This is a genomic window from Mycobacterium sp. ACS1612 (genome assembly GCF_001667505.1).
In the GTDB taxonomy this organism is placed as follows: Bacteria; Actinomycetota; Actinomycetes; order Mycobacteriales; family Mycobacteriaceae; genus Mycobacterium.
The window spans coordinates 1-54495 of sequence record NZ_LZHZ01000007.1; the positions used below are offsets into that span (position 1 = coordinate 1).

The 54495-nt window shown below is 65.6% G+C and carries 67 protein-coding genes and 1 tRNA gene (1 of these 68 only partly in view); 38 read left to right on the top strand and 30 right to left on the bottom strand.

What is annotated here, in order from left to right; all coding sequences use genetic code 11:
- Positions 1-82: 82 nt before the first annotated feature.
- Positions 83-460, bottom strand: coding sequence for a cupin domain-containing protein (locus A5724_RS04015; protein WP_232004691.1), 378 nt, complete (start codon positions 458-460; stop codon positions 83-85).
- Positions 461-659: 199 nt separating this feature from the next.
- On the opposite strand from A5724_RS04015, the gene A5724_RS04020 reads away from it, so the two are divergent.
- On the top strand, positions 660-2537 hold the full coding sequence (locus A5724_RS04020; protein ID WP_067796613.1) for an alkyl/aryl-sulfatase: 1878 nt from the start codon (positions 660-662) through the stop codon (positions 2535-2537).
- Here the strand turns inward: A5724_RS04020 and A5724_RS04025 are convergent, their stop codons facing one another.
- A complete protein-coding gene (locus A5724_RS04025) occupies positions 2538-3299 on the bottom strand; it encodes an SDR family NAD(P)-dependent oxidoreductase (RefSeq protein ID WP_067796616.1) in 762 nt (253 codons plus the stop codon).
- A 17-nt stretch (positions 3300-3316) separates the two neighbouring features.
- On the opposite strand from A5724_RS04025, the gene A5724_RS04030 reads away from it, so the two are divergent.
- From A5724_RS04030 to A5724_RS04040, 3 genes are read left to right on the top strand one after another with little or no spacing between them, the layout of a single operon-like run.
- Positions 3317-3925, top strand: coding sequence for a histidine phosphatase family protein (locus A5724_RS04030; RefSeq protein ID WP_067796620.1), 609 nt, complete (start codon positions 3317-3319; stop codon positions 3923-3925).
- Positions 3926-3934: 9 nt separating this feature from the next.
- Entirely contained in the window at positions 3935-4960 is a 1026-nt protein-coding gene (locus A5724_RS04035; RefSeq protein ID WP_067796622.1) for a phosphotransferase family protein, read from the top strand.
- Position 4961: 1 nt separating this feature from the next.
- The gene (locus A5724_RS04040; protein WP_067796625.1) at positions 4962-5885 is read left to right on the top strand and encodes an alpha/beta fold hydrolase; all 924 of its coding nucleotides are present in this window, start codon (positions 4962-4964) and stop codon (positions 5883-5885) included.
- On the opposite strand, the gene A5724_RS04045 is transcribed toward A5724_RS04040, so the two are convergent.
- The gene (locus tag A5724_RS04045) at positions 5882-6259 is read right to left on the bottom strand and encodes a lipopolysaccharide assembly LapA domain-containing protein (protein WP_067796629.1); all 378 of its coding nucleotides are present in this window, start codon (positions 6257-6259) and stop codon (positions 5882-5884) included. The two genes, A5724_RS04040 and A5724_RS04045, sit on opposite strands and share 4 nt — an antisense overlap.
- A 128-nt stretch (positions 6260-6387) precedes the next feature.
- Here A5724_RS04045 and A5724_RS04050 point away from each other — a divergent pair, with 128 nt between their 5' ends.
- From A5724_RS04050 to A5724_RS04070, 5 genes are read left to right on the top strand one after another with little or no spacing between them, the layout of a single operon-like run.
- Positions 6388-7329, top strand: coding sequence for an ABC transporter substrate-binding protein (locus A5724_RS04050; RefSeq protein WP_067796633.1), 942 nt, complete (start codon positions 6388-6390; stop codon positions 7327-7329).
- Positions 7326-8435 carry an ABC transporter ATP-binding protein gene (locus A5724_RS04055; RefSeq protein ID WP_067796636.1) on the top strand — a complete coding sequence of 370 codons (1110 nt, stop codon included), beginning with the start codon at positions 7326-7328 and terminating at the stop codon, positions 8433-8435. Before A5724_RS04050 ends, A5724_RS04055 begins: the two co-directional genes overlap by 4 nt.
- Before the next feature lie 3 nt (positions 8436-8438).
- Positions 8439-9122 (top strand): ABC transporter permease, encoded by a 684-nt coding sequence (locus A5724_RS04060; RefSeq protein WP_067796639.1) that lies wholly within the window; start codon positions 8439-8441, stop codon positions 9120-9122.
- Positions 9119-9907: an ABC transporter permease gene (locus A5724_RS04065; protein WP_067796642.1), complete on the top strand. Its 789-nt coding sequence runs from the start codon at positions 9119-9121 to the stop codon at positions 9905-9907. Before A5724_RS04060 ends, A5724_RS04065 begins: the two co-directional genes overlap by 4 nt.
- 20 nt (positions 9908-9927) lie before the next feature.
- Complete coding sequence (locus tag A5724_RS04070) at positions 9928-10527, top strand: putative glycolipid-binding domain-containing protein (protein WP_067796870.1); 600 nt, start codon at positions 9928-9930, stop codon at positions 10525-10527.
- Here A5724_RS04070 and A5724_RS04075 read toward each other — a convergent pair.
- The gene (locus A5724_RS04075; RefSeq protein ID WP_082964845.1) at positions 10490-11449 is read right to left on the bottom strand and encodes a prephenate dehydrogenase; all 960 of its coding nucleotides are present in this window, start codon (positions 11447-11449) and stop codon (positions 10490-10492) included. The genes A5724_RS04070 and A5724_RS04075 overlap by 38 nt on opposite strands.
- A 94-nt stretch (positions 11450-11543) precedes the next feature.
- On the opposite strand from A5724_RS04075, the gene A5724_RS04080 reads away from it, so the two are divergent.
- Together A5724_RS04080 and A5724_RS04085 are read left to right on the top strand one after the other, a co-directional pair.
- On the top strand, positions 11544-12053 hold the full coding sequence (locus A5724_RS04080; protein WP_067796645.1) for a tRNA adenosine deaminase-associated protein: 510 nt from the start codon (positions 11544-11546) through the stop codon (positions 12051-12053).
- 22 nt (positions 12054-12075) lie between these two features.
- A complete protein-coding gene (locus A5724_RS04085; RefSeq protein ID WP_067796648.1) occupies positions 12076-12534 on the top strand; it encodes a nucleoside deaminase in 459 nt (152 codons plus the stop codon).
- Here A5724_RS04085 and A5724_RS04090 read toward each other — a convergent pair.
- Entirely contained in the window at positions 12531-13448 is a 918-nt protein-coding gene (locus A5724_RS04090) for a nitronate monooxygenase family protein (protein WP_067796875.1), read from the bottom strand. The two genes, A5724_RS04085 and A5724_RS04090, sit on opposite strands and share 4 nt — an antisense overlap.
- Before the next feature lie 69 nt (positions 13449-13517).
- On the opposite strand from A5724_RS04090, the gene A5724_RS04095 reads away from it, so the two are divergent.
- Together A5724_RS04095 and A5724_RS04100 are read left to right on the top strand one after the other, a co-directional pair.
- Positions 13518-13608 (top strand) — tRNA-Ser (locus A5724_RS04095).
- Between the two features lie 423 nt (positions 13609-14031).
- On the top strand, positions 14032-14886 hold the full coding sequence (locus A5724_RS04100; protein WP_067796651.1) for a bile acid:sodium symporter family protein: 855 nt from the start codon (positions 14032-14034) through the stop codon (positions 14884-14886).
- Between the two features lie 173 nt (positions 14887-15059).
- On the opposite strand, the gene A5724_RS04105 is transcribed toward A5724_RS04100, so the two are convergent.
- Together A5724_RS04105 and A5724_RS04110 are read right to left on the bottom strand one after the other, a co-directional pair.
- Entirely contained in the window at positions 15060-16235 is a 1176-nt protein-coding gene (locus A5724_RS04105; protein WP_082964846.1) for a HAMP domain-containing sensor histidine kinase, read from the bottom strand.
- Positions 16232-16954: a response regulator transcription factor gene (locus tag A5724_RS04110; protein WP_067796654.1), complete on the bottom strand. Its 723-nt coding sequence runs from the start codon at positions 16952-16954 to the stop codon at positions 16232-16234. Before A5724_RS04110 ends, A5724_RS04105 begins: the two co-directional genes overlap by 4 nt.
- A gap of 121 nt (positions 16955-17075) precedes the next feature.
- Between A5724_RS04110 and A5724_RS04115 the strand changes: the two genes are divergently transcribed.
- Positions 17076-17555 (top strand): DUF417 family protein, encoded by a 480-nt coding sequence (locus tag A5724_RS04115; RefSeq protein ID WP_067796657.1) that lies wholly within the window; start codon positions 17076-17078, stop codon positions 17553-17555.
- A gap of 78 nt (positions 17556-17633) precedes the next feature.
- On the opposite strand, the gene A5724_RS04120 is transcribed toward A5724_RS04115, so the two are convergent.
- Complete coding sequence (locus A5724_RS04120; protein WP_156752123.1) at positions 17634-17888, bottom strand: hypothetical protein; 255 nt, start codon at positions 17886-17888, stop codon at positions 17634-17636.
- 53 nt (positions 17889-17941) lie between these two features.
- Entirely contained in the window at positions 17942-18271 is a 330-nt protein-coding gene (locus tag A5724_RS04125; protein WP_232004692.1) for a hypothetical protein, read from the bottom strand.
- A 714-nt stretch (positions 18272-18985) separates the two neighbouring features.
- On the opposite strand from A5724_RS04125, the gene A5724_RS33570 reads away from it, so the two are divergent.
- Positions 18986-19141 carry a hypothetical protein gene (locus A5724_RS33570; RefSeq protein WP_101951460.1) on the top strand — a complete coding sequence of 52 codons (156 nt, stop codon included), beginning with the start codon at positions 18986-18988 and terminating at the stop codon, positions 19139-19141.
- Between the two features lie 51 nt (positions 19142-19192).
- Here the strand turns inward: A5724_RS33570 and A5724_RS04130 are convergent, their stop codons facing one another.
- Positions 19193-19414 (bottom strand): deoxyribodipyrimidine photolyase, encoded by a 222-nt coding sequence (locus A5724_RS04130; RefSeq protein WP_232004693.1) that lies wholly within the window; start codon positions 19412-19414, stop codon positions 19193-19195.
- Between the two features lie 145 nt (positions 19415-19559).
- Here A5724_RS04130 and A5724_RS04135 point away from each other — a divergent pair, with 145 nt between their 5' ends.
- Together A5724_RS04135 and A5724_RS04140 are read left to right on the top strand one after the other, a co-directional pair.
- Positions 19560-21308, top strand: coding sequence for an MFS transporter (locus tag A5724_RS04135; protein WP_156752124.1), 1749 nt, complete (start codon positions 19560-19562; stop codon positions 21306-21308).
- 23 nt (positions 21309-21331) lie between these two features.
- Entirely contained in the window at positions 21332-21679 is a 348-nt protein-coding gene (locus tag A5724_RS04140; RefSeq protein WP_067796666.1) for a hypothetical protein, read from the top strand.
- On the opposite strand, the gene A5724_RS04145 is transcribed toward A5724_RS04140, so the two are convergent.
- Complete coding sequence (locus A5724_RS04145) at positions 21658-22032, bottom strand: hypothetical protein (RefSeq protein WP_067796669.1); 375 nt, start codon at positions 22030-22032, stop codon at positions 21658-21660. The two genes, A5724_RS04140 and A5724_RS04145, sit on opposite strands and share 22 nt — an antisense overlap.
- Positions 22033-22087: 55 nt before the next feature.
- Between A5724_RS04145 and A5724_RS04150 the strand changes: the two genes are divergently transcribed.
- A complete protein-coding gene (locus A5724_RS04150; protein ID WP_067796672.1) occupies positions 22088-22429 on the top strand; it encodes a DUF732 domain-containing protein in 342 nt (113 codons plus the stop codon).
- Between the two features lie 55 nt (positions 22430-22484).
- On the opposite strand, the gene A5724_RS04155 is transcribed toward A5724_RS04150, so the two are convergent.
- Positions 22485-22946 (bottom strand): lipoprotein LpqH, encoded by a 462-nt coding sequence (locus tag A5724_RS04155; protein ID WP_067796675.1) that lies wholly within the window; start codon positions 22944-22946, stop codon positions 22485-22487.
- A gap of 183 nt (positions 22947-23129) precedes the next feature.
- Between A5724_RS04155 and A5724_RS04160 the strand changes: the two genes are divergently transcribed.
- The gene (locus A5724_RS04160; protein WP_067796677.1) at positions 23130-24038 is read left to right on the top strand and encodes a haloalkane dehalogenase; all 909 of its coding nucleotides are present in this window, start codon (positions 23130-23132) and stop codon (positions 24036-24038) included.
- On the opposite strand, the gene A5724_RS04165 is transcribed toward A5724_RS04160, so the two are convergent.
- On the bottom strand, positions 24035-24430 hold the full coding sequence (locus tag A5724_RS04165) for a lipoprotein LpqH (protein ID WP_197518547.1): 396 nt from the start codon (positions 24428-24430) through the stop codon (positions 24035-24037). The genes A5724_RS04160 and A5724_RS04165 overlap by 4 nt on opposite strands.
- A gap of 56 nt (positions 24431-24486) precedes the next feature.
- Between A5724_RS04165 and tgt the strand changes: the two genes are divergently transcribed.
- Positions 24487-25719 carry a tRNA guanosine(34) transglycosylase Tgt gene (gene tgt / locus A5724_RS04170; protein ID WP_067796683.1) on the top strand — a complete coding sequence of 411 codons (1233 nt, stop codon included), beginning with the start codon at positions 24487-24489 and terminating at the stop codon, positions 25717-25719.
- Between the two features lie 72 nt (positions 25720-25791).
- Positions 25792-26997 (top strand): saccharopine dehydrogenase family protein, encoded by a 1206-nt coding sequence (locus A5724_RS04175; protein WP_067796686.1) that lies wholly within the window; start codon positions 25792-25794, stop codon positions 26995-26997.
- 80 nt (positions 26998-27077) lie between these two features.
- Here the strand turns inward: A5724_RS04175 and A5724_RS04180 are convergent, their stop codons facing one another.
- The 13 genes from A5724_RS04180 to A5724_RS04240 all read right to left on the bottom strand — a co-directional run bounded on the left by A5724_RS04180 (position 27078) and on the right by A5724_RS04240 (position 37941).
- A complete protein-coding gene (locus A5724_RS04180; protein ID WP_067796689.1) occupies positions 27078-27833 on the bottom strand; it encodes an amino acid ABC transporter ATP-binding protein in 756 nt (251 codons plus the stop codon).
- Positions 27830-29269, bottom strand: a complete 1440-nt coding sequence (locus tag A5724_RS32840; protein WP_369830602.1) for an ABC transporter permease subunit — start codon at positions 29267-29269, stop codon at positions 27830-27832. The genes A5724_RS04180 and A5724_RS32840 overlap by 4 nt, the downstream gene beginning before the upstream one ends.
- 77 nt (positions 29270-29346) lie before the next feature.
- Complete coding sequence (gluQRS, locus tag A5724_RS04190; protein ID WP_067796692.1) at positions 29347-30225, bottom strand: tRNA glutamyl-Q(34) synthetase GluQRS; 879 nt, start codon at positions 30223-30225, stop codon at positions 29347-29349.
- A 4-nt stretch (positions 30226-30229) separates the two neighbouring features.
- The gene (locus A5724_RS04195) at positions 30230-31012 is read right to left on the bottom strand and encodes a GntR family transcriptional regulator (RefSeq protein WP_067796695.1); all 783 of its coding nucleotides are present in this window, start codon (positions 31010-31012) and stop codon (positions 30230-30232) included.
- A gap of 46 nt (positions 31013-31058) precedes the next feature.
- Positions 31059-31838 (bottom strand): 3-oxoacyl-ACP reductase FabG, encoded by a 780-nt coding sequence (gene fabG, locus A5724_RS04200; protein ID WP_067796698.1) that lies wholly within the window; start codon positions 31836-31838, stop codon positions 31059-31061.
- Between the two features lie 13 nt (positions 31839-31851).
- Positions 31852-32853 (bottom strand): phosphotransferase enzyme family protein, encoded by a 1002-nt coding sequence (locus tag A5724_RS04205; RefSeq protein ID WP_067796700.1) that lies wholly within the window; start codon positions 32851-32853, stop codon positions 31852-31854.
- Complete coding sequence (locus A5724_RS04210; protein WP_067796702.1) at positions 32853-33506, bottom strand: microcompartment protein; 654 nt, start codon at positions 33504-33506, stop codon at positions 32853-32855. The genes A5724_RS04205 and A5724_RS04210 overlap by 1 nt, the downstream gene beginning before the upstream one ends.
- Positions 33507-33512: 6 nt before the next feature.
- A complete protein-coding gene (locus A5724_RS04215; RefSeq protein WP_067796706.1) occupies positions 33513-33794 on the bottom strand; it encodes a BMC domain-containing protein in 282 nt (93 codons plus the stop codon).
- A 22-nt stretch (positions 33795-33816) separates the two neighbouring features.
- The gene (locus tag A5724_RS04220; protein WP_067796709.1) at positions 33817-34068 is read right to left on the bottom strand and encodes a EutN/CcmL family microcompartment protein; all 252 of its coding nucleotides are present in this window, start codon (positions 34066-34068) and stop codon (positions 33817-33819) included.
- On the bottom strand, positions 34065-34520 hold the full coding sequence (locus A5724_RS04225; protein WP_067796712.1) for a hypothetical protein: 456 nt from the start codon (positions 34518-34520) through the stop codon (positions 34065-34067). The genes A5724_RS04220 and A5724_RS04225 overlap by 4 nt, the downstream gene beginning before the upstream one ends.
- Positions 34517-35122 (bottom strand): BMC domain-containing protein, encoded by a 606-nt coding sequence (locus A5724_RS04230; protein WP_067796715.1) that lies wholly within the window; start codon positions 35120-35122, stop codon positions 34517-34519. The genes A5724_RS04225 and A5724_RS04230 overlap by 4 nt, the downstream gene beginning before the upstream one ends.
- A gap of 3 nt (positions 35123-35125) precedes the next feature.
- Complete coding sequence (locus A5724_RS04235) at positions 35126-36664, bottom strand: aldehyde dehydrogenase family protein (RefSeq protein WP_232004694.1); 1539 nt, start codon at positions 36662-36664, stop codon at positions 35126-35128.
- Positions 36661-37941, bottom strand: a complete 1281-nt coding sequence (locus tag A5724_RS04240) for an aspartate aminotransferase family protein (RefSeq protein WP_067796722.1) — start codon at positions 37939-37941, stop codon at positions 36661-36663. Before A5724_RS04240 ends, A5724_RS04235 begins: the two co-directional genes overlap by 4 nt.
- 172 nt (positions 37942-38113) lie before the next feature.
- Between A5724_RS04240 and A5724_RS04245 the strand changes: the two genes are divergently transcribed.
- The 4 genes from A5724_RS04245 to A5724_RS04260 are packed head-to-tail and all read left to right on the top strand — an operon-like array spanning position 38114 to position 43944.
- Positions 38114-39652, top strand: coding sequence for an APC family permease (locus A5724_RS04245; protein WP_067796725.1), 1539 nt, complete (start codon positions 38114-38116; stop codon positions 39650-39652).
- A 46-nt stretch (positions 39653-39698) separates the two neighbouring features.
- On the top strand, positions 39699-41918 hold the full coding sequence (locus A5724_RS04250) for a propanediol/glycerol family dehydratase large subunit (protein WP_067796887.1): 2220 nt from the start codon (positions 39699-39701) through the stop codon (positions 41916-41918).
- Positions 41915-42250 (top strand): diol dehydratase small subunit, encoded by a 336-nt coding sequence (locus tag A5724_RS04255; protein WP_067796727.1) that lies wholly within the window; start codon positions 41915-41917, stop codon positions 42248-42250. Before A5724_RS04250 ends, A5724_RS04255 begins: the two co-directional genes overlap by 4 nt.
- Positions 42251-42294: 44 nt before the next feature.
- Entirely contained in the window at positions 42295-43944 is a 1650-nt protein-coding gene (locus A5724_RS04260) for a diol dehydratase reactivase ATPase-like domain-containing protein (protein ID WP_082964853.1), read from the top strand.
- Here A5724_RS04260 and A5724_RS04265 read toward each other — a convergent pair.
- Together A5724_RS04265 and A5724_RS04270 are read right to left on the bottom strand one after the other, a co-directional pair.
- Positions 43941-44306 carry a hypothetical protein gene (locus A5724_RS04265; protein WP_067796732.1) on the bottom strand — a complete coding sequence of 122 codons (366 nt, stop codon included), beginning with the start codon at positions 44304-44306 and terminating at the stop codon, positions 43941-43943. The genes A5724_RS04260 and A5724_RS04265 overlap by 4 nt on opposite strands.
- Before the next feature lie 29 nt (positions 44307-44335).
- On the bottom strand, positions 44336-45640 hold the full coding sequence (locus tag A5724_RS04270; RefSeq protein ID WP_067796735.1) for an aspartate aminotransferase family protein: 1305 nt from the start codon (positions 45638-45640) through the stop codon (positions 44336-44338).
- A 175-nt stretch (positions 45641-45815) separates the two neighbouring features.
- On the opposite strand from A5724_RS04270, the gene A5724_RS04275 reads away from it, so the two are divergent.
- The 12 genes from A5724_RS04275 to A5724_RS04330 all read left to right on the top strand — a co-directional run bounded on the left by A5724_RS04275 (position 45816) and on the right by A5724_RS04330 (position 51912).
- Complete coding sequence (locus A5724_RS04275) at positions 45816-46025, top strand: hypothetical protein (protein WP_067796738.1); 210 nt, start codon at positions 45816-45818, stop codon at positions 46023-46025.
- A gap of 1 nt (position 46026) precedes the next feature.
- Entirely contained in the window at positions 46027-46329 is a 303-nt protein-coding gene (locus tag A5724_RS04280) for a hypothetical protein (RefSeq protein ID WP_067796742.1), read from the top strand.
- 383 nt (positions 46330-46712) lie between these two features.
- Entirely contained in the window at positions 46713-47507 is a 795-nt protein-coding gene (locus tag A5724_RS33575) for a hypothetical protein (protein ID WP_067796893.1), read from the top strand.
- A gap of 5 nt (positions 47508-47512) precedes the next feature.
- A complete protein-coding gene (locus A5724_RS04290) occupies positions 47513-48544 on the top strand; it encodes an SRPBCC family protein (RefSeq protein ID WP_082964849.1) in 1032 nt (343 codons plus the stop codon).
- Positions 48541-48951, top strand: a complete 411-nt coding sequence (gvpJ, locus tag A5724_RS04295; RefSeq protein ID WP_067796745.1) for a gas vesicle protein GvpJ — start codon at positions 48541-48543, stop codon at positions 48949-48951. The genes A5724_RS04290 and gvpJ overlap by 4 nt, the downstream gene beginning before the upstream one ends.
- Before the next feature lie 2 nt (positions 48952-48953).
- Complete coding sequence (locus A5724_RS04300) at positions 48954-49715, top strand: GvpL/GvpF family gas vesicle protein (RefSeq protein ID WP_067796749.1); 762 nt, start codon at positions 48954-48956, stop codon at positions 49713-49715.
- 1 nt (position 49716) lies between these two features.
- Complete coding sequence (locus A5724_RS04305) at positions 49717-49974, top strand: gas vesicle protein GvpG (protein WP_067796752.1); 258 nt, start codon at positions 49717-49719, stop codon at positions 49972-49974.
- A gap of 5 nt (positions 49975-49979) precedes the next feature.
- Entirely contained in the window at positions 49980-50282 is a 303-nt protein-coding gene (locus tag A5724_RS04310) for a gas vesicle protein (RefSeq protein ID WP_067796897.1), read from the top strand.
- Complete coding sequence (locus tag A5724_RS04315; RefSeq protein WP_082964850.1) at positions 50279-50653, top strand: gas vesicle protein; 375 nt, start codon at positions 50279-50281, stop codon at positions 50651-50653. The genes A5724_RS04310 and A5724_RS04315 overlap by 4 nt, the downstream gene beginning before the upstream one ends.
- The gene (locus tag A5724_RS04320) at positions 50643-51419 is read left to right on the top strand and encodes a GvpL/GvpF family gas vesicle protein (protein WP_067796755.1); all 777 of its coding nucleotides are present in this window, start codon (positions 50643-50645) and stop codon (positions 51417-51419) included. The genes A5724_RS04315 and A5724_RS04320 overlap by 11 nt, the downstream gene beginning before the upstream one ends.
- Entirely contained in the window at positions 51416-51622 is a 207-nt protein-coding gene (locus A5724_RS04325; protein WP_067796758.1) for a gas vesicle protein, read from the top strand. Before A5724_RS04320 ends, A5724_RS04325 begins: the two co-directional genes overlap by 4 nt.
- Positions 51619-51912 carry a gas vesicle protein K gene (locus tag A5724_RS04330; RefSeq protein ID WP_067796761.1) on the top strand — a complete coding sequence of 98 codons (294 nt, stop codon included), beginning with the start codon at positions 51619-51621 and terminating at the stop codon, positions 51910-51912. The genes A5724_RS04325 and A5724_RS04330 overlap by 4 nt, the downstream gene beginning before the upstream one ends.
- Here A5724_RS04330 and A5724_RS04335 read toward each other — a convergent pair whose 3' ends face one another.
- Positions 51913-52338, bottom strand: a complete 426-nt coding sequence (locus A5724_RS04335) for a hypothetical protein (protein WP_067796764.1) — start codon at positions 52336-52338, stop codon at positions 51913-51915.
- 17 nt (positions 52339-52355) lie between these two features.
- The gene (locus tag A5724_RS04340) at positions 52356-53420 is read right to left on the bottom strand and encodes an ATP-dependent DNA ligase (RefSeq protein ID WP_067796767.1); all 1065 of its coding nucleotides are present in this window, start codon (positions 53418-53420) and stop codon (positions 52356-52358) included.
- A gap of 55 nt (positions 53421-53475) precedes the next feature.
- Here A5724_RS04340 and A5724_RS04345 point away from each other — a divergent pair, with 55 nt between their 5' ends.
- Positions 53476-54495: the 5' portion of an ATP-dependent DNA ligase gene (locus A5724_RS04345; RefSeq protein WP_067796769.1), read on the top strand. The gene runs 93 nt beyond the window's last position; 1020 of the gene's 1113 nt are visible here — the first part of the coding sequence; its start codon is at positions 53476-53478; its stop codon lies beyond the right edge, outside the window.

Here is a 54495-nt window from a genome sequence, read left to right on the forward strand (position 1 = left end):
ACCTACCACACCCCCGAACGACTCCTCCGCCCACCAGACGACCACCACCCCGGCGGACCCGAACCCAACGCCGCCTAACGGTTCAGCGCGCCGGCAATGCGGAGTGTGCGGCGCCGCACATGAACACGGCCAGACGTGCTGCGGTGTCGCCGCCGTTGCGCCATCGATGCCGAGTGCCGTTCTGTATCACGGTGTCTCCGGGTTTCAGCACTACCTCGGCGCCGTCGTCGAGTTCGAGGATCACCGTGCCTTCCAGCACGACTTCGAAGTCGATGGTGTCGGTGGTGTGCATGCCAGGATCGGAAGGGTCCATGTAGCGGAGCAATCCGGGTGCCTCGGTCTCGATATTCGCGAGGGCTGCCGGGTCGATGTCGGAGCCCGCGGCAGCGTGCGGCGGAATCGTGAACATGCCGAACCGGAATCCGCCGATCGGCGGGAAGTATGTCCGATGCTCGGGCATGGCGCCGTCGTCGGGAATTGCGGGGTTGTGTCCCCGCCCCACAGTCGGTGGAAGCCCGTCGTCGGCGATGCCGCCACCAGTTCGTCGTTGACGAACACGGACTTACCGGATGCATCGTGCCCGGTGACTACTCGGCGGACGTCCATGGCATCAGTCAAACACCGCCCGCTTGGCGATCGGGTGAATATCGTCTGGATCCATGGAGCAGAAGCCACCGACCGCCGTCATCGAATCCGCACACCGCGAACATCTGACCACTCTGCCATTCACCGACACACACGATCAGGAAGACGCGGACAGGGGCTTCCTCGGCGCACTGGAACCGTGCGTCATCAAAGCCGCCGATGGAAGAGTGGTGTGGGACAACGACATTTACTCGTTTCTCGACGGTGACGCGCCCACGTCGGTGCATCCCAGCCTGTGGCGACAGAGCCAACTGTGCGCGAAGCAAGGACTCTACGAAGTCGTCGAAGGCATCTACCAGGTCCGCGGACTTGACCTGTCCAACATCAGCTTCATCGAAGGCGACACCGGCGTCATCGTGATCGATCCGCTGGTATGCACCGAGACGGCCGCCGCCGCGCTGGCGCTTTACCGTGCGCACCGCGGGAATCGCCCTGTCACGGCAGTCATCTACACCCACAGCCATGTCGACCACTTCGGCGGTGTGCTCGGAGTGACCACGCAGGCCGATGTCGACGCAGGCAAGGTGGCCGTGATCGCACCGGAACACTTCACCCAGCATGCGGTGCAGGAAAACGTCTATGCGGGAACGGCGATGGCGCGTCGCGCCGCGTACATGTACGGGGCCGTGCTGTCGCGGGGCACCCAAGGACAGGTCGGCTGCGGCCTCGGCCAGACACCGTCGCTGGGTGAAGTCGCGTTGATCGTGCCGACGGTCGACATCCGGGAAACGGGCGAGAAGCACACCTTCGACGGCGTAGAGATCGAATTCCAGATGGCGCCGGGCACCGAGGCGCCCGCCGAGATGCACTTCTACTTCCCGAAGTTCCGCGCGCTGTGCATGGCCGAGAACGCCACCCACAATCTGCACAACCTCCTCACGCTGCGCGGCGCTCTCGTACGTGATCCGCACGGGTGGGCCGGCTATCTCACCGAGGCCATCGACACCTTTGCCGATCGCGCCGACGTGGTGTTCGCGTCGCATCATTGGCCCACCTGGGGCAAGGACCGCATCGTCGAATTCCTTTCCCTGCAACGGGACATGTACGCCTATCTGCACGACCAGACGCTGCGGCAGTTGAACCAGGGCTTCACCGGCATCGAGATCGCCGAGACCTTCCAGATGCCTCCTGCGCTGGACAAGGCATGGCACACCCGCGGCTACTACGGCTCCGTCAGCCACAACGTCAAGGCGGTCTATCAGCGCTACATGGGGTGGTTCGACGGCAATCCCGCCCGACTGTGGACGCATCCGCCCGAAGCGATCGGACCACGCTACGTCGAGGCGATGGGCGGCATCGACCACGTCGTCGACATCGCGCGAAAAGCGTTCGACGACGGCGACTTTCGCTGGGCCGCAACTCTACTGGACCACGCGATCTTCACCGACAAGAACCACGCCGCGGCCCGCGATCTGTATGCCGACACCCTCGAGCAACTCGCATACGGCGCCGAGAACGCGGTTTGGCGCAACTTCTTCCTGTCGGGCGCGACCGAACTACGAGACGGCAACTTCGGTACGCCCACTCAGACCGCGTCGCCGTCGCTGATGGCGCAGTTGACTCCCGAGCAACTGTTCGACACGTTCGCCATCAACCTGAACGGGCCGCGGGCATGGGATCTCGACGTCGGCGTCGACATCACCTTCCTCGACACCGCCACCAATTACCGCATCACGGTGCGCAACGGCGTGCTCGTCTACCGACAGCGCCCCGCCGACGAGTCGACCGCGCAGGCAACCATCACATTCGCGAACAAGTTGCGGCTGTTGGCATTTGCCGCCGGCGATGTGACGTCACCGGGGATGGACGTGGTTGGCGACGCCAATGCAATGCCGTCGGTCCTCGCCGCCGTGGACCGGCCCGACCCGGACTTCAACATCGTCGAGCCGTGATTACGGCATGCCGCCGTCGCACCGAATGATCGACCCGCTGGTATAGCTCGACGCGTCGGACGCCAAAAACAAAGCGGCACCGATGATCTCGGGCGGGTTGCCCAGCCGCTTGAGCGCGAAGTGCTGCGCACCCTTCGTCGTCGCCGGGATGTCCCACGCCTTGCTGATATCGGTCAGGAACGGTCCCGGCATCAGCGTGTTGACCCGTACCGTCGGCCCGAACGCCAGGGCGAACCCTTCGGTCAGCGCGTTCAGCCCCGCCTTGGCCGCCGAATACGGCAACTGTTCGGGCCGCGGCCGCCGCGACCCGCTCGAGCTCACGTTGATGATCGATCCGCCGCCGTCGGCCACCATCCGATCGCCGACCAGGGACGTCAATCGGAACGGCCCCTTGAGATTGAGGTTGACCACCGCATCGAACAACTTCTCGGTGACCGACTCCAGCGACTCGTACAGCGGTGACATGCCCGCGTTGTTGATCAGCACGTCGACCTTGCCGAACCGCTCATAGGAAGCATCCACCAGCCCGTCGAGTTCGTCCCAGCGTCCGACGTGCACCTGATACGGGAACGCTGCACGGCCCGTCGCCGCCTCGATCTCCTTGGCAGTCTCGACGCAGGTGTCGTATTTGCGGCTGGCGATGATCACGTCGGCGCCGCAGTGTGCGGCGGCAAAGGCCATCTCACGGCCAAGTCCGCGGCTACCGCCGGTGATCAGCACGACCCGGTCGGTGAGATCGAAGAGTTCGTCGGCGTAACCCATCACCCTATGGTGGCACGGTGCAGTTACTACTCATCCGGCACGCGCTCCCGCTGCGCACTGAACCCGGCCAGGGCTCGGACCCCGACCTGTCCGAGGAAGGCATCGAGCAGGCCAAGAGGCTGCCCGACGCGTTGGCGCGGTTTCCCGTCAAGCGGCTGATCAGCAGCCCGCAGCGGCGGTCGGTGCAGACCGCGGAGCCCGTCGCCGACGCGCTCGGCCTGCCCATCGAGGTCGACGCCCGGCTCGCCGAATACGACCGCGACATGGCCCACTACATCCCCGTCGAGCAGATCGCCGCCGAGTACCCCGAGCAACTGGCGCGGCTCGCAGCGGGCCACCTGCCAAGCGGCGTCGACGAAGACGCCTTTCTGGCCCGCATCAACGAGGGCATCCGCGCCATCGCCGACGCCGGCGAGCACGAGGACACGGTCGCGGTGTTCACCCACGGTGGGGTGATCAACGGGCTGGTGCACACCATCATGCGCACCGAGAAGATCCTGTGTGTCAACGTCGACTACGCCGGGATCACCCGGCTGCTGTCGTCGCGCAAGGGCGACCTGTACGTCGCCGCCGTCAACGGCACCGAGCACGTATGGGACCTGCTGCCGCGAAACCGGCGGTGGTAGACAAGTTCGGTGACTACCTCGCTCGAAGGCCTCGATCTCGACGCCCTGGATCGCCACCTGCAGTCCACCGGCATTCCCCGCAGCGGTGAACTGCGCGCCGAGCTGATCTCCGGCGGCAGGTCGAACCTCACCTTCCTGGTGTTCGACGACGGCTCCAAGTGGGTGTTGCGCAGGCCGCCACTGCACGGCCTGACACCGTCCGCGCACGACATGGCGCGCGAGTACAAGGTGGTGGCAGCACTGGCCGACACCCCGGTGCCGGTCGCGAGGGCCGTCACGATGAGCAACGACGACTCCGTGCTCGGTGCGCCGTTCCAGATGGTCGAGCACGTCGAAGGACGCGTCGTTCGCTACGACGAGGAACTGGAGAAGCTCGGTGACAAAAGCGTCATCAGCGACTGCGTCGACGCGCTGATCCGGGTGCTCGCCGATCTGCACGCCGTCGACCCCGACGCTGTCGGGCTCGGCGATTTCGGCAAACCCACCGGCTATCTGGAACGGCAGGTGCGGCGTTGGGGCGGGCAGTGGGAGCTGGTCCGGCGCGAGAACGATCCCTGCGATGCTGACGTCAGAAGATTGCATTCTGCTCTGGCAGAGGCGATTCCGCCGCAGAGCCGCAGTTCGATCGTGCACGGCGACTACCGGATCGACAACACGATCCTCGATTCCCACGACGCCACCAAGGTGGTTGCCGTACTGGACTGGGAGATGTCCACGCTGGGTGATCCGCTCAGCGACGCCGCGCTGATGTGCGTGTACCGGCATCCGATGTTCAACATGATCCACGCCGCCTCCGCATGGGCATCACCGTTGATGCCCGACGTCGACGAACTGGCCAACCGGTATTTCGTTGCGGCGCAACAGCCGCTGGACAACTGGGACTTCTACATGGCGCTCGGTTACTTCAAGGTCGCGATCATCGCCGCGGGCATCGCGTTCCGGGCGAGGATGGGTGGCGGCGTCGCCGACGATGCCGACGCCGTAGACCAGGCGGTGGCGCCACTGGTGGCCGAGGGCTTACGCGTGCTGGGCTGACATGCGCCGGTTCGTCCGCTTCGGCCTCTGGTCAGTGGTGGTGCTGATCGTGGCGGTGACGGTCGTCAACCTCACCGTCGCCAAGCTGCCGGCCATGCCTCAGTCCGACGGGACGCATATCAGCCTGCGAGGCAAGGACATTCACTATCGCGAGCAGCCCGGTGCCGGGCCGCCGGTCGTGATGATCCACGGACTGCCCGGTACGCATGACGATTTCGACCCCGTCTTGCCTCATCTGCAAGGCAGGCGTGTGATCGCGCTCGACCGGCCGGGGTTCGGCTGGTCGAAGGGCGGCTGGTTACCGTACCAGCAGCAGATCGAGCTGATGCACGAAATGTTCACGCAGTTGCGGCTTTCCCCGGCGATCGTGGTCGGGCACTCGTTCGGTGGTGCGGTGGCGCTGGGCCTCGCCCGTCGCTATCCGCAGGACATCGCCAAAATGATCCTCGTCGCACCCGGCGCCGGCGGCACCAGGTCGCAGCCCATGGACCGGTTCAACGCCCATTACATCCGCTTTACGCAACTGCCCGTCGTCCGGACGCTTGTCGAGGTGACCGTGGGCGACGTCATCAAGCGCCTCATCGTGGCCGGCGGCTCTGAGCGAGCGTTCGAGCCTGCCCCGGTGGATCCCGCGTACGCGCGCAGGCTGCTGTCGGTGACCATGTCGCCCGGCAACCTGGCCGCATACGCCTCGGAACAACTCGAGTTCGACGACACGTCCCGTTGGATCGACGACAACGTCGCGCAGATTCGTGTGCCGTCGGTGATCATCGCCGCCTTCGACGACAAGCTGATCAGCATCGACCACGCCCGCAGGCTGGCCGACACCCCGCCGGGTACACAACTGCTGACCGTCGACGGGAACCACATGATCCCGTACACCCACCCCGAGGTGATCGCGGCCCAAGTGCGCGCTGGCGGCTAGGGGCCCGCCTTCAGATTCCGTTTGGCCGCGCGACGCAGCTGAATGATGCGGGCCGTTCCTGCTGCGACGGTCAACAGCCCGCCGCACACCGCGGCGAGCAGAATCGCAACGCCCAACGGCAGATTCCACTCCCACGCGAAGAAGTGGATGGTCACCGAATCGGTGTTCTGCATGATGAACACCAGCAGGAAGATCAGGATCAGAAAACCGACGATGAGCGCAGACCACAGCGCCGCAGCGCGGGTGAACTTGACCGCAGACTTCGGTGACATCAGGTATTCACCGGGCGTGGCCGTCGGATCCGGCTCTCCAGGGGGCAGCGGAGGAACCTCGCCCAACGGGCGATCGGGCGAGGCGGAGGGATCGCTGGTCATGGCTTTATCTTTGCCCCTCGAGGCATCGAAAGAAACCATATCGGCGCGCACCGTGACCTAAAGGGCGGCGTTCTCACCCGCATCTCGCTAGTGTCCGGGGGAGCCTATGCGCCGAGAGGATTTTGGGTATGTCGAGCAACCGTAGATCGATCCTGGCGATCCTGGCCGCCGTCCTCGCGCTGATAACCGCAGCGTGTGGCAGTTCCAATCCGCTCGGCGGTGGTGAGATATCCGGCGATCTGAAGTCGATCAAGGTCGGTTCCGCCGACTTCACGGAATCCAAGATCATCGCCGAGATCTACGCCCAGGCGTTGGAGGCCAACGGCTTCACGGTGGGCCGCCAGTTCGGCATCGGCAGCCGCGAGACCTACATCCCCGCGGTGCAAGACCACTCCATCGACCTGATTCCGGAGTACACCGGCAATCTGCTCCAGTACTTCGACAAGGAGACGCAGGCGACCACGCCCGACGCGGTGCTGCTGGGTCTGCTCAAGGCGCTGCCCGGCGATCTGTCGATCCTGTATCCGTCGCCCGCGGAGGACAAGGACACCCTCGCGGTCACGGAGGCGACGGCGCAGAAGTGGAACCTGAAGTCCATCGCTGACCTGGCGACGCACTCGCCCGAGGTGAAAGTCGGCGGCCCGTCGGAGTTTCAGACCCGCGTCACCGGTCTGGTGGGTCTGAAGGACAAGTACGGATTGGACATCGCGCCCGCGAATTTCATCGCGATCAGCGACGGCGGCGGCCCCGCCACCGTGCAGGCGCTGACGAGCGGCACCATCACCGCCGCCGACATCTTCAGCACCTCACCGGCGATCGAGCAGCATCGACTGGTGGTGCTCGAAGATCCGAAAAACGTGTTCCTCGCTGCCAACGTCGTTCCGCTTGTGGCCTCGCAGAAGATGTCCAACGAACTCAAGACAGTGCTGGACGCCGTGAGCGCCAAACTGACAACGGAGGCGCTGATCCAACTCAACACGGCCGTCGAGGGAAACAAGGGAGTGGATCCCGACGAGGCGGCGGCACAGTGGATCAAGGACAACGGTTTCGACAAGCCGGTGAAAAAGTGATCACATTCGAGAAAGTCACCAAGAAATATCCCGATGGCACCGTCGCGGTCGACGATTTGACACTGGAAGTTCCGCAGGGAACTCTCACAGTGTTCGTCGGTCCCTCCGGCTGCGGCAAGACCACGTCCATGCGGATGATCAACCGGATGATCGATCCGACCTCGGGCACGTTGACCGTGGACGGCAAGGACGTCACCAAGGTCGACCCGGTGAAGCTGCGCCTTGGCATCGGCTACGTCATCCAGAGCGCAGGGTTGATGCCGCATCTGAGGGTCGTCGACAACGTCGCCACGGTGCCTGTCCTGCGCGGCGAATCACGGCGCAGCGCACGCAAGTCCGCGCTCGAAGTGATGGAACGCGTCGGACTCGATCCCAAGCTCGGCAGCCGGTATCCGGCGCAGCTGTCCGGCGGTCAGCAGCAACGTGTCGGCGTGGCCCGCGCCTTGGCCGCAGATCCGCCGATCCTGTTGATGGACGAACCGTTCAGCGCGGTCGACCCGGTGGTGCGCGAGGAACTGCAGACCGAGATCCTGCGGCTGCAAAGCGAATTGCGCAAGACGATCGTGTTCGTCACGCACGACATCGACGAGGCGGTCAAGCTCGGCGACAAGGTCGCGGTGTTCGGCCGCGGTGGCACACTGCTGCAATACGCCGACCCCGCGTTCGTGCTGTCGAACCCCGCCAACGAACTGGTTTCAGGATTCGTCGGCGCCGACCGCGGTTACCGCGGTTTGCAGTTCTTCCATGCGGCAGGCCTGCCGCTGCACGAGATCAAGACCGTCGTGGACGACGACGTCGACGGCCTGATGCTGGAACCGGGAGAGTGGTCGCTGGTCACCAGGGCCGACGGCACACCGTACGCCTGGATCAACGCCGAGGGCGTCGAGGTCCACCGCAAAGGAAACTCCCTGTACGACAGCACCATCGGCGGCGGCTCGTTCTTCCGGCCGGACGGCACGCTACGGCAGGCTCTCGACGCCGCACTGTCGTCGCCGTCCGGGTTGGGCGTGGCGGTCGGCGAGGACGGCCAGTTGATCGGTGGCGTGCGCGCCGACGATGTGCTCAAGCTGCTGCGCGAACAGCGCCGCGTGCCGGAACTGGGGTAGCGGATGCGGTATCTGCTCACGCATCTGGACGATCTGTGGACGCTGACGCTGATCCACCTGCGGCTGTCCCTGGTGCCGATCGTGCTGGGGTTGATCATTGCCGTGCCGCTCGGCGCGCTGGTGCAGCGGACAACAGCGCTACGCAGGCTGACGACGGTCACGGCGAGCATCATCTTCACGATCCCGTCGCTGGCGCTGTTCGTGGTGCTGCCGCTGGTGATCCCGACCCGCATCCTCGACGAGGCCAATGTCATTGTCGCGCTGACGCTTTACACCGTCGCGTTGCTGGTGCGAGCGGTCCCCGAGGCGCTGGACGCGGTGTCACCCGCGGTGCTGGACGCGGCCACCGCGGTTGGCTATAAACCGATCGCCAGGATTCTGAAAGTCGAGCTGCCACTGGCCGTTCCGGTGCTCACCGCCAGCGTGCGCGTGGTGGCCGTCACGAACATCTCCATGGTGTCTGTCGGTTCGGTGATCGGAATCGGGGGCCTGGGCACCTGGTTCACCGAGGGCTATCAGGCCAACAAGAGTGACCAGATCATCGCGGGCATCATCGCGATCTTCGTGTTGGCCATCGTCATCGACACGCTGATCTTGCTCGTCGGGAAAGCGCTGACGCCGTGGACGCGAGGGGCCAACGCGCCGAGGGCGCGGCGCCAGAAAGTCACCGCGGGAGCGGCCGCATGAACTTTCTGCAACAAGCACTTTCGTTCATCTTCACCGCGGCCAACTGGGAAGGTCCCGCAGGCCTGACCGCACGCATCCTCGAGCACCTGCAATACACCGTCGTCGCGGTCCTCTTCTCGGCGCTGATCGCCGTGCCGATCGGGATGCTGATCGGGCACACCGGCCGCGGCACCTTCCTGGTGGTCACCGGCGTCAACGCGCTTCGCGCCCTACCGACGCTGGGTGTGCTGTTGCTGGGCGTGCTGCTGTGGGGGCTTGGCCTGATCCCGCCGACCGTGGCGCTGATGCTGCTCGGCATCCCGCCGCTGTTGGCAGGGACGTACTCCGGGATCGCGAACGTGGATCCGCTGGTGGTCGACGCGGCCAGGTCGATGGGGATGACGGAGTCCCGGGTACTGCTGCGGGTCGAGGTGCCGAACGCGATGCCGCTGATCCTCAGTGGGCTGCGCACGGCGACGCTGCAGATCGTCGCGACCGCGACCGTCGCCGCGTACGCGAGCCTCGGCGGGCTGGGGCGGTACCTGATCGACGGGATCAAGGTGCGGGAGTTCTATCTCGCCTTGGTCGGCGCGCTCATGGTCACCGCGCTGGCGTTGATTCTCGACGCCGTGCTCGCGTTCGCGGTCTGGCTGTCTGTGCCAGGGACCGGCCGGTTGCAGGGGCGTCGGAAGATGCCGCAACCGCTGCTCGGCGACGAGGTCGCGCTCGAGTCCGGACGGCGTCCCGAAAGCACTTCGGTAGCCCGCTACGAACGAGGCGATCCTTCGCCTACGGTAGAGGTATGAGTGACGGTCGCTCTGAGGAGATGGATAGCGCCCGCGGGAGCGAGGAGCGAAAGGCGTCGTGGCCGCGAACCCTGACGTGGCGCGCCCATGACGTCCCGAGGATGGAATCCGTCCGGGTTCAGCTGTCGGGCAAGCGGATCAAGGCGCACGGCAGGATCGTTGCCGCGGCCACGCCGTCGCATCCGGCGTTCTCGGCCTCCTATGACTTGGTCACCGACGAGGGAGGCGGCACCAAGCGGCTGTCGCTGACCGTGACGCTCGCCGCACGCGAACGTCAACTGTCGATCGCGCGCGACGAGGAGAACATGTGGCTGGTGCAGCAGCACACCGGTGAGACAAAACGCGCCGCCTACGAAGGCGCGCTCGACGTCGACGTGATCTTCAGCCCGTTCTTCAACGCGCTGCCGATCCGGCGCACCGGGCTTTATCAGCGCAGCGACTCGATCAACTGTCCGGTGGTATACGTGCGGTTGCCCGAACTGTCGGTGGAGCCCTCTGTCATCACCTACAGCAGCGCGCCCGACGGGATCAAGCTGCATTCGCCGGTCGCCGAGACCACCATCACGGTCGACGAGGACGGTTTCATCCTCGACTACCCAGGGTTGGCAGAGCGGATCTGATTACGCCGCCGGCCCGGCCCGCCGCGGCGAGTTCTTCGCGCCAGTTCTCGTCGCCGATCACGACGGTGACGATGTCGGGCCTACTGAAGCTGTCGTAGCGGACGCGGGCGGCATGCCCCGATTCGACGAGGTCGGTCAGCGGGTTCTCCGCGGCCAACGCGTCGCGCGCCTGGCCGAGCAGGGCGAGCGTGCGTTCCAGTGCGGGCAGCAATTCGTCGGCGTTGGCCTCGCACATGGCGCGGACGAGGTCGGGCGCGGTGCCCGCGACCCGGGTGCTGTCGCGGAACGACCCTGCCGCCAATGCGAACGCCAACGGGACCTCACCCGCGGTGATCGCCAGCGCCTCGGCCAGCAGATGCGGAAGGTGCGAGATCGTGGCTGCGGCCGCGTCGTGCTCGTCGGAGCGAGCCGGGACGATGACGGATCCACACTCCAGCGCCAGGTTCATCACCAGCGCCCAGATGTCGGGGTCGACGTGGTCGTCGACGGCGATCACCCATGGCGCGCCCACGAAGAGGCGGGCGTCGCCGGCCGCCCATCCGGAGTGTGCGGTCCCGGTCATCGGGTGGCCGCCGACAAAGCGGTCGAGTAGTCCGAACGAACGGACCTCGTCCAGCACGCAACTCTTCACGCTGGTCACATCGGTCAACGGGCAATCTGGCGCGGTGTCGCGGACGCGGGCCAGCATCGCGGGTAACGCAGGCACCGGCACGGCGAGCACGATCAGGGCGTTGCTAGCAGCGGCCCGGGCCAACGCTTCGTCGAGGTTCTCGGTGGCGTCGAAGCCGTCGAACTTCGCCGCCTGCACCCCGTCAATCGAGCGGTTGTACCCGAAGACCTCACGCCCGGCGGCAGCGGCGGCCCGCATCACCGAGCCCCCGATCAACCCGAGCCCCACCACACAAATCGGTGTGTTCGTCACCTTGCAAGGTTGGCACACGAACCGCGTCGCCCGACGTCAGCCTTGGTCTTCCAGTGCTGGTAAAGCCCCGACCTCGGGACTACCGTTACCCCTCATGGGAGCACAGGGTGCACCGGCGGCAGACATGCCCGACGGGTTCGGGGTTGCCGTCGTCCGCGAGGACGGCAAGTGGCGCTGTTCGGCCATGCGCAAGGCCGCGTTGAACAGCCTGGCCGCAGCGGAGAACGAACTGCGCGAATTGCGTAGCGCTGGTGCTGTTTTCGGCCTACTGGACGTCGACGACGAATTCTTCGTGATCGTACGGCCGGCGCCAGCGGGAACCAGGCTGTTCCTGTCGGACGCGACGGCCGCGCTCGATTACGACATCGCTGCCGAGGTGCTGGAGAAACTCGACAACGACATATCACCGGAGGAACTCGAAGAGGCCGACCCGTTCGAGGAGGGCGACCTCGGCCTGCTTTCCGACGTGGGTCTGCCGGAGGCGGTGCTGGGCGTCATCCTCGACGAATCCGACCTCTACGCCGACGAGCAGTTGGGCCGCATCGCGCGGGAGATGGGCTTCGCGGACGAGTTGTCGGCGGTGCTGGACCGTCTCGGTCGGTGAACCGACCAACAGGCTGGGGTCGGTGAAATCCGACGAGGACCTGATCAGGGTTGCGTTGGAGGCCGCGGGCGCCGCGGGGCCTCGCGATGTGCCGATCGGGGCGGTGATCGTCGCTGCGGATGGCACCGAACTCGCGCGGGCGGCCAACATGCGCGAAGAGTCCGGCGACCCCACCGCGCACGCAGAGATCCTCGCGTTACGTGCGGCGGCGTCCGCGCTCGGCGACGGCTGGCGTTTGGAAGGCGCCACGCTGGCGGTCACGGTCGAACCCTGCACAATGTGTGCCGGTGCGCTGGTGATGGCGCGGGTGGAGCGGTTGGTGTTCGGTGCGTGGGAACCGAAGACGGGTGCGGTCGGGTCGCTGTGGGACGTGGTGCGTGACCGTCGGCTGACGCATCGGCCAGAAGTGCGCGGCGGGGTGCTGTCGGACGAATGCGCGGCGCCGCTGGAGGCGTTCTTCGCGCGACAGCGATCGGATTAGCCGAGCCGAGATCCGCTGTCGCGCAACACGTTTTCGATCTCCGACCAAGTCTGCTTGACGATCTGCGCCGCAGGCTGCAGGTCGATGATCCGCGACGACACCTGGCCGGTGTTGGCGACGCTGACGTCCATGTCGCCGTCGAAGTAGAGGTCGGTGATCCGGCCGAGCAGTTGTACGTCGGGGTCGTTGGCGGCCACCCGGGCGGCCAGGCCGGTGCGCAGTACCCGCATGGTCGGATTGCCGGGGATGTCGAGCATCACGGTGCCGTCGTCGGCGGCGGCCATGATGGCGTTCTTGAAGTTGGCGTGCACGGCGGCCTCGTGGCTGGCGAGCATGCGGGTGCCCATTTGAACGCCTTCGGCGCCGAGTACGACGGCGGCGGCCGCCGACCGGGCGTCGCAGATGCCGCCCGCCGCGATGATCGGCAGGTCGACCTCGTCCGCGACGAGGGGGAGCAGTACCAGCGTCGACGCGCCGAGGGCAGATTTGAACCCGCCGCCTTCGACACCCTCGACCACCAGAGCGTCGACGCCCGCGCACGCAGCTTTCTTCGCGCCCTTCAGCGATCCCACGACGTGGACGACGATCATGCCGGCGTCGTGGAGTCGGGCGGTGAACAGTGCGGGGTCGCCCGCGGAGGTGAAAACGTGGCGCACCTCGGCTGCGACCAGTTCGTCGACGATCGACGGATCGCGTTTCCAGCCCTGGATCATCAGGTTGGCCGCCACCGGGCGGTCGGTGAGTTCGCGCACCCGGTGCAGGTCGGCGCGGCCCTCGGGGGTCAGCGTCTCGATCATGCCGAGGCCGCCGCCCTCGGAAACGGCCGCAGCCAGTTCGGCCCTCGCGATGTAGGTCATCGGTGCCTGGACGACGGGATAATCGACGCCGAGCAGGGCCTGGATCCGGTTGGTCACGACCTGATTCTCTGCCACCGCACCGAAGCGATTGGATCAGCACCGCGGTAGGCCGGTAAGCTGCCACGCGGTGGCGTGTCCGAGCGGCCTAAGGAGCACGCCTCGAAAGCGTGTGACGGGTAACCCCCGTCCGAGGGTTCAAATCCCTCCGCCACCGCCATAGCCCTCTCTGCCTGCGATAGAGGTAAGGGGCCATTCTGTGATTGCTGACCGTCCGTTCTGCTCGCCCGCTGCCCACACTCACCGGTGAGTACGAGTTGTTAAGAGTGAGCGCGTCAGCCTCGGCATTGCCTCTGGGGAGGCCTCCTGGGACCGAACTAACCTTGCGCCGCTGCAGATTCGGACAGTGACTTCACCAGAAGTCCGTTGGTGTTCTCGCGAATTCATGCAACGGCACCAACGCGATCTCTGCAGCCGGGCCCGACAGTGGAAACGCATCGGCAGAACCGCGGGTTGAGTACAGTGCGGTTGCAGCGGCAGTCCTGATCCCTCGCTGCTGTCGCCTCTCATCCAGGCCCACAAACGTTCGAGAGAACTCCTATCCGACGGAAAGTGCCAAGTCCCCAGGATCGAGGTCAGCACCATGATGGCCGTCCTGCAGCACGCCGTGCCAATCGCGACCCTGATTTTTGTCGTGTCGAGCATGGTGGCGATGGGTCTGAGCCTCAGGATCAGCGAGATCACCGCTCCGCTGCGCAATCTGCGCCTCGTCGGCCTGTCGCTGCTAGCCAATTTCGTACTCATGCCCGCCGTCGCTGTGCTGCTGGCGAAGGTGCTGCGTCTCGATGAACCCTTTGGCGTCGGCTTGTTGCTGCTCGGCGCCGCCGCAGGGGCACCATTCCTACCCAAATTGGCCCAGATCGCCAGGGGGGACCTTGCATTCGCGGTCGCGTTGATGGTGATGCTCATGGTCATCACCGTCGGCTATCTCCCGCTCGTGCTGCCCCTGCTGCTGCCGGGCGTGTCGGTCAACCCAGGACAGATCGCCCGTTCTCTAATCGTGTTGATGCTTCTACCGTTGGCTGTTGCGCTTGCGGTCAACGCCAAACTGCCCCGTGCCGCCGCGGCAGCCAAACCCTGGTGTGACCGGTTGTCCAGCCTCGGTCTCGTCGCCGTGGTGGTGCTGCTGGTAGTGGTCAACTTCCAGAACGTGCTCTCGGTGTTTGGTACCCGCGCCATCCTGGCCGGACTGTTGTTCGTCGCAATCGGCTACGGCGCCGGGTGGGCGCTGGGCGGGCCAGCTGCCGGCACCCGGCCCGTGCTGGGATTGGGCACCGCCCAACGCAACATCGCCGCCGCCCTGGTAGTCGGCGGACAAAGCTTCGACAATCCCAGCGTGGTGGTCATGGTGGTGGTCGTGGCCATCGTCAGCCTGCTGCTCCTGTTGCCGTTGTCTCGACGACTGGCCCGCACCCCCGCCGCTGGCGACCCCGCCTAGGCCCCGTCTGGCAATGTCAGCCCAAGGCAGCGGCTCGCGCCGCCGCAAAAAGCCCCCGAGACAGCTCAACGCGTCTGAGGCGGCCACGATGTCGCTGACCTCTCACGGGGTCATTCACTCAATGGGAGAACATGATTCGCGACGGACTCAATGTCATCGCTGCGCGTGGCGAACTACCTCCCGAGACGGACGTCGAGTCGATCGTCCTCGCCATGCTGGTAGCCATCCAGGAAGGCCTTCTCTTGAGTCAGCCCGCGGTAGGGCAGACCGATACTGATGGTGCAGCCCGTCCCGTGTCCTTCGCTGTGGGCCTCGATGTGCCCGCCGTGCGCTTCGACGAGCGCCTTGGCGATCGACAGGCCGATGCCCGCACCGCCCTGCCTGCGGTCGCGGGCGGAGTCGACCCGGTAAAACCGGTCGAACAGCCGGCCGAGATGCTCGGGCGCAACGCCATCTCCGGTGTCGGACACGGCGATGACGAGTTCCTCGTCGTTGTCGAACATCAGCACGCTGACCTCGCCACCCGCGCCGGTATGGCGCAGCGCGTTGTCGAGCAGGTTGCTCAGCACCTGTGCGAGCCGTTCGGGGTCAGCCCACAGCTTCGGCAGCCCGGCCGTGGTCTGCGCACGCAGCGCCACCCCCTTGGCGGTGTACCGAGGCGCGAATGCCGACACCGCCGAAGAGACCAGCTCCGCCGGTGATGTCCAGACGGCGTCGATGAACGTCGTGCGCAGTTCGGCGACAGCCAGCGACGTCACGTCAACACTGAACCGGGTCAGACGGCGCGTCTGATCACGCAGTGTGGCAATGGTTTCCGCGTCCAGGGGTTGGACTCCGTCCTCGAGCGCTTCCATGTATGCCTCGAGCACCGAGACCGGCGTCCTAATCTCATGCGCCAGATCGGCCAGCATCTGCCGGCGCGTGTCTTCCGCGGCACCGAGCCGCTGTGCCATCGTGTTGAATGCGGCGGCGACTGCGTCGAACTCCTTCCCAAGCCCGGGCGCCGGAACGGCAATAGCGTAGTGCCCGTTCGCAACTGCCGACGCTGCGCGCGAAAGCGCGGTCGCCGAGCGGTGTACCCGCCTGCTCAGGTAATAGCTCAGCGACAGCGTCGCCAGCGCCGACACCGCCAAGGCGATGCCGACCGATAACGCGGTCGCATCACGGAAGGCGCGTTCGTACGGATGAACGCCGTTGAGCCCCGGGACGACCGCTTGATCCATCAGGCGGCGGATCATCGGCGGCCCGATGGCCATCGCCACGACGGTGGTTGTCGCCATCCCTGCGATCACCACAACCAGAATGGTCACCAGCACACGCAGTCCGATACCATGACGGCTCGGCATCATCCCGCCCCCATCCGATACCCGACGCCGCGAACGGTGACGACGTAGCGTGGCGCCCCAGGGTCGTCGGCCAGCTTGCGACGCAGACGACCGACGTGGACATCGACCACGTTGTCGGCGCCGACCCACGCGTCGCCCCATACCGATTGCAGCAGTTGACCTCTGCTCCACACCACCCCCGGCCGCGCCGATAGCGTTGCCAGGATGTCGAATTCGGTTCGGGTGAGCATCACCGGTGAGCCGTCGAGATGCACTTCACGCGCGTCGACGTTGATCTGCAGTGTGCCGAAGTGCCGCGGTGGGCTGATTGTTTCGATGTTCTTGTCCGGCGTGCGGCGCGGTCGCCGCATCATCGCTCGGACCCGGGCTACCAACTCGCGTGGGCTGAACGGCTTGGTGACGTAGTCGTCGGCGCCGACCGACAACCCCACGATGGTGTCGAGTTCCGTGTCGCGCGCGGTCAACATCACCACGTAGGCATCGGAGAAGGCGCGAAGCTGCCTACACACCTCGACGCCGTCGACACCCGGCAGACCGATATCGAGAATGACCACATCGGGATCGGCCTCGCGTGCCAGATCCAACGCACGATGTCCGTCGTGGGCCAGGTGAACCTCGAACATCTCGCGCTTCAAATAGCCGGCGACGACGGAGGCAAGTGGCGCCTCGTCATCGACGACCAGCGCGCAAAGGCCCTGCGCTGGGGCCGCGTCAATGCTCATACCCACATACTGCCTGTGGATTTCGTCGTGAACTGGCTGGGAACGGCAGCGAGGGCACTTCTTCAGAGAATCGTCAGAAACTGACTAATCAAACGTCATCGTGCGACGCCACGCTCGATGCATGACCACCACTTCAACAGCCGCCACGACACGTTTCGACAGAGTCCTGAGCGACGCAGGCCAGTTGATCACCCGGTACGGGTTGGTCGTCGTCCTGGCTTGGATCGGGTTCGGCAAATACGTGAAGATGGACGCCAAAGTGCTCATCCAGCACAGTCCGCTGATGAGTTGGATTTTCGACTTCCTGAGCCCGGTGGCAGTCGCGCGCGGGCTGGGCACGATGGAGATCGTCGCCGCGGTGCTGATCGCCGTCGGGCCGCGTTGGCCTCGCGCCGCAGTTGTCGGAAGCGCGTTGGCTGTCGTGCTTTTCGTCGGCACGCTGAGCTTTCTGTTCTCCACGCCGGGTGTGGTGGTTGGCCACCTCGCGGGCGTGCCGGTGCTGTCGGCTCAACCGGGTCAATTTCTGCTCAAAGATCTGGTGCTGATCGGAGTGGCCATTTGGACGTTGGGGGATTCGCTTCGCGCGAGGCGCACGCCATGACCAACTAGTGGCGCGGCCACTGCGGAAGTCCTTGCGCCGTCGGCGCCTTCCTGCGGTGGCCACGCCCGCGGTGCGGGTCTAGTCCCCCGGAAGCCCTTGCTCTTCGGGCGGCAGCTTGGCCGGGCCGGTGATCGCCGGCTTGGCGAATGGGATCGGAGGGCGGTGGGGAGGCACCGTGGGCCCCTTGGTTGCAGCCGTAACGCCGACGTACACCCCTGCGGCCTGGTCCGTCGGCGCGGATTCGAACTGCGCTGTGACGGCCGACAACATCGCGAATACGGCGACGGCGCAGCCGCCGAGAATCATCCTCGACAATTCCTTTTCCTGACTCATCTTCGCTCTCTTTCGTTTTGGTGATGTGATTGCTGTTCGCTGGTGTGCGTCATTTACCCGCCCCTGCACTGGATGTCGACATAAACGGTGTCGAACCCAGCGGTGTCTATTCGGGTTCCGCCGGCAGTGATGTTCGAATCGTCGAGACCCTCGACTCCGGTCACCTTGCAGCCGGACAGCGGATTGGTCACCGCGCCGTTGAGCGCCACGTTGTAGCCTCTGGCCGCCAAAGCGTTGATGGTTTCTTGCGCATTGCCAAATCCGTTGTTGAACAGTGCCGGACTGGCCGACGCCGGGCCGGCCGTCGCGATAACCAAGACGCCCAATGCTGTTGCAGCGCCTATTACGATTGCTTTCATTGCGTCAATTCCTCGTTGCTCCACAGTTTTTCGGGTGCGGCATCGAGTGTGGTCGCGCAATTTGCCGATTCAGTTGTGGTTTTCTGAAGTTCTGATAACGGCGCAGCGGTGAATCACCCGGCAATGAGATACATGGCGAGCACGCACAGCACGACGGTGAGGATGATCCCAGGGCACGGGCGGGTAGCGCGTGCGCGAGTTTCCAACCGATGAGCACGCTGGCGAGTTCGGGGATGCCGATGCGGGCAGCCAACGGCCAGTCGATCGTGCCGTGAAGTAGGTCTCCCAGCGTCCCTACCGTGGCGATGACGATCGATTGAGCTTGGGCGCAGGCCTCGATACCAGACCATCCCGGCGGCGGCCGCGACCACTGCGCCGACGACCACCGTGACGCGGAGTGTCAATAAGAGCGGTCGAGGCCAGAATCAGTGCGAGGCCCGGGTATGACCCGCGCGAAGTTGACCAAGCCCGTCCCGATGTGAATGACGATAGCCGTGCCGGCCACCTCCGCCGGGGATAGCCGGTAGTCCGATGGTGGGCAGCACGCCCCCGGGTCCGACCGTCGTGATCCCGATTCCCCCGACGAGGCCTATGACGGCGAGTAACGCCAGCACGGGCAGGTCCACTCCGTTGATGATCGGTCGCCTCCGCCCAATCCGGCATCGCAGGTTTCGATTTTTACGGATTTGGCAATTCTCTTCGCAGTCCTAAGTTCGTTCGCCTCCGGACGGAGTCACCATGATCATCCTCGGTATCATTCTCCTGATAATCGGCTACTTCACGAGCCTGTCGATCCTGTACACCATCGGCGCGATCCTCATCGTGGTCGGCGTTGTGCTGTGGATCCTCGGCGCCGTCGGTCGCCCTGTGGGCGGCCGAAAAGTCTGGTTCTAGCCGGCCCGCCGCACTTGGCAGCGACACCGAGTCCGATGTCGCGCCATGCCGTCACGACTCCTTACGCGGAATGACGATGACGACGATCAGCGTCAGGATGCTGAAGAACAATCCGGCGATCCCCCAACCAAGGGGATTCCGGCCTTTCATCGCGGCCACCAATCCGCAGACGATCGCGGCGATGATGCTGCCGATCGCAACGAAGATGCCCGTGATGCCGCGCAGTATCAAACCCACAGCCTCGACGTTGTTCGACGCTGCCAAAACCACCATGTGAGTCATGCCGACGCGAATGCCCAATTCTGTTGTCGTGAAACGACTTTCAGCGAACATCCAGGTTGGGAACCCTAAGCTGGACATCTGCTGTGAATCAGGCGGAAGCTGAGGTTCTCTTGCCGCGCCGGGGTAACCGCGACCCGTGACCACTGACCTGGACGCCTCACCGCCGATCGTCGACTCCAAGGCCGAGGCCGCGGCCGAAACGGCACGGCGCCGCAACCGGATTGATCGGGAACATCCCAACTACAAGTGGGTTGCGCTGTCCAACACCACGTTGGGCGCGCTGTTGGCGGCGATCAACAGCTCGATCGTGCTCATCTCCCTGCCTGCGATCTTCCGTGGCATCGGACTCAACCCTCTCGCTCCCGGCAACGTCAGCTATCTGCTGTGGATGCTGATGGGATACCTGGTCGCGACGGCGGTCCTCGTCGTCCCGCTTGGACGACTCGGCGACATCTTCGGGCGCGTCCGGATCTACAACCTCGGCTTCGTCGTCTTCACCGTCGGCGCCATCGCCCTGTCGTTCGATCCGTTTCACCTCGGCGGCGGGGCCGTTTGGCTGATCGGCTGGCGAGTCTTTCAGGGCATCGGCGGCGCCATGCTGATGGCATGCTCGGCGGCCATTCTCACCGACGCGTTTCCGGCGCATCAGCGCGGCATGGCGCTCGGCGTCAATCAGGTCGCCGCCATCGCGGGCCAGTTCCTCGGCCTGTTGATCGGCGGAGTGCTCTCCGAATGGGATTGGCGCGCAGTGTTCTGGGTCGGCGTGCCACTGGGGCTGGCGGGCACCATCTGGAGTTACCGCTCGCTGCGCGAGGTGGGAGTTCGGACCCCGGCACGCTTCGACTGGCCCGGCACACTGCTGTTCGGCATCGGACTCACGGTGCTGCTGGCCGCCATCACCTACGGCATTCAGCCGTACGGCGGGCATTCCACGGGCTGGACCAACCCCGTGGTGCTCGGTGCAATCGGCGCGGCGGCGGCTCTGTTGGCGTTGCTCTGCCTGGTTGAAATGCGGGTGCGCGCACCGATGATGGACATCCGGTTGTTCCAGTCCAAACCGTTCGCGCTCGGCAACCTCGCGGGCCTGATGTCTGCGGTGGGCCGCGGCGGCCTGCAGTTCATGTTGATCATCTGGCTGCAGGGCATTTGGTTGCCGCTGCACGGCTACAGCTTTGAATCGACCCCGCTGTGGTCAGGCATCTACATGCTGCCGATGACCGTCGGCTTCCTAGTGGCCGGGCCGCTGTCGGGAACGCTGTCCGATCGGCTGGGCTCGCGCCCGTTCGCCGTCGGCGGGCTGGCGTTGATGGGAGCCACTTTCATTGCGCTGGTGCTCATTCCGGTGAACTTCGACTATCGGCTGTTCGCGGTGCTGATCTTCCTCAACGGGCTCGGCGGCGGCATCTTCACCTCACCCAACACCGCCGCCATCATGTCGAGCGTGCCCGCCGCCGAACGCGGCGCGGCCTCCGGCATTCGGGCAACTTTCACCAACGCGGGCATGTCGCTGTCGATCGGCACCTTCTTCTCGCTGATGATCGCCGGCCTGGCGCACTCGTTGCCTGCGGCGTTGAGTTCCGGGCTTCAACAACAAGGTGTGGCCGCGGGCGTGGCCCATCAGATCGCCGACCTGCCGCCGGTCGGCAGCTTGTTCGCGGCGTTCCTCGGCTACAACCCCATCGCAGAACTACTTCAATCATCCGGCGCGCTGCACCAACCCGGCGTCGACGCCGCGACTCTGACCGGTAAGAGTTTCTTCCCCCACCTGATCTCGGGACCGTTCCACGCCGGCCTCGTTGTGGTGTTCACCGCGGCCGCGGTGATGATGGTGATCGGCGCCGCCGCATCGTGGGTCAACCCCGGCCGCAGCGCAGGTGACGCTTAAAATCGGGCGCCAGGAGGCGTCATATGGGTGAGACATCCCGCGAGGCGGCGCAACAGCGCGCCAAGGAACTCAAGGAGCTTCGCGCGCGACTGCTCAACGGCGACCCCGTCACGGCCCACGACAACAAGACCGCCGTCCAGCGCGCCGAGGAAGCCACGTTACGTGCGCTCAAGGGCCGCCTCGCCGCAGTCGAGAAGTTGATGTCAGCCGCCGCCGCGCACGATCAGGCGGCGAAGACGCACGAGCAAGCCGCCGATCGGAACGTCGGAGACGTCGCCGAACACCGCCGCCGCACGGAACGGCACCGCCAGGCCGGTGAGCGTGACCGCAGGCGGGCGCGCAAGCACCGTCAGGCGAAGGGCACCCTGTAGTCGGCGCTCCAGGCACCGCCGATGCAGCTCATCGTCACACCGTCGATGGTCAACGCCACACCCTTGTCCTCACCGCACTGCGAGCGCAGCGTGCGGATGCCGACGAGCGGCGGCGACGGGATCCACTGCCCCTTGGCGCTGCACGCCAGCGTGCCGCCCGATGCGTCGAGCGCGAGGTTGTAACGCGTGTTCTGGACGCATCCGTCGCCGAGGACGGCGCCGCGCTCGATGTACGGGACGCACGACGGCGCTGTCCCGTCACACGACACCGGAACCGCCGATGCGGTTGTTGCCGCCACCATCGGTGCCGCGATCAATCCGCAACCGAGCACCACTGCAGCCATCAGCTTCATGCGCCATAGCGTAGGTGGCTGCGCTACGGCAGGGTGCGCATTAGGCTCACTACGCATGAAGTCGCTCGTCGCCGCGCTTTTCGTGGGCCTGTGCTCGGCGGTGGCGCTGGCGCCGTCCGCGAATGCGGACGTGGTGGCCTACCTCGTCAACGTGCACGTGCGGCCCGGCTACAACTTCCCCAATGCCGACGCCGCGATCGGCTACGGCAACAGCATCTGCGACCGCGTCGCGTCCAAGATGAGCTACGCGCAATTGGTGGACCAGGTCAAGGCCGATTTCAACACGGCCGACTACTATCAGGGCGCCTACCTGATCAACCAGGCCGTCAACGAGTTGTGCCCCGCGCAGATCTGGCAGTTGCGCCAGTCCGCCGCCGGGTACAGGCTGCCCGCCTGACGCTTCTCACGACAACGGCGGCGGTCCCTTGCGGAGCCGCCGCCGTCGTGTCCGGCTACGGGCAGCTGACCTCGATCTCGAACGGCTTGTTCACCGGTTGCATGGGATTGGCCATGTCAACACCGGTCGCGGTGCCCGAGATCTTCCAGGTCTTGTCGTCCTTCTCGGCCTTCGCGTCACCCTGGCCGGCACCGGCCTGGTAGCCGAGCGTCACACCGTTGACATTGCCGAGACCGACCGACTGCACGGTCTTACCGTCTTCGCTCACCACCGCCGCGATACCGGTCGCGGCGTCACCGATGGCGATGTTCATGTTTCCGCCCATCGAGCTGCACACGACGGTGCCCTGCACTTTCTGATCCTGTCCATCGATCGTGACGGTGGTCTTGCCTTGTGCAGACGCCGCCGACGACGTCTCGCCGCTCGTCTCGGACTTCTTCTCGCCCGAACCACAGCCGGACAGACCGGCGATGACAATCGCCGCGCCGCCTACGGCGACCACGAACCCACGCTTCACGACTGTTCTCCTTCATGTTGTCGTGATCCGTCAAGATCGGCGGATCATCCCGGACAGTATGTTGGCCTGTTCAGCGCGGATATGGCGCTTTGCCGAAAAATTTGCCTGCGCACGGGCCGATCGTTACCTGCGCTTGATGCGACCGGCAGGGTGGCGTCAGGAAGCTCGGGTAGGTTCGCCCGCATGCAGACGTTGCGCACGCCGGACGAATCATTTGCCGATCTACCCGAATTCGGTTACCCCGCAAAGTATTGCGAAGTGGACGACGGCGACGGTGGTCGACTGCGGGTGGCGTGGGTGGAAGACGGCCCCGCAGAAGGCAATCCGGTGCTCATGCTGCACGGCGAGCCGTCGTGGTCGTTTCTCTACCGCAAGATGATGCCGATCCTGGCGGCGGCCGGATATCGGGTCATTTGTCCGGACCTGGTCGGATTCGGTCGATCCGACAAGCCGACCAAGGTCGAAGACCACACCTACGCCAGGCACGTCGAGTGGATGCGCGCACTCGCGTTCGACGTGCTCGACCTGCACGACGTGACGCTGGTCGGGCAGGACTGGGGTGGCCTGATCGGACTGCGCGTCGCGGCGGAGAACCCCGATCGGTTCGCCCGCATCGTCGTCGCCAACACCGGCCTACCCACCGGCGACCACCCGATGCCCGAGATCTGGTGGAACTTCCGCAGGGCCATCGAGGCGGCGCCGACACTCGATGTCGGACCGTGGGTGGCCGCCGGGTGCGCGCGTCCCATCACCGACGAAGTCCGTGCGGCCTACAGCGCACCGTTCCCCGACGACGCCTACTGCGCCGGTCCCCGCGCGATGCCGGGACTGATCCCGACCACACCCGACAATCCCGCGTCGGCGGCCAACCGGGCCGCATGGAAAGCGTTGTGCGACAGCGCCACTCCGATGCTCGTCGCATTCAGCGACAGCGACCCGATCACCGGAGCCATGGCCCCGATCTTCAAGAGCCAGATGCGCGGCGCCCAGGGCATCGAACATCCGGTCATCGCCAACGCCGGGCATTTCCTGCAGGAGGACGCGGGGGAGGAACTCGCCGAGGCGATTGTCCGGTTCCTGGCGCGCAGCTAGCAGGCGACCTTGATGGCGAACGTGCCGGAGGTGCGGTAACTGGGATTGGCGACGTCGAAGCCGTCAGCGGTACCCGTGATGTCGTAGGTCCTGCCGGTCATCGTGACCTTCGTCTCGCCGCCGAGGCCGCGGTTGTAGCTGCCGGTGAAGCCGCCGACGTTGTTGATGCTGACGGCCTCGGTGGTCAGCGCGTCCTTGTTGGAGATCAGCGTCGTGGTGCCCGACGTCTGGTCGCCGGTCGTGATCGTGGTCAGTGAACCCGCAGGCGTGCAGTTCACTGCCTCGGTGGTGCCGATGTTCTGCCCGTTGACGGTCATCTGCGCGGTGCCCGCGACCAGCATGCCTGGTCCTGGCTTGTAGTCTGGCGGACTCGACGAACATCCCGCGACCATCAGCGTTGCCGCCGCGGCGGCCACCCCCGCGATTCTCACAGTGCAGAATCTACGTCGTGCCCGAGGACTTCTTCAGCGTTGACGCAGAATTGCCGGGACGATTCGGGCGCGCCGGCGTCATCCGCACCCCGCACGGCGACATCCACACGCCAGCGTTCATTGCCGTGGGCACGCAGGCCACCGTCAAGGCGGTGCTGCCGGAAACCATGAAAGAGCTTGGTGCGCAGGCAGTTCTGGCCAACGCCTATCACCTGTATCTGCAGCCGGGACCCGACATCGTCGAGGAGGCCGGCGGCCTCGCGGCGTTCATGAATTGGCACGGGCCGACATTCACCGACAGTGGCGGGTTCCAGGTACTCTCGCTCGGCGCCGGGTTCAAGAAGGTGCTGGCCATGGACACCGATCGGGTGCAGGCCGACGACGTCATCGCCGAGGGCAAGGAACGGTTGGCCCACGTCGACGACGACGGTGTCACCTTTCGCTCGCATCTCGACGGGTCGACGCACCGCTTCACCCCGGAAGTGTCGATCGGCATCCAGCACAAGCTCGGCGCCGACATCATCTTCGCCTTCGACGAACTGACCACCCTGGTCAACACCCGCGGCTACCAGGAAGAATCGGTCCAACGCACGCATCACTGGGCGGTCCGGTGCCTGGCCGAACACCGCAGGCTGACAGCGCTGCATCCGGAGAAGCCGCCGCAGGCGTTGTTCGGCGTGGTGCAGGGCGCGCAGTACGAGGACCTGCGCAGGCAGGCCACCCGCGGGCTGACGACGATCGTCGACGAAGACGGGCGCGGATTCGACGGCTACGGCATCGGTGGGGCGCTGGAGAAGCAGAACCTGGCCACCATCGTCGGTTGGGTCAGCAGCGAGCTGCCCGCGGACAAGCCGCGCCATCTGCTGGGCATCAGTGAGCCCGACGACCTCTTCGACGCCGTCGCAGCGGGCGCGGACACCTTCGACTGCGTGTCCCCGTCGCGCGTCGCGCGCAACGCCGCGGTCTATGGACCGACCGGACGCTTCAACGTCACCAATGCCCGGTTCCGGCGCGACTTCAATCCGATCGACGCCGACTGCGACTGCTACACCTGCGCGCACTACACCCGGGCCTACGTGCACCACTTGTTCAAGGCGAAGGAACTGTTGGCCAAGACGCTGTGCACGATTCACAACGAACGCTTCGTGATAAGGCTCGTCGACCGCATCCGCGTATCAATCCGCACCGGCGATTTCGACGACCTGCGCGCGGACGTGCTCGGCCGGTACTACCCAACGCGTGCACACTGACGGTCGAAAACTACGGAATCAGTCGCAGCAGATCGGTCTTGATTCGGATTCCATCCCTGTACCTTCTAGCCCATGCGGATTCTTCTGGTGGGAGCCGGGGGCGTCGGATCGGCGTTCTGTGCCATCGCGGCACGGCGGGACTTCTTCGAGCAGATCGTGGTCAGTGACTACGACGAGGCGCGTGCACAGCACGCGGCCGACGCGGTCGGTGACATACGTTTCTCGGCGTCCCGGGTCGACGCGACGTCCGCAGACGACGTCGCCGAACTCGTTCGCCGCCACGGCATCACCCATGTGATGAACGCCGTGGACCCGCGATTCGTGATGCCGATCTTCAACGGGGCGCTGGCAGGCGGAGCCGACTACCTCGACATGGCGATGAGTCTGTCGCAGCGGCATCCGGAGCGGCCGTACGAACTGACCGGCGTCAAACTCGGCGACGAGCAGTTCGCGGTCGAGTCTCAGTGGAAGGACGCGGGCCGCCTCGCCCTCGTTGGAATCGGCGTGGAACCAGGGCTTTCCGACGTGTTCGCCCGCTACGCCGCCGACCATCTGTTCTCCGACATTGACGAACTCGGCACCCGCGACGGTTCCAACCTGATTGTCGACGGCTACGACTTCGCACCGTCGTTCTCCATCTGGACGACCATCGAGGAGTGTCTCAACCCGCCGGTGATCTGGGAGGCCGACCGAGGCTGGTTCACCACCGAACCCTTTAGCGAGCCAGAGGTTTTCGACTTTCCCGACGGAATCGGCCCGGTCGAGTGCGTCAACGTCGAGCACGAAGAAGTGCTTTTGATGCCGCGCTGGGTGAACTGCAAACGCGCGACCTTCAAGTACGGTCTTGGCGCGGAGTTCATCGACGTGCTCAAGACGCTGCACAAGCTCGGCCTGGACCGCACCGAGAAGGTCACCGTCGGTGGCGTGCAGGTGAGTCCGCGCGACGTCGTAGCCGCCTGCCTACCGGATCCGGCCACGCTCGGACCCAAGATGCACGGGAAGACGTGCGCGGGCCTGTGGGTGACGGGGACCGGTAAGGACGGTAAGCCGCGGTCGACCTACCTCTATCACGTCGTGGACAACCAGTGGTCGATGGCCGAGTACGGCCACCAATGTGTGGTGTGGCAGACTGCGATCAATCCCGTTGTGGCACTTGAGCTTCTGGCCACTGGCAAGTGGAGCGGCAGCGGTGTGCTCGGTCCGGAGGCGTTCGACTCGGAGCCGTTCCTCGAGCTGTTGACGGCCTACGGTTCACCGTGGGGGCTTCGGGATCAATAGCGCGAGCGACCGCGTTTGTACATACGATCGCGGCGTGTCGGCGTACAAACACGGTCGCTCGCGAGAAGAAGAAGAAGAAGCTACAGCGGGTTGAGGATTCGGTCGAGGAACTGGCGGGTGCGTTCCTCTTTCGGGTTGCCGATCACCTCGGCCGGCGGGCCCTGCTCCAGGATCACGCCGCGATCGGTGAACAGCACCTGATCGGAAACCTGCTTGGCGAACTGGATTTCGTGGGTGACGATCACCAGTGTCCACCCTTCGACGGCCAGATCCCTGATCACCGACAGCACTTCGCCGACCAGTTCGGGGTCCAACGCCGAGGTTGGCTCGTCGAACAGCACCACCTTCGGTTTCATCGCCAGCGCCCGCGCGATGCCGACGCGCTGCTGCTGGCCACCCGACAGCTGATACGGATACTGGTCGCGCTTCTCGACGAGCCCGACCTGGCCGAGCAACTCCAGCGCGTCGGCCTCGGCCTGCTCTTTCGGCCGCTTCTGCACGAAGACCGGTCCCTCGGTGATGTTCTGCAACACCGTCTTGTGCGGAAACAGGTTATGCGACTGAAACACAAAGCCACTCTGCGCGCGATAGCGGCGCAGGTCGTCCTTGGCCACCGGCTTGGAGAAATCCAACTCGACCTCGCCGACCCGGATCACCCCGGCGTCGGGCACGTCCAGCGCATTGAGCGCCCGCAGCAGCGTCGTCTTACCCGAACCCGACGGCCCGATGATCGTCGTCGCCGATCCCTGCGGAACGGTGAACGAAACACCCTTGAGCACTTCGTTGTCCCCGAAGGCCTTGTGCACGCCCTCGGCCACCACACGGTTCTCCGTCATCGCGCCACATACCTTTCCAGCCGACGTTCAATGCGACCCTGACCGAACGAGAGCGCCAGGCAGATCACCCAGTAGTACACCGCCGCCGTGCCGTACAACGCGAAGAACTCGAACGTCGGCGCGGCGATGATCTGGGCCTGCCGCAGCAGCTCGGTGACCAAGATCGTCGACGCCAACGACGTGTCTTTGACCAGCGATATCAACGTATTCGACAGCGGCGGCACCGCCACCCGGGTGGCCTGCGGTAAGACGATACGCCGCAGCGTCCCAACATAATTCAGGCCGATCGTCTCGGCGGCTTCCCACTGGCCTTTCGGGATGCTCTGGATGGCCGAACGGATGATCTCGGCCGCGTAGCCGCCGACGTTCAACGAGAACGCGATCACGGCCGCCGGGAAGGGATCGATCTTCACCCCCAACTCCGGCAGGGCGTAGAAGACGATGAAAAGCTGTACCAGCAATGGGGTTCCGCGAATGACCGAGATGTAGAAACGTGCCACGTTGGTCAGCACCACGTTGGAGGACAACCGGGCCAGCGCCACCGCCAACGCGATCACGAGGCCGATCACGAAGCTGATCACCGTCAACGGAACGGTCTTGGTGATCGCCGCCTTGGCCAGTGGCCCGAGGCTGTCGAGAATCAGATCCCACGTCGACTTCGGCTCAGCCTGCCCTTGGGCCGCCGCGGGCGCACCGGATGCGTTGGCTTTCAGATACTTCTGCGAGATGTCGGCCAGCGTTCCGTCGGCGCGCAGTTCGTCGAGGGCCTTGTTGAGGTCAGGCAGGAGCCCGCTGTTCTTGCGCGCGGCGAACCCCTGTTCACTTTTCTCTCCGATGTTTCCGGCGATCTTGACACTCTTGTCGCCCGTCTCGGCCAAATAGGCGTACACCGCGATGCTGTCGTTGACCACCACGTCGACCCGGCCCTGGTTGAGCAGTTTGATCGCCTGGGTGAACCCTTCGACCGCCTCGACGCGTGCCCCCGCCTTGCGGGCCACGTCCGACCAGTTACTGGTGGCGTTCTCCGCGGCGACCTTGCCCTTGAGATTCGCGAGCGAGGAGATCGAATCGCCGGCGCGGGTGACGATGACGCCTTCGCCGACCGAGTACGGCTCGGACAGGTCGTATTTGGCCTTGCGTTCGTCGGTGATCGTGACCTCGTTGGCGACGACGTCGAATCGGTTGGCCTCCAGCGCGGCGAAAATCGAATCCCATGGGGTTTCGACGAATTCGACCCTGACGCCGAGTTTGTCGGCGACCGCGCGGGCGACGTCCACGTCGTAGCCGACCAGTTGACCGGTGGCGGGGTCGTGATAGCTGAACGGTGAGTACACGCCTTCCGTGCCCACCCGCAGCACGCCAGCAGACTTGACCGGGTTCTCGCCATTGTCTGCTTGCGAACCGCATGCGCTGAGCACAAAAGCACTGAGCAGCAACACGGCCACGACGGCTCTTCGTAGATTGCGCACTGGCGGACGCTAGCAAGTCGCGCAACATTCACCAAGGTTTCTGCTCAACGAGGCCGGTATATCCACGGCTCGCGGGGCAGCGCGGCGGGCGCGAACTCGACAAGCATGTCGGCCACGGTGTGTGCGGTGTAGCCAACCGACTCCGCGATTTGTGTCAGCGCCCGCTGCACCCCGATCTCGGCCAGCGTCACCGCGCCGTCGCGCTTGGCCAGCCGCGCGCCGTCCTCGTTGAGCACCAGAGCGACGTGGGCGTATGTCGGTTCTGGATAGCCGAGCAGGTTGGCCAGGTAAGCCTGCCGTGGCGACGACGGCAGCAGGTCGTCGCCGCGCACCACCTGGTCGACGCCCTGCGCGGCGTCGTCGACCACGACCGCGAGGTTGTAGGCGGCGACACCATCACCGCGGCGCACCACGAAGTCGTCGACGATGCCGGTGTAGTCGCCGTGCAGCACGTCGTGCACTGTGTGCACGAAGGTGTCAGAACGCAATCGCAGCGCCGGTGGCCGTCCCGTCTCGCGCCGCCGGACTTCGCGCTCGGCATCGGTCAAGTCCCGGCAGGTACCGGGATAGGCGCCCTGCGGTGCGTGCGGCGCCCGCGGCGCCTGCGCGATATCCCTTCTGGTGCAATAGCATTCATAGAGCAGCCCGCGGCGGGCGAGGTCGTCGACCACCGCGTCGTAGCGTTGTGGGTGTCCGCTCTGCCATTCGGGCGGCTCGTCCCAGGTCAGTCCCAGCGCCGCCAGGTCGTCGAGTTGCCGGTTGGCGATATCGGTGTGGGTGCGGTCGTCGAGGTCCTCGATGCGCATCAGGAACCGACGCCCGGTCGAACGCGCGAACAGCCATGCCAACACTGCCGTGCGCAGATTGCCGATGTGCAGATCGGCCGACGGGCTTGGCGCGAAGCGGCCTGCTCCAGGTGCCATGCCGTCAGCTTGCCTTGGTCCGCGCTTCCTGCTTCTGAAGGGTCACCGATGCGGTGCCTGCACCTGACTGCACCCCGACGCCGTGGCCCTGCACGGTTACCGCCAACCGGGTGCGGTCGCCGCGGAACAGGTCGCGGGAGTATTCGCACGGCGTGTCGTGCTGGTCGTAGGTGATCCGAGTGATCAGCAACAGCGCCGATTTCGGTTTGATGCCGAGCAGCGAGGCCTCCACCTGCGTGGCATTGACCGCTTCGATGCGCTCCTCGGCGCGCGCCGTCACCAGACCGTACTGGGTTTCCAGCACTTCGTAGATCGAGCCGCCGAGTTGTTGTTCGAGCAAGCCCGGGAACGCGTCGGCGGGAAACTGCGCGAGTTCCAGCGAGATTGGTGAGCCGTCGGCGAGCCGGACCCGCTGGATCTCTATGACGAAAGCGTTGGCACCGATGCGCAGCGCCTTCTGCGTGGTTCGGTCCGGCGAGGTGATCCGCGTCGAGATCACCCGTGTGCCTGCAACATAACCCTGGTGCGCGAGGAAGGCCGGCACCCCGACCACGTCCGACAAGCTGCGCTGCACCTGTGCGTGGCTGATGAAGATGCCGCCCGACCGGCCGATCGCCCGGTGCACCAGGCCGGCCTCCTCCAGTGCCGCGAGCACTTGGCGCAGGCTCGATCGGCTGGTCTTGTAGTGCTCGGCCAACTCGCGTTCGCTGCCGAGCTTGGCGCCCGGCTCACCCGCGTTGATGTCGGCGACGATGCGGCGCCGCAGATCCTCACTTGGCGTCGGCACCGGTAGTCCTTCCGCTGATTTGGTCTAACCAATTCTAGCGGACGCCCTATGCCTCAGCGAGTGCCTGACTGGATTCGGGAAGGATCTGACCACCGTCCACCACCAGCGTCTGGCCCGTGATGTACGCGGCTTCGTCGGTGGCGAAGAACAGCGCGGCATTACCGATGTCAGCGACGCTGCCCAATCGTGCCGCGGGGATCGAAGCGGCCATTTGGTCCATGTATTCCTGGCCCATTTCGATCAGGCCCTCGGTGATGATGTTGCCCGGCAGCACCGCGTTGATGGTGATCTGCTTGGGCGCGAGTTCCATCGCCGCGGTCCGCAGGAAGCCCAACTGGGCGGCCTTGCTCGCTCCGTAGTGTGACCACCCGGGGTAGCCGGTGATCGGACCGGTGATCGACGACGTGATGACGACGCGGCCGTGTCCGCTGGCGGTCAGGGCAGGCAACGCGGCCTGGATGATGAAGACGGTGCCCTTGAAGTTCACCGACAACACCTCGTCGATGTCCTCGGGTGTCAAATCCTCCAGCTTGCCCGAAGGGAAGATCCCCGCGTTGGCGCAGACGATGTCTACACCGCCGAACTGTTCGACGGCGGTGTCCACTGCGCGGCGGCAGTCTTCGGGTTTCGTCACGTCGACCGCCAGCGCGCTCACCCGACCGGGTTGGTCGGCGAGTGCTTCCACCGCGGCGTCGAGGTCGGCCTGGCTGCGCGCGGTCAGCAGCACGTTGACGCCTGCGGCGGCGAAGGTTTCGGCGATGCCGCGGCCGATTCCCTTACTTGCGCCGGTGACGATGGCCGACCGGCCGTCGAGCGAGGTGAACATCTGTCTCCTTACGTCAGGCCAGGCGGCGGCCGTGTGAACTGAGATAGCGCTCGGCCAGCGTGCAGCTGCCGTGTGCGTAATTGATTGCCTTGGTGCGGGATTCCTTGGAATGGCTGTGGGTGCCCATCCACGCCAGCAGCATCAGCCTGCGCAGGAACACGAACGATGACAGCATGTCTTCGTCGTCGGCGGCGAGCGTCCTGCGGCTGCGGTAGCCCGCGATCCAGGAGTCCTGCCATTCGGGCAGCGCGGGATCGTCTTCGATGAACGACACCGCGGTGCCGAAATCGTAGAAGAACCAGCCGAATCCGCAGTCGTCGAAGTCGATGACGGTGATGGTCGAGCCGTCGACGAGCAGGTTGGCCAGCCGCAGGTCGGCGTGGATCAGCCCGCACCGGTCCGGCCCCGACCCGTACTGCTCGAGCCGCTCGCGCAACAGCTGCTCGGCACGGCTCAGCAGCCGGTGCTCGGCGTCGCCCACCCCGTCGGCGTCCTGCCAGCGTCCCCAGCGGCCCTCGGCGCCGAGGCTGTGCGCCCAGTCCCAGGAGAACCGGCTGAACGAGGCAGGGCGCTGCCACGCGTGCGAATGGTCGTGTAACGCCGCGGTGATCTGCCCAAGGGTGAAAAAGTCGCTGACGGTCACCGTCTGCTCGTCGGGCTCGGCGCCCGCGACCATCGCGAAATGCACGACATGACGGTCTTTTCCGTTGACGTTGACGCTCACCACCCGCCTGCCGTCGGCAGCGGGCAGCACCGTTGGCACCGTGATGTCGCTGTCGCGCCGCAGCGCCTCGAGCCAGTCGAGCTCGGATTCGATTTGGTGCGGTAAATGGTAGTTCTCGCGGTGCACCCGCAGGATCGACCGCTGCCCTGTGGCGGTGTCTTCGACCGCGTACGTGGCGTTCTCGGACAGGTTCAGCAGCTGCAAGGTGGAGTTCCGCGCAAGCCCGTACTCGGCGAGCGCGCGTTCTGCGACGGCGCGATCGTCGGCGATCACGCCATTGGGGTTCACCATCAGTGGTCGCGTCCCTCGATTCCGGCCAGCACCGCAGAGATCCGGTCCCTCGCCGCGGTGACGTCCTTGGTGCTGCCGCCGATGTACAGCCTGCCAGCAGCTCCGATCATTTGTACGTCGACGATAGTGAGCTCCGGCGCAGCGCGCTCGGCTTCGTTGGCGGCGACGGCCGCGAACAGCGCCGGCGTCATCTCGTACACCAGCAGCGCCTGGCCCGGCAGGATCATCGACGCTTGGCGGTTGCGGTTGAGGATCACCGCGTGTTGATCGGTGATGTCCTCGATGATGTCGTGGAACAGCACCTGCGGACGCAGTTGGTCGGCGGCCCGCGCGCCGGTGCCCTGCAGGATCGCCTCGCCGGCGCGGCGCACCTCGGCCAGGTCGGCGGAGTGCACCTCCAAGACGCCGAATTGGCGCTCGACGTAAAGGATCCCCACTTGCACACCGGGCACATCGCGCAGGGCGAGGTCGATCACCCGCTCGATCGCCAGCGCCGGCGACACCTCGACGATCAGTGCGTGCTCACCTTCGTACGGCGGATATCCCCGAGCGCGGGTCGGTGTGCCCAGGTAGGCGGCGAACTGCCGCTGCAGGTCCTCCACGAGGAGGTAGACGCGGATATCGGTGCGCGCCGGGGTTGTCGTCGCGGCCATGACGAACTACTGCGCGGCGACAGCGAAATGAGCACCCAGTTCGTTGTGTGGGCGCGGGATCACGTGCACGCTGATCAGTTCCCCGACCTGTGAGGCGGATTCGGCGCCCGCCTCGGTGGCGGCCTTCACGGCGCCCACCTCACCGGTGACGATGACGGCGACCAGTCCGTCGCCGACCTGCTGCCGGTCGGTGATGGTGACGTTCGCCGCCTTGACCATCGCATCAGCAGCGGCCAGCGCTGCGACGTATCCCTTGGTCTCGATCATTCCAATCGCGTTGCTGGGCATGGTGTTTCTCCTTGTTCACTCGTTACTTCTGGACCTGTGGGTCGATGGACCCGATGATCAGTGCGTCGACCGGAGGCGGGGTGCCGGTGAACCAGTTCGAGGCGACCGACCCCTGGGCAATCAGCACACGCTCGCCGACACCGCTGCCGAGTACGTCGAACGCGATCAACCGCGAAGCCGACCCGTCGGTTTCCACCTCGAGGAACGCCCCCGCGGGCAGTCCGTCGATGCGACGCGTGGACCAGACCTGACCGGTGACCTTTCCTGTAATCACTTCCGCTCCTTCTGAATCGAGACGCCCAGCACGCGCGCCTTCTCCCGCGCCAGCGGAGTGAGCACCGCCTTGGGTCCGAGGACCAGCGCGCCACCGGACGCGGCGATGTCGACAATCCGACGCTCGGTCACCGCGCCCCGCTCGATCCGGTGCGCCGCTGCCTGCGCGCCGGACGAGGCGCCTGCCAGGCGGAAGCTCAACCGGCCGTGGCGTAGGTCGGCGCGCGTCTTCGGATTCTCGAACAGCCGCAGCAGGTGCCGCACGAATGCGTCGAGGTCGGCGTCGGTGCCGATACGCACGGAGTCGACACGCGACTTCTCGTCGGCGGCCAGCGGACCGGTCGGCGCAAACCCGTTGTGGCTGGGCGTCGTTGGTGGCGGGATCAGGTCCGCGACCGCGTCGCGCACCACCTCCCGGACAAGGGTGCGCAGGTCGGCACGTTCCAGTGTCACGTGGCGCTCCGTGCCAGCGCATCCTGCGCGGCGTCCGCGGCCTGCCGGACGTCGGCTTCCGTGCCCGCCAGATAGACGCGGCCGGTCGCGCCGATCATCCGGTAGTCGACGACCTTGATCTCGGCGGCCTTCTCGGCCTCGTTGGTGGCCAGGATCGCATACGACGCGGGCTGCACCTCGAGCACGAACAGCGACTCGCCCGGCAGCACCATCGAGCCGATCTTGTTGCGGTTGATCAGGAAGGCGTGCTGCTGGTCGACGCTGGAGATGATCCGTGCGGCCAGGATGGTGGGCCGCACCGCGGAACTGGCGTCCTTCCCGAGTTCCTGCAGCGCCGCGTCCGCCGCGGCCTTGACGGCGCCGGTTTCGCCGTGGAACTCGAGATAGCCGAATTGCCGCTCCACCACCAGGACTCCGGCTTTCACGTCGGCGTGTTTGAGGGCGACGTCGGTGACACCCTCGATGTCCAATCCCGGCGCCACCTCGATGATCTGCGCCGCGACATCGGCTCGTGGCAGGGCGCCCTTGATCCAGGTGCCGAGGTACGACATCGTCTGCGGCTGCAGGCGGTCGATGAAGATGAAGGAACGCAGTTCAGCCACGGCTCACCTCTTGATGAGTTGTGCGAGTTCTTCGACAACGAGTTGACGTAGTTCAGCCCGCAGCGCGTCCAAGCTGGGTTCGGACGGCTTGCCGTTGCGGCGCGGCTGAGGGGGAGTGGGGAGGTCGCGTTCGTTGGAGGCGCGCGGGTAGGCAGGCACCTGGCCCGCCGGGGAGCGCCACGGTGTGATCCCCGCGAAGTTCGGCATGGTCACCCCGGCGTCGCTGGGATAAGCGATCCGGGTCCAGTTCATCAGGTTGTGCGGTTGCAGGTTTTCGCCGAGCCCGCTGCGCCCCACGAACCCGGTACCGAGCGTCATGGAAGGCGCCAGGTTGGTGTCCAGCCCGGAGCTGCCGGTGCTGTTGCCGACGTTGACCGAGACCCGCAAAACCGGCACATGGGTCGCGAACTTGGCTATCACCGAAGGGTTCTCGCTGTGGATGGCGGCCGAGTGCCCGGCGCCGCCGATCCTGACCACCGCCCGGGCCGCGCGGATGCCGCTGTCAGTGTCGGCGACCGTCGTCATGCCGAGTACCGGGGACAGCTTCTCGTGGGTGAACGGTTCCTCATCGAGAACGCGGTCGAACGGGGCGATCAACACCCGGGTCTTCGGGGTCACGCGCAGGCCCGACTGCCCGGCGATCCAGGCCGCGTCCCGGCCCACCACATCGGTGTTCAGGTGCCCGAACGGGAACATGAACTCCCGCAACCGCTGCGCGTCGCCGGGATCGAGGATGTGTGCCCCGTTGCGGGTGAGCGCCGACCGCAGTTTGTCGGCGATGGCGTCCTCGGCGATGAGCACGGATTCGTTGGTGCACAACACCGAGTTGTCGAACGCCTTGCTGTCGACGATCCGGCGGGCCGCGGCGGTGACGTCCGCGCTGGCGTCGACGAAGACCGGGACGTTGCCGGGTCCGACACCGAGCGCTGGATTACCCGACGAATACGCGGCCCGGACGACTCCGGTGCCGCCGGTCGCGACGATGACGTCGGTGCGCTCGTCGGCCATCAGCGCCTCGGCCAACGGGATGGAGGGTTCCGCCACCACCTGCACGATGCCGTCGGGTGCGCCCGCCCTGACGGCGGCCTCGGCAAGTATCCGGGCGGCATCGGCCGAACACTGCTTGGCCCGCGGATGCGGCGCCACGACGACCGCGTTGCGCGTCATCAGCGCCAGGATGACGTTGAAGTACACGGTGGCAACAGGATTCGTGGTCGGCGTGATGGCCAGCACCACCCCCGCGGGGCGCGGTATCTCGACGATCTTGTGTGCGGTGTCGATGCGCGGGGTGATCAGATCCTCGCCGCGGTAGTGCTCGACGATGCCCCTTGAACACGCGCGGTTCTTGATCACCTTGTGCGCGACGACACCCATCTCCGTCTCGGCGACGGCGGCCTCCGCCAACCGTTCGGCCTCGGCATAGCCCGCGTCGGCGACGGCGCCGACGATCGCGGCGACCGCGGCCTGGTCGTAGTCGGCGTATGCGCGCGCCGCCCAGCGGGCGCGTTCGAGCAGATGGCCGGCATGCGCAATCGTGGTCACGGCTCTCGCCTCTCCGTCACGGCTTTGCGGGCGCATCGCACGGCGACGTCGAGTCGGTCGAGCACGTCCTCACACAGGTCGCGGCCCAACAGAATGCCCGGCTTGAACTGCAGCACACGGGGATCCAGCGTCGAGAAGATCGCCCAGACCCCGTTTTCGTAGAGTTCCCGCATCACGAACTTGGCGCCCTCGGGGTGGTCGAACTCCAAGCCGATCACCACACCGTTCTGCCGGATCCCGACGAACCAGTCGGGGTTGTCGGACTGGATGCGGCGCAGTCCCGCGGCGAACAGGTCGGCGATGTAGTGCACCATCGACCGGACCTCGGGTCTGCTGGTGATCTCGAGGGTTTTGACACCCGCGACGCAGCCGAGTTCGGCGCCGCCGAACGTCGAGATGTGGGCGAACCCGTCCTCGTCAAGCCATTGCGCCGCACGGTCGCTGAGCATCGCCGCCGTGATCGGATACATGCCGCCGGACAGTCCCTTGCCGGTGACGATGATGTCCGGGTCGATGCCGTGTTTGGTGATGGCCCACATCTCGCCGGTTCGCATCAACCCGGTCTGCACCTCGTCGGCGATGTAGAGCGCGCCGTGCGCCTCGGCCAGATCCTTGACCGCCTCGAGGTATCCCGGTGGGGGCAAGGGGAAGCCGTAGGTGGCGGGGATGGTCTCCATGATGACCGCGGCGACGTCGTTTCCGGACAGTGCCTGCGCCATCGCGTCGGTGTCGCCGAACGGCACCTGGATGAACAGATCGGGTTGGTCGGACAGGAAGATCTTGGCGAACCGGTCGTCGCCGGTGGCCACGGCCAACCCGGTGTGGCCGTGGTACGCCTTGACGATCGATACGATCTTGCGGCGTTTGGTGGCGTGTCGTGCGCTCTTGATCGCGATGTCGATGGCCTCGCCGCCACCGGATCCGAACGCCACCTTGGTGATCGGCGCAGGCGCCGATGCCACCAACCGCTGCGCCAATGCGGTCCGCGCCACCGAGGGGAAGTGGTGGTTGCCGACGTCGAAGTACTCGGTGGCCTCGGTAATCGCTTGTACGACTTCGGGATTGCGATGGCCGAGGTTGTAGGTGCCGCCATTGAGGTGCATGTCGATCAGCCGACGGCCGCTCATGTCCCACAGGTAGTAGCCGTCGCGGCGGTCGATCACCAGGTCGACGCCTTCGTCGATCCAGAACTGCGTCTTGCCCGGATTCCAGAACTGCTTGGCCTGGTCCAAGACCTGGGCCTTGGAGTCGAACGAGAACGCGCCGTAGTCGTACATGCGGCTCCTCTGCGGAGTTGAGGCAGCCCTCACCATAAAAAGGATGGACCATTTATGTCAATGGTTGAAGAAGGGTCTTGCCAAGCTTAATTGGTAGTGCCAAACTCCAAGGGTTCGTGCTGTGGCGTGCGCCACACCGGATTGCCCGTCGACCGCTCGGAAGGCTGCCCATATGACCGACCAAGTCGAAATCCGCGACGAAAACCATAAGACCGGCCAGGTTCAGCGACTGAAACCGAATGCCGTCGGGATCGTCGGCGTGATGTTCATGGCGGTGGCCACGGCCGCCCCCATCACTGCAATGGTCGGCAACGTCCCGATCGCGGTCGGCTTCGGAAATGGTTCGCACGCGCCTGCGGGCTACCTGGTGGCGACGATCGTGCTGTCGTTGTTCGCCATCGGCTACGCCACCATGGCCAAGCACCTCACCGCCACCGGTGCCTTCTACGGATACATCGCCCACGGGTTGGGCCGAATCGTCGGCATGGCCAGCGGTGCACTCATCACGATGGCCTACGTCGTCTTCGAGGGCTCACTGATCGGCATCTTCTCGTTCTTCTTCCAGAACCTGATGCAGTCGCAACTCGGCATCCACGTCCACTGGATCGTTCCCGCGTTGCTGATGTTGGTGCTCAACTCGGTGCTCGCCTACTACGACATCAACATCGCCGCCAAGGTGCTCGGCGTGTTCCTGATAACCGAGATCATCATGCTGTCCCTCGGGGCACTCGCGGTGCTGTTCCACGGTGGCGGCCCTGACGGGTTCGCAATCGGTGAGACGCTGAACCCGATCGGGGCGTTCCAGCCCGCGGCCGGAATCGCAGGTGCGAGTGCCGGACTGGGCCTGTTCTTCGCGTTCTGGTCATGGGTGGGATTCGAATCGACCGCCATGTACGGCGAGGAGTCGCGCAACCCGAAGAAGATCATCCCGATCGCGACCGTGGCGAGCGTTCTCGGCATCGGCCTGTTCTACGTGTTCGTCTCATGGATGGCGGTGGCGGGTACCGGTCCGCAGCACGCGATCGACCTGGCGCAGGACGCCGCCACTGCAGGCGACATCTTCTTCGGCCCGGTGCGCGGTTACTACGGTGAGTGGGCGATCACGATGTTCAACATCCTGCTGTGCACCGGTTCGTTCGCGTGCGGCATGGCGTTTCACAACTGCGCGTCTCGCTACCTGTATGCGCTTGGCCGCGAAGGCCTTTCGAAGCGGCTGCAGCGGACCATCGGCGCCACGCATCACAAGCATGGATCCCCGCACATCGCATCGTTCGTGCAGACCGGCGTGACACTGGTGATCATCCTGGCCTTCCTGGCCGCAGGTATGGATCCGTACGTGCACATGTACACGCTGCTGGCCATTCTCGGCACGATGGCGATCCTGATCGTGCAGTCACTGTGCGCGTTCGCGGTGATCAGTTTCTTCCACTTCCGCAAGAACCACCCGACCAGCAAGCACTGGTTCCGGACGTTCATCTCGCCCCTGCTCGGTGGCATCGGGATGCTGTATGTCGTGCTGCTGTTGTGGCAGCACAAAGAGGCGGCGGCGGGCGCGGCGGCAGGAACGCTGCTGTTCAAGTTGACGCCGTGGATTGTCGTCGGGCTGTTCGTCTTCGGAGGGGGCCTGGCACTCTACTTCAAGTACCGTGATCCTCGTCGCTTCGAGTTGATCGGCCGGATCGTCTACGACGAAACCGAAGTCCGCGAGTAGGAGAGCTGTCCCGCCAGTGCGCGAAAAGGATCTCGACCTGGGGCGGATGCGGGTTCTCGACGCGAAACCGGTGAATCTCGACGGGTTCTCTGTGACCAACCCTGAGCTCGGACTCGTCGCCATGCGCAGTCCGTACGACCCCGAGCCCTCGCTGGTGGTCCGCGACGGCGTGGTCCTCGAGTTGGACGGCAAGCACGCGCAGGATTTCGACGTCATCGACGAGTTCATCGCGCACTACGGGCTGGATCTCGACGCGGCCGCAGAGGCGATGGCGCTCGACGATGCGGTGCTGGCCCGGATGACGGTCGACGTCAACGTGCCGCGGGCCGAGGTGGTCCGGTTGATCGGCGGAACAACGCCCGCCAAGCTGGCGCGGGTCGTCGCGCTGCTCAGCCCCGTCGAGATGCAGATGGCGATGAGCAAGATGCGCGCCAGGAGAACGCCGAGCAATCAGGCGCACGTGACCAACCAACTGGACGATCCGCTGCTCATCGCCGCCGACGCGGCCAGCGCCGTCGCATACGGCTTTCGTGAGGTCGAGACGACGGTGCCGGTGCTCGGCGACGCCCCGTCCAACGCGGTGGCGTTGCTCATCGGCAGCCAGGTGGGCATACCCGGGGCGATGGCGCAGTGCTCGATCGAAGAGGCACTGGAGTTGCGGCTGGGGCTGCGCGGCCTGACCAGTTACGCCGAGACCATCTCCATCTACGGCACCGAGCAGGTGTTCGTCGACGGTGATGACACCCCGTTCTCGAAGGCGTTGCTGACCTCCGCCTATGCCTCCCGTGGGCTCAAGATGCGGGTCACCAGTGGTGGCGGTGCCGAGGTGCTGATGGGTGCCGCGGAGAAATGCTCGATCTTGTACCTGGAGTCGCGGTGCGTCTCGCTGGCGCGCGCGTTGGGGTCACAGGGTGTGCAGAACGGTGGCATCGACGGTGTCGGCGTGGTGTCCTCCGTGCCCGAGGGCATGAAGGAACTGCTCGCCGAGAACCTGATGGTGATGCTGCGCGATCTGGAATCCTGCGCGGGCAACGACAATCTGATCTCAGAGTCCGACATCCGGCGGAGCGCACACACGCTGCCCGTCCTGCTCGCCGGCGCCGACTTCATCTTCTCCGGCTTCGGTTCGATTCCGCGGTACGACAACGCGTTCGCGTTGTCGAACTTCAACGCCGACGACATGGACGACTTTCTCGTGCTGCAACGTGATTGGGCCGCCGACGGCGGACTGCGCACCGTGCCTGCAGAACACCTCGCGCAAGTCCGTCGACGCGCGGCGACCGCGGTGCAGGCGGTCTACCGCGACCTCGGACTCGCCGACTACGACGACGCGCGAATTGACGAAGTGGTCGTGGCCAACGATTCTCGTGACCTGTCACCGGGTTACCCGAAGATGGTGGCAGAGGCGGCCGCGGCCATCGAGGCCAAGCAGTTGACGGTGTTCGACGTGATCGCCTCGCTGAAGCGAACCGGCTTCGACGATGAGGCCGAATCGATCATGCGGCTCACCCGAGAACGACTGCGCGGTGACCAACTGCAGACATCGGCGATCTTCGACGAGAACTTCCGGGTGCTGTCGAAACTGACCGATCCCAACGACTATGCCGGCCCAGGCACCGGATACGCGCCGTCGCCGCGGCGCCGCGCGGAGATCGACGACATCCGGCAGGCACGCACTGTGCCCGAACTGACCGCCGACCAGGACGAGCACCGCGATCACCTCTCGATCACCACGATCGAGCCCGCTCAGCAGGGCAGCGATCCCCGCGAGGTGTGCATCGGCTTGTCGCCTGCGTTCGCCCGCACCGTGTGGCTGACGCTGTGCGGTCTGCCGATCGGCGAGGTGCTGCGCCAGATCGAGGCAGGCCTGGAAGAGGAGGGCTGTGTGCCGCGGTTGGTCAGGGTCAGATCGACGATCGACGTCGGCCTGATCGGACTCACCGCCGCCCGGCTGTCGGGCTCGGGAATCGGAATCGGTTTGCAGGGCAAGGGAACCGCGCTGATTCATCGCCGTGATCTGACGCCGCTGGCCAACCTTGAACTGTTCAGCGTCGCGCCGCTGCTGACCGCGAGGATGTACCGCGAACTCGGTAAGAACGCGGGCAGGCACGCCAAGGGCATGACGCCCGTCCCGATTCTCAGCGGCGGCACCGACGAATCGATCTCGGCGCGTTACCAGGCTCGCACCGTCGCGCTCGTGGCGCTGGAGCGTGATCTGTGCGAACCAGGACAGCCGCCGCTGACGGTGAAGGCGACGCGGAGATGAGTGCCGACAAGTTCACGGTGCAGGCGGCCGTCGACGGCAAACTGCAGCTTTCCGACCTACGGATGGAGCCCGCCACGCTGGCGCACCAGGCCGACGTGGCGAGGGCGGGCGGCAACCCGCAACTGGCCGAGAACTTCCTGCGCGCAGCGGAATTGGCCACCCTCGACGGTGAAGAGGTGATGGGCCTCTACGAGGCGCTGCGCCCACACCGCTCCACGGCAGAGGAACTGGAGTCGTTGCGGGCATCGCTCGAGGCGCGCGGCGCCGCGCGGTGCGCGGAACTCGTGCGGCACGCCGCGGCGGTGTACGCGCGGCGAGGTCTGTTGCGTTGATCGTCGCCGGAATCGACGTCGGCAACCACACCACCGAGATCGTGATGGCCCGCGTCGGCAGCGGCACGGTCGAGACGATCGCGCACGGGCAGGCGCCGACACGCGGGCGCAAGGGTTCGAGAGAGTCGCTGGAAGGCGCCGCGGCACTGCTGCACAAGCTCGAAGTCGACGCCGACGTGACGGTCGAACGACTCCTGCTCGCCACCCTGCGCCCGGTGGACACCTCGACGGCCCCGCTGCCCCCTGCCTCGTCGCCGCGTTCGCCGGTACGCAGTCTGCGTAAGCCGGACGCCAGAACCCCGGCGGGGACCGGTTCAGCGGTCGGCCGCCACGTCCCGCTCGCCGAATTGACCGGCGAGGGTATCAGCGGGCCGGTGATCGTATCGGTGGACGCACTGACCGATTTCGAGGTGGCGGCAGCACAGATCACCGATGCCGTCGGTCGCGGTTGGCAGATCGTCGGCGTGATCGCCGCTCAGGACGATGCCGTGCTGATCCGCAACCGGATCCCGATCGACGTACCCGTGGTCGACGAGGTCGACCTCGACGGCCTCGACTCCGGTGCGCTCGTTGCGGTGGAGGTGGTCGAAGAGGGCCGGGCATACCGGGCCTTGGCCGATCCGATCGCGTTGACGGCCGCGTTGCAGTTGGCCGACCACGAGATTCACGACGTCGCGGAATTCACAAGGGAATTGTCGGATTCACCGGCCATCGCCGTGACTCGGCGGACGGGTCCACACGTGGCTCCCGCGCCGGACGGCGACTACGTCGACTGTCGGGTCGACGGCGAGGTGGCCAGGTATACCCCGTCGCAGGCGCACAGTGTGTTGCGACTGCGCTCGCCGGGAAACGTGGTGGCGGTGCGCATCGCGGCGATCCCGACAGCCGAACAGGGACTGGCAGTCGACGACGCGTTCTTCACCGACCTGTCGTCGGTCGACAACGGTGCGTGGCTGCGTCGCGGTGTCGTCGACGCCCGCGGAACGGTCGTCGCACTCCTTGCGGCCGAACATGTTTCGGACGCGGCGGCGACCCTGACAGAGTTGACCGGCAGGCCCGCCGACACGCTCGCCAGCGAACCGGAGGCGTCGGCGTGCGGTGCTCACACGACACCGGGATTGCCGCCCGACTCGATTGTGTGCGATATCGGCGGCGGCACCATCGACGTGGTGGGTGCGCACCGCACCGTGATCGCGGCGGGCGCCGGTGAGAGCATCACGGTCGCGGTGTCCCGTGTGCTCGGTGTTCCGCGCGCACTCGCGGAGCGGGTGAAGCGCACACCTGCACTGCGCGTGGAGAATCCGCACATCGCGCACGAGGAGGACGGCCGCCGCGTCTTCCTCGATCAGCCGGCAGGCGCCGATGCCATCGGGTGGCTGTGCAACCGGGGAAGCGCCGGTCTCGTGCCGTTCTCCAGCAGGCTGGCAGCCGAAGAGTGGCGAAGTCTGCGGTTGGCCATCAAGCAGGAAACGGTGGCCGCCAACATCGCTCGTTGTCTGCGGGCGTTCGACGATCCACCGAGGGCGCTGGTGTTGGCCGGAGGCGGCGCGCTCGACGACGAACTGTTGCGTACCGTGGCCGAATCGCTGCGCTCGATACCGATCGCGGTCGGCAGGGCCAACATCGACGGCAGGCACGGGCCGCGGTACGCGGTGGCCTCAGGCCTGGTGCACCGCTACGCGCAGACCGGCTAGCGCTCCCAGGGCGCGGTTTCGCCCATCTTCTTGTAGTACTTGGCGAGGTGGCTCTTGACGCGGTCGACGTCATCCTTGGGCAGGTCGACACCGCCGCGGGCACCGTCCATGATCGCGCCCGCCGCCATCACACCGCGTGGCACCACCTCGAGCTTGCCGCCGACCACGTCGGCGATCAGCAGCTTGTAGGCGGTGAAATTGGTCTTCTTGTCGTTGTCGTACCAGACGTGTGCGTCGCGGTACTTCTCGTTGGGCTCCTCCTCGGCGCCCGCCCACTTGCGAACCCGTTTCTCCGCCGCGTCGCCGTCCCACTCACGGCCTCGATCAGCGAGTGGGAGGTCCTTGAATGCTGTTACTGACATATGGGACGCGTGCCCGGTCAACCGGGGCGCTAAACCGAGAGGGCGGCCGCGAACTCGGTGCAGAACCAGTCGACGTCGGCGTCGGAGAACACCAGCGGGGGACGGATTTTCAGCACATTGCCATCGTGTCCACAGACACTGATCAGCACGTGTCGGTCGCGCATGGCGTTGACCAGCGCTCTGGCGCCCGCCCGGTCCGCTGCTTTGGATTCGGCGTCGGTGACGATCTCCACTCCGATGTACAACCCGGCGCCGCGCACCTCACCGATGGCGGGGTGGTTGGCGGCGATGCGTGACAATTCGGTACGCAGTGTCTGGCCTATGGTCGCCGCGTTGACCATCAGCCCTTCGTCCTCGATCACGTCAAGTACCGCCGCCGCGGCGGCGATGGACACGGGGTTGCCGCCGTAGGTGTTGAAGTAGGGCACCCTGGACGCGAACGGCCACAACACGTGGTCACTGGCCGCCATCGCCGCGACTGGTATCCCGTTGCCCATCGGTTTGGCCATCGTGACGATGTCGGGGACGACGCCGTGCCTGCTGAATCCCCACATTGCGTCGCCTGTGCGGGCGAATCCGGCCTGCACCTCGTCGGCGATGAACACGCCGCCGTGCCGGTGCACGATGTCCACGGCGGACGCCAACACCGACGGGTCGGGATAGATGCCGTCGGAGGAGAACATCGAGTCGACGGCCAGACAGCTCAGCCGAATACCATTGCGGGACAGGTCATCTGCGGCCGATGCCACCTCGGCGGCGAAGCGTTCGGCGGCATCGGCGCTGCGATAGCTGTCGGGCGGCGACACCGTGCGCACGTGGGGACCCAGCGTGGTCGCGTCACCGAGTGACGGTGAAATGGCCATCACCGCAGCGGTGTTGCCGTGATACGCGTCGCGGGTGACGATGACGCCCCTCGCCTCGGTGAACATCCCGGCGACCCGCAACGCGAGGTCGTTGACCTCTGACCCGGTGCACGCGTACATCACCTGGCTGATCCCGTCCGGCAGTGTGCCCAACAACCTCTCGGAGTAGTCGACGATGCCACGGTGCAGATACCGGCTGTGCGTGTTGAGCGTCGACATCTGACGTGCGACCGCGTCGACCACACGCGGGTGCCCGTGCCCGACGCTGACCACGTTGTTGTACGCGTCCAGGTAGCGCACGCCGTCTGCGTCGAACACGTGGCTGCCCTGCCCACGGACTAGATGCACCGGCCTGTCGTAGAACAGCCGATTCGCAGGCCCGAGCACCCGTTCGCGCGCGGCGATCAACGGGTCCCGGTCGTCGCCGCCGCCGCGGTAGGCGTTGGAGTCCATGATGTTCGAGAAGCTCATTGCGCATCAGTGTCGCGTATTCGGTCGATCAGCGCTGCCGACGATCACAGGAATCGACGGAAGGGTTAATTGGACTAGTCGCCGGGTAGTCCCTTGTCATGCGAGGAGCGAAGGCGGCGATCTCACCCGTTGCGCTTCGCCGGTTCTCGATCCTCAGTAGGTAAGGAGGGTCATCGTGGGTGTTCTCAATCGCCTGCTCGGTGTGGTTCTCGGAATTCTCGGTGCGGTCCTCGGCGTCGTGCTCGGCGTCGTTGCGGCGCTGGTGTGGTTGGTGGGTGCCGTCCTGTGCGTGACGGTGCTCCTGATTCCGCTCGGTATCCCGGTGATGAAACTCGGGTCCCGACTGTTCAGTCTCGCCGGCGACATGATGCATATCGGCGGCTGAGATGCGACTGCTACGAGGGCTGCTCGGCGCGCTGCTGTGGATCGTCGCGGCGGTGCTCGGACTGCTCGGCGTGGTGCTCTGCGTGACAGTGATCCTGCTTCCGCTGGGCATCCCCCTGCTGATTCTGGCGCGGCGACTGCTGACCAGGGCCGTGCAACTGATGCTTCCGCGCTCGCTGGCGCATCCCGTCGACGAGATCACGAAGACGGCGAAGAAGAAGGGGCGCAAAGCCAAAGCCCTCACTTCGTCCACCGCAACCGACGTCGGCAAGAAGGCCCGCAAGCTTCGCAGGCGCGTGGCCTGAGCCAAATTTCGTTTTCGCCCGTGCGGTACGGGCGTCATCGTCGTGCCCGCTGCCAAAGTTGTCGGCAGGCGCGAGTTCTGGCGAATTTCGACGATTGCGTCGCGCAGTCACTTTGACACGGTAATTAGCTAAGCGAACTCGGGTGCGCCCCGATACCGGTATGACGCACAGCACATACGCCAAGGTAGCTACGAGTGCGGGTTTGCAAAAACTTACGCCCGCGCAGAAACGCATATTTACCTGTGGTTTTACGCGGTTAGGAACTGGCGGCGTGGGGTAGAGCAGGTGTCATACAACGGCTGCGGCCGCGGAGGGATCGAGGGGTGCTCCGCAGGTTCGGGCCGGAGGTAACGGTCGTTTGAAGAATGGAAGGGAGCGACATCGTGTCGAACGGAGCAAAGGTTGCGCTCGCAGTAGGAGCGGGCTATCTACTCGGCCGGACGAGGAAAATGCGGATCGCCATGATGTTGGCGGCGGCAGGAGTCACCGGGAAATTCCCGGCCAGGCCGGCCGAACTACTCGGCCAAGGACTGAAGACTCTCGGAGCCACCGACCAACTGCGCGATCTGACCGACCAGTTGCGTGGTGAGGTGCTGACCGCCGCCAAGGCGGCCGCTGTCGCCGCGGCGACCAACCGCGTGGACGCCCTCAATGATCGACTGCAGGGTGTCGTGCCGACGGAGGAGGTCGGTCGCACAGCGGGATCCGCCGTCAGCGGCCTGACATCGGGGGTCACCGGGCGCGGTCGGCGGCGCCGTGAGGACGAGTACGACGACGAAGACAACTACGACGACGAAGAACCGTTGGACGTCGACGAAGAGGACCTCGAGGACGAGGACGACGAAGACAGCTACGACGACGAAGCTTTGGACGAAGACGACCTCGACGAGGCCGATGAAGACGTCGACGACGAACAAGACGAGGACGTCGAAGAAGACGAGGGCGCCGAACAAGATGTCGACGCCGAACAAGACGAGGACGCCGAACAAGACGAGGACGCCGATCTCGACGAGGAGCCCGAACCTGTCCGCAGGCGGGCGTCGAGGAAGGCGTCGGCGCCGCGTGCGTCAACCCGCCGCAGGAGTACGGGCGGTGACGGACAGGCATCCAAGGCGCCGACCCGCCGAGGGCGGGCCGCCACGGCTACTAAGCGCGCTCCGGTGCGCCGAGGCAGGTGATCGAAATGGCCAAGCAGGCAACAAGTACACGACAAAAGAAGGCGACGCCCAAGCCGTCGGCGAACGGGTCCAGCCCCTTGCAGGATTCGATTCAGCGACTGGCCGGATCCATGACCGACCGCGCGGTGGGCTCGCTTTCTGAGCGGCTCACCGGAGCCTCGGGCCGGCTCAGCGATTTCGCCCAGAACGGCGGCTCGTCAGGAGGTCTACTGTCCGCGGTCACCGGCGTCGACAGTCTTTCCTCGCCGGTCAAAACAGCCCTGCGCACGGGCCTTGGCGGCGCCACGGGCAAGGTCAAGGACTCCGTCAAGGGGTTGAAGGACTCGGTCACCGACGCGATCGGAGGTAAAGGCGGAAAAGGCGGCGGCGGCAAGATCAAAGTCACCAACATCGTCGAGGAGATCGACGTTGGGGTTCCGGTCGACGTGGCCTATCAGCAGTGGACGCAGTTCGCCGAATTCCCGAAGTTCATGAAGAAGGTCGAACAGGTCGAGCAGATCTCTGATGAGAAGCTTCGGTGGAAAGCGCAGGTATTCCTGTCCCACCGGTCATGGGAGTCGACGATCGTCGAACAGGTTCCCAACGACAGGATCGTGTGGAAGTCCAAGGGCGACAAGGGATATGTCGACGGGGCGATCACCTTCCACGAGCTGGCGCCGGACTTGACCCGCGTGGTGGTCGTTCTCGAATACCATCCGCAGGGCTTGTTCGAAAAAACGGGAAATCTCTGGCGCGCGCAGGGGCGACGAGTCCGACTGGAACTCAAGCACTTTCAACGCAAGGTGATGACGGACACCGTGCTGCACGCCGACGAAGTCGAGGGGTGGCGAGGTGAGATCCGCGATGGCGAGGTCGTCTCCAATGATGAATCGCCGGATCGGAAGACCGCTGAGAAGCCCAAGCGCAGGCCGCAGAAGGCCGCCGCCCGCAGCAAGACCGGCGAATCGAAACCGACCCGATCCAGATCCCGAACAACGCAATCACGGTCGACGTCGGGTCAGCGACGCTCACCGGCCAGGAAGGCGGCCCGATCATGACCACAGCTATTCAACCCGCCGGTGGCGGTGACGCAGGCGGCGGCTCGAGCTCCAGCAGCCTGGCCGACGTCATCGACACCATCCTCGACAAGGGTCTGGTCATCGACGCCTACGTCAGGGTTTCGCTGGTGGGTATCGAGATCTTGACCGTCGACGCACGCGTCGTGGTCGCCAGTGTCGACACGTATCTGCGGTTCGCCGAAGCGGTGAATCGGCTCGACATCTCGAAGCAGGACTCGAAGCCAGGCCTCACCGATCTGGTCGGCGAGGTGACCGAAGGCGGCGCGAAGCACAAGACGAAGGGTGCCTTGGAAGCCGCGGGTGAGAAACTCGGTGACCTCCTCGGCGAGGCGAAATCGTCGCAGCGGGAGCGGGCGCCGCGCCGCGCACACCGGAGGGAGGAGTGATCATGGCTGACAAGGCGACCGCCGTCTACGTGTACGGGATCGTGCCCGCAGACGTGGAAGTCGAAGAACATGCGCAAGGCGTCGGCGATCCGCCCGCATCGGTGGAGGTGATCCGCGAAGGCGACATCGCCGCACTGGTGAGCTCCGTGCCCACCGACAAGCCGCTGGGCAAACCGGAATGCCTACGAGCGCATGCCCGGTTGCTCGACGGAACGGCCGCAGTGGCGCCGGTGTTGCCGATGCGCTTCGGTGCCGTGATGAGCGATGAGGAGTCCGTCGCGGAGGAACTACTCAAGGCGAACCACGACGAGTTCGCCGAGGCGCTGCGCGCACTCGAGGGCCACGCGGAGTACATTGTGAAGGGCCGCTATGACGAGGACAGCATTCTGCGCGAGGTGATCGCGGAAAGCGCTGAGGCGCAGAAACTTCGCGACAAGATGGCAGGTATGTCCGAAGACGCCTCCCGGCAGGCGCGGATGGCGCTCGGCGAAGTCGTCGTCAAGGCGCTCGACGCGAAGCGGGCAGCGGATACCGACGCGGCGGTCGAAGCGCTCGGTGACTTGGCGAAGCAGGTGAACGTGCGGCAGCCGACACACGAACTGGACGCGGTGAACATCGCCCTGCTCGCCGAGGTCGACCGGCAAGAAGAGCTGCAGGACAAAGTCGACGAGTTGGCCGAAAGCTGGGGCGGCAGAGTGGAACTCCACATGCTGGGACCCTTGGCGGCGTATGACTTCGTTGTCACTCGCAAACCGGTGGGCTGACATGGGTATCGTCTCGTCGTTGTTCACCTGGCCACTGCTGCCGGTGCGCGGCGTCATTGCCCTCGGCGAACTGATCGAGCGACAGGTCAACCAGGAGTTGCACGATCCTGCTCGGACCCGACGTCAGCTCGAGGAGCTCGAAGAAGCCCGCCAGCGTGGCGAGATCACCGAAGAACAGGAGCGCCAAGCGCAGGAACAAATTCTGGCAGAACGTATTTCGCCGCGTATGGCGCGCGACGCACCGGATGAGGACGGATGAGGACGATGGCCCAACGTACACGACAAGCCGAGCAACCGCCGTTGAGCGCGCGGGATGCTGCGGAAGCGGCGAAGGAGTACATCACCGAACTGAACGGCATGGACCCCACCGCGATGACGTCGGTCGAAATGACGGACCAGGACGGTTGGGTGGTGGAATTCGAGGTGATCGAGGACCGCCGGATCCCCTCGTCGTCGGACGTGCTCGCGCTCTACGAGGTCGAGTTGGACGCCGACGGAGAACTCTTGGGGTTCCGCAGAACCCAGCGCTATCTGCGGGGCCAGACCAGGGGAGGTGAGGGCAGGTGACGATCGGGGACGACAGCCTGGTTCCCCGCGGCGGCTACTCGAGCGGCGTCGCGAGCCCGCAGTCGGCCAACCTCGCCGACATTCTGGAGCGGGTGCTGGACAAGGGGATAGTCATCGCCGGCGACATCAAGGTCAATCTGCTCGACATCGAGCTGTTGACGATCAAGCTGCGTCTGGTCATCGCCTCTCTCGACACCGCGAGGGAGGTCGGCATCGACTGGTGGGAGAACGACCCCTGGCTCACCGGCAGGAAGACCGATCTGCAACTCGAGAACGAGCAACTGAGGGCCAGAATCGAGCGACTGGAACAGGGCAACGGGCAACGTCGCGAGGTGCGGGCGCGACCGGCGGAGTACACCGATGAGCGCTGACGCCGTCTGGGTCTACGCGATCACCCACGACGACTGGGCCGAGGATCGGCTGACCGGATTGCGAGGCGTGGACTCCGAACGGGTCCACCGGGTGGTGGCCGCCGGGCTTGCCGCCGTCGTCGGCGCTGTCAGCCTCGACGAGTTCGGTGAAGAGGCGTTGCGCCGCAACCTGGAAGACCTCGATTGGGTGGCGCAGAAGGCGCGCGCGCACGACGCGGTGATCACCGCGGTGGCCGAGATCGCGGCCGTGATTCCCGTGCGGATGGCCACCGTGTATCTGGACGACGATCGAGTCCGCGAACTGCTGGCCGACCGCCACGCAGCGTTCGAGCAGACATTGAGCCGATTGACAGGCCGCGCCGAAGTGGGCGTCAAGATATATGCCGATCCGAAGCAGCTGCTGGCCCAGAACGCGGGACAGCAACACAATGGAACACGCACGGGCACAGCTTATTTGATGCGTCGTCGCCGGGAATTGGCGTCGCGCGAGGAGGTGTGCCAGGCCGCGGCTGCCGAAGCGGACCGCATCCACGCCACATTGATGCGCTACGCCGTCGACGGTAAACGCAAACCACCACCGGACCGCAGCCTGTCCGGCAGGGATGACCTCACCGTGCTCAACGGCACCTACCTCGTCGACTCCGATGCTGTCGCGCTGTTCCGCGAAACCGTGGTGGCACTGGCGATGTCGACCGACAGGTTGACCATGGAAACGACGGGGCCATGGCCGCCGTACTCGTTCGCAGGCGAAACGGTGACCCAATGACCGAAGTGCTTCCCGCGCAGCAGGATCGGCGCATCGCGCTGGTGGACCTGCTAGACCGCGTGCTGGCAGGCGGCGTCGTGATCACCGGTGAGGTGGTGCTGTCCGTCGCCGACGTGGATCTGGTGGTGATCTCATTGCGCACGCTCATCTCGTCGGTCAGCTCGTTGTTGTCCGAAGAGGAAACGCCGGAGGGTCAGCGATGACGGGAACAGCGCGACAACGGATCAACTCGGATCCGGAAAGCGTCGAGCGCGGCCTGGTCAGCCTGGTGCTGACGCTGGTGGAGTTGTTGCGTCAACTGATGGAACGGCAGGCGATCCGTCGCGTCGAGGAAGGCGCGCTGACCGACGAACAGATCGAGCGGGTCGGCACGACGCTGATGCTGCTCGAAGAGAAGATGGCCGAACTCCGCGACCATTTCGACCTGACACCGGAGGACCTCAACATCGACCTGGGGCCGCTGGGGCCGCTGCTCCCGACGGACCGGCCGTAGCTAGGCCGGTTGCAAGCTGACCGGCTGTTGGCCCTGCTGCGAGTTGGGGTCGTTGCACGTGCCCGGCTTCGACGTCAGGGTGGCCGTGCCTGCCAGGCTTTCCGGATCGAAGGAGTACAGCAGGTCGGCCGGGCCGGTGCTGCCGTCCGCGCACGTCCATGCGTCGGCGACCGCACGCCGTTCGGCTGTCCACGGTCCGCCGTCCACCCTGTTGATGGCTCCGACCCAACCCCGCGACGTCGAGATCGTTCCCCCGCAGGTGCGCGCGGCGTTGCACTGCGTGGTGATGCTCCACGTCGTGCTGGTCGGGCCGTCGACGAAGGTGTAGTCGCCGTCGAGTTGGGTGTCCGCCCACGCCGGGCTCGCCAGCCCGACCGCGGCGCAGGTGACGGCGAGGGCGGCGGCCATCGCATGTGTGAACGCCATCGTGGCAGTATCCCTGCTCAGCCGAGTCCAGGCACGATATCGCCGAGATTGAAGCGCACCGGCCGTTCCAGCTGGTCGAACGTGCAGGAGGCGGGATCGCGGTCGGGCCGCCACCGATTGAATTGTGCGGTGTGGCGGAACCTTTCGCCTTCCATGTAGTCGTAGCGCACCTCGACCACGCGCTCGGGCCGGAGCGGAACGAACGACAGGTCCTTGCCCGCATTCCACCGCGACCCTTCGAACCGCCGAGGCGCGCTCTGGGCCGCCACGTGGGCCGCCCAGTTCCACGGGTGCTCGTCGAACGTGGTGACCAGCGGCTGCAACTCGGTGAAAAGCCGCTTCCGCTCGGCCATCGGGAACGCGCCGATGACGCCGATCGAGGCCAGCGCGCCGTCGTCTTTGTACAGCCCGAGCATCAGTGAGCCGATCGCGTCGTCGCCCGATTTGTGCACCCGGTAGCCGGCCACCACACAGTCGGCGGTGCGCTCGTGCTTGATCTTGTACATCACCCGCTTGTCCGGCTGATAGGTCAGCGTCAGCGGTTTGGCGATCAGCCCGTCCAACCCGGCGCCCTCGAATTCGGTGAACCAGCGCCCGGCGGTCGCCATATCGGTGGTCGCCGGCGTCAGATGAACGGTGCGTCCTGCGCCTGCCAACGCGTCGACCAGCGCGGCGCGCCGCTCGCTGAACGGCAGGCCGGTGTAGTCGTCGTCGCCGAGGGCGAGCAGGTCGAACGCGATGAAATCGGCCGGGGTCTGCTCGGCGAGCATCCGCACCCGCGACGCGGCCGGGTGCAACCGCAACTGCAAAGCCTCGAAGTCCAAACCCCGCTCCCCGGCGATGACGATCTCGCCGTCAATGACGCAACGTGGCGGCAACTCAGCGACGACGGCGTCGACCAACTCCGGGAAGTACCGGGTCATCGGCCGTTCGTTGCGGCTGCCCAGTTCCACCTCGTCGCGGTCGCGGAAGCAGATGGTCCTGAACCCGTCCCACTTCGGTTCGTACGACGCGTCAGGAGGCATCGACCGCACCGGCTTGGCCAACATCGGCGACACCGGCGGCATCACGGGCAGGCGCACGGACCCATTCTTACGCGGCCGATGACATTGCCCAGTGTCACCGGTCTACGTGAGTATGGACTGCGTGGACCTCCCCGTGTTGCCACCGTTGGAGCCGATGCTCGCCAAAGCCCAGGCCAAGGTGCCACCCGAGCCAGGGGTCTGGTCCTACGAACCGAAGTGGGACGGGTTTCGCGCGCTGGTGTTCCGCGACGGCGACAAGGTCGTCATCCAGTCACGCAACGGCAAGGAGCTGGGCCGGTACTTCCCTGAGCTGGAGCAGGCGCTGCTCGACGAGGTCGCGCAGCGCTGCGTGCTCGACGGCGAGGTGGTGGTGCCGCGTGAGATCGGCGGCCGCATCCGGCTGGACTGGGAGTCGCTGTCGCAGCGCATCCACCCGGCGGCGAGCCGGATCAAGATGCTCGCCGAACAGACGCCCGCGCACTTCATCGGTTTCGACGCGCTGGCCATCGGCGATACGTCGCTGATGAAGGAACCCTTCCGGGTGCGGCGGCAGGCGCTGGCCGACGGCGTGAATGAAGAGCAGTGGTGCCACGTCACCCGCACCACCGAGGATCCGGAGCGGGGCGCGCAATGGCTGGACACGTTCGAGGGCGCCGGCCTGGACGGGGTGATCGCCAAGCGGTTGGACGGCCCGTATCTGCCTGGCAAGCGGGAGATGGTCAAGGTGAAACACGCCCGCGACGCCGACTGCGTCGCGATGGGTTACCGCATCCACAAGAGCGGCGAAGGCATCGGCTCGATCCTGCTGGGCCTCTACCGCGACGACGGTGAACTCCAGATGGTCGGTGGCGCCGCGTCGTTCACCGCCAAGGACCGGCTCAAGCTGCTGGCCGAACTCGAGCCGTTGCGTGAAGGCGACGAGATGCGCGAGGGCGATCCCAGTCGCTGGAATTCAGCGGCGGACAAGCGGTGGATCCCGGTGCGTCCGGAGAAGGTATGTGAGGTGGCCTATGACCAGATGGAGGGAAACACCGTTGCAGGCACGAGATTCCGGCATGCGGTGAAGTTCATCCGGTGGCGGCCGGACCGCGATCCGGCCAGTTGCACCTTCGATCAACTCGACGTTCCGCTG

Excerpts from the sequence above, each read along its gene's own strand:
- A5724_RS04015 (WP_232004691.1), bottom strand. The coding sequence starts at position 460 with ATGCCCGAGCATCGGACATACTTCCCGCCGATCGGCGGATTCCGGTTC.
- A5724_RS04020 (WP_067796613.1), top strand. The coding sequence starts at position 660 with ATGGAGCAGAAGCCACCGACCGCCGTCATCGAATCCGCACACCGCGAA.
- A5724_RS04025 (WP_067796616.1), bottom strand. The coding sequence starts at position 3,299 with ATGGGTTACGCCGACGAACTCTTCGATCTCACCGACCGGGTCGTGCTG.
- A5724_RS04040 (WP_067796625.1), top strand. The coding sequence starts at position 4,962 with ATGCGCCGGTTCGTCCGCTTCGGCCTCTGGTCAGTGGTGGTGCTGATC.
- A5724_RS04045 (WP_067796629.1), bottom strand. The coding sequence starts at position 6,259 with ATGACCAGCGATCCCTCCGCCTCGCCCGATCGCCCGTTGGGCGAGGTT.
- A5724_RS04050 (WP_067796633.1), top strand. The coding sequence starts at position 6,388 with ATGTCGAGCAACCGTAGATCGATCCTGGCGATCCTGGCCGCCGTCCTC.
- A5724_RS04060 (WP_067796639.1), top strand. The coding sequence starts at position 8,439 with ATGCGGTATCTGCTCACGCATCTGGACGATCTGTGGACGCTGACGCTG.
- A5724_RS04065 (WP_067796642.1), top strand. The coding sequence starts at position 9,119 with ATGAACTTTCTGCAACAAGCACTTTCGTTCATCTTCACCGCGGCCAAC.
- A5724_RS04070 (WP_067796870.1), top strand. The coding sequence starts at position 9,928 with ATGGATAGCGCCCGCGGGAGCGAGGAGCGAAAGGCGTCGTGGCCGCGA.
- A5724_RS04080 (WP_067796645.1), top strand. The coding sequence starts at position 11,544 with ATGGGAGCACAGGGTGCACCGGCGGCAGACATGCCCGACGGGTTCGGG.
- A5724_RS04100 (WP_067796651.1), top strand. The coding sequence starts at position 14,032 with ATGATGGCCGTCCTGCAGCACGCCGTGCCAATCGCGACCCTGATTTTT.
- A5724_RS04105 (WP_082964846.1), bottom strand. The coding sequence starts at position 16,235 with ATGATGCCGAGCCGTCATGGTATCGGACTGCGTGTGCTGGTGACCATT.
- A5724_RS04110 (WP_067796654.1), bottom strand. The coding sequence starts at position 16,954 with ATGAGCATTGACGCGGCCCCAGCGCAGGGCCTTTGCGCGCTGGTCGTC.
- A5724_RS04115 (WP_067796657.1), top strand. The coding sequence starts at position 17,076 with ATGACCACCACTTCAACAGCCGCCACGACACGTTTCGACAGAGTCCTG.
- A5724_RS04120 (WP_156752123.1), bottom strand. The coding sequence starts at position 17,888 with ATGAGTCAGGAAAAGGAATTGTCGAGGATGATTCTCGGCGGCTGCGCC.
- A5724_RS33570 (WP_101951460.1), top strand. The coding sequence starts at position 18,986 with ATGATCATCCTCGGTATCATTCTCCTGATAATCGGCTACTTCACGAGC.
- A5724_RS04130 (WP_232004693.1), bottom strand. The coding sequence starts at position 19,414 with ATGGTGGTTTTGGCAGCGTCGAACAACGTCGAGGCTGTGGGTTTGATA.
- A5724_RS04140 (WP_067796666.1), top strand. The coding sequence starts at position 21,332 with ATGGGTGAGACATCCCGCGAGGCGGCGCAACAGCGCGCCAAGGAACTC.
- A5724_RS04145 (WP_067796669.1), bottom strand. The coding sequence starts at position 22,032 with ATGAAGCTGATGGCTGCAGTGGTGCTCGGTTGCGGATTGATCGCGGCA.
- A5724_RS04150 (WP_067796672.1), top strand. The coding sequence starts at position 22,088 with ATGAAGTCGCTCGTCGCCGCGCTTTTCGTGGGCCTGTGCTCGGCGGTG.
- A5724_RS04160 (WP_067796677.1), top strand. The coding sequence starts at position 23,130 with ATGCAGACGTTGCGCACGCCGGACGAATCATTTGCCGATCTACCCGAA.
- A5724_RS04165 (WP_197518547.1), bottom strand. The coding sequence starts at position 24,430 with ATGGTCGCGGGATGTTCGTCGAGTCCGCCAGACTACAAGCCAGGACCA.
- A5724_RS04175 (WP_067796686.1), top strand. The coding sequence starts at position 25,792 with ATGCGGATTCTTCTGGTGGGAGCCGGGGGCGTCGGATCGGCGTTCTGT.
- A5724_RS04180 (WP_067796689.1), bottom strand. The coding sequence starts at position 27,833 with ATGACGGAGAACCGTGTGGTGGCCGAGGGCGTGCACAAGGCCTTCGGG.
- gluQRS (WP_067796692.1), bottom strand. The coding sequence starts at position 30,225 with ATGGCACCTGGAGCAGGCCGCTTCGCGCCAAGCCCGTCGGCCGATCTG.
- fabG (WP_067796698.1), bottom strand. The coding sequence starts at position 31,838 with ATGTTCACCTCGCTCGACGGCCGGTCGGCCATCGTCACCGGCGCAAGT.
- A5724_RS04205 (WP_067796700.1), bottom strand. The coding sequence starts at position 32,853 with ATGGTGAACCCCAATGGCGTGATCGCCGACGATCGCGCCGTCGCAGAA.
- A5724_RS04210 (WP_067796702.1), bottom strand. The coding sequence starts at position 33,506 with ATGGCCGCGACGACAACCCCGGCGCGCACCGATATCCGCGTCTACCTC.
- A5724_RS04215 (WP_067796706.1), bottom strand. The coding sequence starts at position 33,794 with ATGCCCAGCAACGCGATTGGAATGATCGAGACCAAGGGATACGTCGCA.
- A5724_RS04240 (WP_067796722.1), bottom strand. The coding sequence starts at position 37,941 with ATGTACGACTACGGCGCGTTCTCGTTCGACTCCAAGGCCCAGGTCTTG.
- A5724_RS04245 (WP_067796725.1), top strand. The coding sequence starts at position 38,114 with ATGACCGACCAAGTCGAAATCCGCGACGAAAACCATAAGACCGGCCAG.
- A5724_RS04250 (WP_067796887.1), top strand. The coding sequence starts at position 39,699 with ATGCGGGTTCTCGACGCGAAACCGGTGAATCTCGACGGGTTCTCTGTG.
- A5724_RS04255 (WP_067796727.1), top strand. The coding sequence starts at position 41,915 with ATGAGTGCCGACAAGTTCACGGTGCAGGCGGCCGTCGACGGCAAACTG.
- A5724_RS04260 (WP_082964853.1), top strand. The coding sequence starts at position 42,295 with ATGGCCCGCGTCGGCAGCGGCACGGTCGAGACGATCGCGCACGGGCAG.
- A5724_RS04265 (WP_067796732.1), bottom strand. The coding sequence starts at position 44,306 with ATGTCAGTAACAGCATTCAAGGACCTCCCACTCGCTGATCGAGGCCGT.
- A5724_RS04270 (WP_067796735.1), bottom strand. The coding sequence starts at position 45,640 with ATGAGCTTCTCGAACATCATGGACTCCAACGCCTACCGCGGCGGCGGC.
- A5724_RS04280 (WP_067796742.1), top strand. The coding sequence starts at position 46,027 with ATGCGACTGCTACGAGGGCTGCTCGGCGCGCTGCTGTGGATCGTCGCG.
- A5724_RS04290 (WP_082964849.1), top strand. The coding sequence starts at position 47,513 with ATGGCCAAGCAGGCAACAAGTACACGACAAAAGAAGGCGACGCCCAAG.
- gvpJ (WP_067796745.1), top strand. The coding sequence starts at position 48,541 with ATGACCACAGCTATTCAACCCGCCGGTGGCGGTGACGCAGGCGGCGGC.
- A5724_RS04300 (WP_067796749.1), top strand. The coding sequence starts at position 48,954 with ATGGCTGACAAGGCGACCGCCGTCTACGTGTACGGGATCGTGCCCGCA.
- A5724_RS04305 (WP_067796752.1), top strand. The coding sequence starts at position 49,717 with ATGGGTATCGTCTCGTCGTTGTTCACCTGGCCACTGCTGCCGGTGCGC.
- A5724_RS04310 (WP_067796897.1), top strand. The coding sequence starts at position 49,980 with ATGGCCCAACGTACACGACAAGCCGAGCAACCGCCGTTGAGCGCGCGG.
- A5724_RS04320 (WP_067796755.1), top strand. The coding sequence starts at position 50,643 with ATGAGCGCTGACGCCGTCTGGGTCTACGCGATCACCCACGACGACTGG.
- A5724_RS04325 (WP_067796758.1), top strand. The coding sequence starts at position 51,416 with ATGACCGAAGTGCTTCCCGCGCAGCAGGATCGGCGCATCGCGCTGGTG.
- A5724_RS04330 (WP_067796761.1), top strand. The coding sequence starts at position 51,619 with ATGACGGGAACAGCGCGACAACGGATCAACTCGGATCCGGAAAGCGTC.
- A5724_RS04335 (WP_067796764.1), bottom strand. The coding sequence starts at position 52,338 with ATGGCGTTCACACATGCGATGGCCGCCGCCCTCGCCGTCACCTGCGCC.